Origin of the sequence: Sinorhizobium fredii (assembly GCF_002944405.1) — a bacterium.
GTDB classification, from domain to species: Bacteria; Pseudomonadota; Alphaproteobacteria; order Rhizobiales; family Rhizobiaceae; genus Sinorhizobium; species Sinorhizobium fredii_C.
In genome coordinates this window covers 3316402-3372651 of record NZ_CP024307.1, presented here as the reverse complement: position 1 = coordinate 3372651, position 56250 = coordinate 3316402, and the positions used below count along the sequence as shown (strand labels likewise).

Sequence of the window (56250 nt, the reverse complement as noted above, 5' to 3'; positions counted from 1 at the left end):
TGCGAGCGGCTGTCGCCCGCATCCCGCCTCTCGCATCATTCGTCCACAGGTGCGGCGGGTTTCGTCCACAGGCATGGCGGCAATTGTGGCCGATGTGCCGCTTTCTCGCCGCAAAGTGCTGGTCTAGCAGGCGCCCGACGCAGATTCTCGATTTGTTAACCATAACTGTTGAAAAGCAATTAACCGCTTCCGGTTACAGTCTGGCAACCGTGAATTCAGACACTTCTCAAGGAGACCCGGCCCATGAGCCGAATTGACAGCCCGGCAGCAAGCCGCATGCAGACCCTCGCCCGCAATCCCGTCATGCTCGCTCTCGTGATGACACTTGCCGTCGCCGGCTGCGCTTCCAAGAAGAACATGCCGAACGATGCCGCCGGCCTCGGCCTTGGCGCAGGCGCTGCGACGCCGGGCTCGCAGCAGGACTTCACCGTCAATGTCGGCGACCGCATCTTCTTCGATACCGATTCTAGCTCGATCCGTGCCGACGCCCAAGCAACGCTCGACCGCCAGGCGCAGTGGCTGGCGAAGTACCCGAACTATGCCATCACCGTCGAGGGCCATGCCGACGAGCGCGGCACCCGCGAATACAACCTGGCGCTCGGCGCCCGCCGCGCCGCTGCGACGCGCGAGTACCTCATCGGCCGCGGCGTTCCCGCGAACCGCATGCGGACGATCTCCTACGGCAAGGAAAAGCCGGTCGCCGTCTGCGACGACATTTCCTGCTGGTCGCAGAACCGCCGCGCCGTCACCGTTCTCGGCGGTGCGGGAAGCTGATAGCCGGCGATTTGAATGGTTTTTTGAAGGGGCGGCCGCGGGCCGCCTTTTCTTTTTTACCACACTTTGGCCGAACTCCGTTGCTTTTTCACGGCAATTGGAAAACTGTGCGGCACTCGCCCTATGGAATCGTCGTATGTACTGCGGAGCGTGGTCCGGGTGAGAACAATCTATCGAACAGGACAAATGAGATGAAGAAATTTGTCGTGGCAGGGCTGGTTGGTCTTGCGGCCCTTGCGGGTCTCGGCCAAACGGCAAATGCCATGCCGCTCTCGGGGCTCTTGCCCCGCGCGACCCATGCCGCTGCCGCCAGCAAGGGCGACCTGCCGGTGGTGAAGGTGCAATCGACCGACGTCGGCCGGATCGGCCAACTCGAGGAACAGATCCGCTCGCTCAACGGGCGTATCGAGGAAATGAGCTTCCAGCTTCTGCAGATGCAGGAGCAGATCCGGAAGTTCCAGGAGGATAACGAGTTCCGCTTCCAGGATCTGGAAGGCGGCAAGTCCTCTTCAAAGAAAAGCGGCGCACTTGAAACGCCGAAGTCCAGCGATCAGGCGTCCGTCACCCCCGAGGTGACGGATAGCCCGGCGACGACTGCCCCCGCGGACGGCACCGGCATCGCAAGCGCCGATCCGAATGCCGCAGGCGCGGCACCGCCGCCAAGCACGCTCGGCACGATCATCTTCGATGAAAACGGCAATCCGGTCTCGACGACGACGGGTACTGAGCCCGGCGCCAACGCCACGCTTCCGGGCGTGGATAGCGGGATTGCCACTCAAGACGATGGCGGCCTCAACGCCAATCCCGGAAACGAGCAGCAGACCGCTGCCCTCGGCAATCCGGGCGATCTTTATCAATCGGCCTACGGCCATGTCCTCTCCGGCGATTATGGCATGGCGGAGCAGGAGTTCCGCGACTACCTCGCGGCTTTCCCGGAGGGCGACAAGGCGGCCGACGCAAGCTTCTGGATGGGCGAAGCTCAATATTCCCAGGGCAAGTACAACGAGTCCGCGAAGACCTTCCTGAATGCCCATCAGACTTACGGCAAGTCGCCGAAGGCGCCCGAAATGCTGCTCAAGCTCGGCATGTCGCTCGGGGCGCTCGACAACAAGGAAACCGCCTGCGCCACCTTGCGCGAGGTGAACAAGCGTTATCCCAAGGCATCGGCTGCGGTTAAGGCGAAGGTGACGAGCGAACAGAGCCGCTTCGGCTGCTGAGGCCATCCCTATGCCAGAGGCCGTCATCGCTGCGGCAAGACGTTTTCTCAAATCCTTTATCAAGCCAGGGCGGATTCTCGTCGCCATTTCCGGGGGCAGCGATTCCAAGGGGCTGCTCAGTGCGCTTCACGAAGCGCTCGATACTCATGAATTCAACGGGTTCTCACTCGCCGCCTGCACGGTCGATCATGCCTTGAGGCCGGAGTCCGCCGGTGAGGCTGCGGCCGTCGGGGCATTCTGCGCCGGGCTTGGCATTCCCCACCGGATCGGTCATTGGCAGGGCGACAAACCACGCTCGGGCATTCAGGCGGCGGCCCGTCGGAAGCGCTACGACTTGCTGGCCGAAGCGGCAGCCGCTTTCGCTGCCGACTGTATCGTCACCGGCCACACGCGCGATGATCAGAACGAGACGATTGCCATGCGCGCTGCGCGCGACGAGGGTCGGGGCCCCGGCAGCGCCGGAATGGCGGCGGCCATGCTCTTCGGGCGCCGCATTTGGGTGCTGCGACCATTCATTCGGGTGCGCCGTGCCGATATCCGCACCTTCCTGGAGGCGCGCGGCATTGGCTGGCTCGACGATCCGAGCAATGAAAATCCCTTGTTCGAGCGCGCCCGGGTGCGTGCCCGCCTCGCGGTTGCGGAGCATGCGCCGGGCTCTCAGCGGGACGGCCTGCTGCGTGCCGCCTCCTCGGCAAGAGCGGCTGCCTTGCTACTGGAGCATCTGCGCGTTCACGAGGGACTCGTCGCCGAGGTCGCGGCGGCGCAGGCCGGACGGATGGACGATGCCGACTGGCGCCGCGCCTTGATGACCGTCGCAGCGGTGATCGGCGGCCGCGAACATCCGCCGGGGCGGGCAACGGTCGAGCGGCTGTCAGGCTTTCTGCGATCGGGCGAGGTGGGACGGATGACCGCGGGCCGCGTCGTTTTCGACCGGCGCCGAGACGGCCTTTATCTTTATCGCGAGGAGCGCGATCTGCCGCTCCTGAGGTTGGGCGCAGGGGAGAGCGGTTCCTGGGACGGCCGGTTCACCATAGCGAGCCTCGGCCCGGCCCTGACGATCAGCGCGGAGGGCGAGGGCGGCATGTGGCGGCAGAGGCTTATTGCCGCAGGACTGCCGGAGGGGATTGCCAAGAGGGCGTCGCTGGTGGCACCTCGCGCCGAGCCAGCGGACAGCGCCGGCTCCGGCGCCGAGACCGCAGCGGCGAGGCTCGAATGCCGGATCGGCCCCTACGACACCTTTTTGCCGGGTTTCGACAGGAGCATGGCAGATACGATCGCGCTGTTGTTCGGGCGCGACAGATATGCCCCGCCGCCGGTTGAAGACGTTTTGACAGAAATGGAAGGGTGACCGGCGGTTTTCCTTGGCAAGGCGATGCCGGAACCCTATGTTAAGGGCATACAGCAGCCCGGCGAAAGCGCGGGCTGTCACAGGTTCCGGGGAGTTCGATGAACCCTAATTTTCGAAATTTTGCCCTCTGGGCAATCATAGCGCTTCTCCTGATCGCGCTGTTCAGCATGTTCCAGCAGCCGACAGAGCGCACGGGCTCGCGTGAAATTCCCTTCTCGCAATTCCTGAAGGACGTCGACGCCAGCCGCGTCAAGGAAGTTGTGATCACCGGCTCCAAGGTGATCGGCAGCTACACCGAAAGCGGTGCGACGTTCCAGACCTATGCCCCCGCCGTCGACACCGCCTTGACCGAGCGGCTCGAGGCGAAGGATGTAACGGTGACGGTGCGTCCGGAAACCGACGGTTCTTCCGGCTTCCTGAGCTATATCGGCACCCTGTTGCCGATGCTTCTGATCCTCGGCGTCTGGCTGTTTTTCATGCGCCAGATGCAAGGCGGCTCGCGCGGCGCTATGGGCTTCGGCAAGTCCAAGGCCAAGCTGCTGACGGAGGCGCATGGCCGCGTGACCTTTGACGACGTCGCCGGCGTCGACGAGGCCAAGCAGGACCTCGAGGAAATCGTCGAATTCCTGCGTGATCCGCAGAAGTTCCAGCGGCTCGGCGGCCGCATCCCGCGCGGCGTGCTGCTGGTCGGCCCGCCCGGTACCGGCAAGACGCTGCTTGCCCGCTCGGTTGCGGGTGAGGCGAACGTGCCCTTCTTCACCATCTCCGGGTCCGACTTCGTCGAAATGTTCGTCGGTGTCGGTGCCTCGCGCGTCCGCGACATGTTCGAGCAGGCGAAGAAGAACGCGCCCTGCATCATCTTCATCGACGAAATCGACGCGGTCGGCCGTCATCGTGGCGCCGGCCTCGGCGGCGGCAATGACGAGCGTGAGCAGACGCTGAACCAGTTGCTCGTCGAGATGGACGGCTTCGAGGCCAATGAAGGCATCATCCTGATCGCCGCGACGAACCGCCCCGACGTGCTGGATCCGGCGCTGTTGCGTCCCGGCCGCTTCGACCGCCAGGTCGTCGTGCCGAACCCGGACATCAACGGCCGCGAGCGAATCCTCAAGGTACATGTCCGCAATGTGCCTCTGGCGCCGAATGTCGACCTCAAGGTTCTGGCGCGCGGTACGCCCGGCTTCTCCGGCGCCGACCTGATGAACCTCGTCAACGAGGCGGCGCTGATGGCGGCGCGGCGCAACAAGCGCCTCGTCACCATGCAGGAGTTCGAGGACGCCAAGGACAAGATCATGATGGGTGCGGAGCGTCGCTCCTCCGCCATGACCGAAGCCGAGAAGAAACTCACCGCCTATCACGAGGCCGGTCACGCGATCGTCGCCCTCAACGTTCCTTCGGCCGATCCGCTGCACAAGGCGACGATCATCCCCCGCGGCCGCGCGCTCGGCATGGTGATGCAACTACCCGAAGGCGACCGCTATTCGATGAGCTACAAGTGGATGATCTCACGCCTTGCCATCATGATGGGCGGGCGCGTCGCCGAGGAACTGACCTTCGGCAAGGAGAACATCACCTCCGGCGCATCGTCCGATATCGAGCAGGCGACGAAGCTTGCGCGGGCAATGGTCACGCAATGGGGCTTCTCCGACCAACTCGGCCAGGTTGCCTATGGCGAAAACCAGCAGGAGGTCTTCCTCGGCCACTCCGTGGCGCAGCAGAAGAACGTCTCCGAAGCGACCGCCCAGAAGATCGACAACGAGATCCGCCGCCTGATCGACGACGCCTATGAAGCGGCGCGCAGCATCCTGACCGAAAAGCACCATGAGTTCGTGGCGCTCGCGGAGGGACTCTTGGAGTACGAGACGCTGACCGGCGACGAGATCAAGGCGCTGATCCGCGGCGAGAAGCCGGCACGCGATCTTGGCGACGACACACCGCCGCATCGTGGGTCGGCGGTGCCGTCGGCCGGCACGAAGAAGGAAGTCGGCAACAAGGGCGAGGAACCCGAAGGCGGCTTCGAGCCGCAGCCGCAGTAATTGAGCCGGCGTCCACGGCCATGCCAATCAAAACCGCCGCTTCCGAAGGGAGCGGCGGTTTTTTGCGGCCTCATGCATGTCGCCCAAAAGTGTGCAGCAGTTTTGGGATAACGACTGTACAAGACAAAGACCTACAGCGCGCCGCGTGAATACGTTTGAAACGCGACGCGTTTAGAGTCATCGCCAAGCACGGCGCGCTTGATAACGCCCTGTAATGATTTCTGATGGTAGTGTTGCTGCCGTTTGTTGTGCATTTGTGTCAAAGATGGCGCAAAGCCGCCCCATTTACCGTTTCGACGGGAAGGGGCTTACTATAGTTGAAGCGAGGGGAGGAAGCGCGGCCGCGTTTCCAGTCCCTCTTCGAAAGGCCCGCAGGCGAGGTCCGGGGACATGAAGACTAGTCGCGGAACACGCAACCAGACGCGCCCGGCAAAAGAGATCCTGCCGAAGCAGGACGATGGAGTTCTTATGAAGCGCAAGTATTTCGGCACCGATGGTATTCGCGGCCAATCCAATATATTCCCGATGACCGCCGATCTCGCCATGCGCGTCGGCGTTGCGGTCGGAACCATTTTCCGCAACGGCGCGCATCGTCACCGCGTGGTGATCGGCAAGGACACGCGACTTTCGGGCTATATGCTGGAAAACGCCATGGTGGCGGGCTTCACCGCCGCCGGTCTCGACGTCTTCCTGCTCGGGCCGATCCCGACGCCTGGCGTTGCGATGCTGACGCGGTCGCTCCGCGCCGATATCGGGGTGATGATCTCGGCCTCGCACAACCCGTTCCGCGACAACGGCATCAAGCTGTTCGGGCCGGACGGCTACAAGCTCTCCGACGACATCGAGGAAAAGATCGAGGAGCTCATCGACCAGGACATGTCGGGGCAGCTTGCCAAGCCCGAGGACATCGGCCGGGCCAAGCGCGTCGACGGTGACATCTACCGCTATATCGAGCAGGCGAAGCGCACGCTGCCGCGCGACGTCACCCTGAAGGGACTGAGGATCGCCATCGATTGCGCGAACGGCGCCGCCTACAAGGTCGCTCCCCTGGCGCTTTGGGAACTCGGTGCCGAGGTGGTATCGATCGGCACCGAGCCGAACGGCGTCAACATCAATCTCGAATGCGGCTCGACGCATCCGGAGGCCCTGCAGAAGAAGGTTCACGAGGTGCGGGCCGACATCGGCATTGCACTCGACGGCGACGCCGACCGGGTGCTGATCGTCGACGAGAAGGGCACGGTGATCGATGGAGACCAGCTGATGGCGGTGATTGCCGACAGCTGGGCGGCCGACGGCATGCTGCAGGGCGGCGGCATCGCGGCCACCGTCATGTCGAATCTCGGTCTCGAGCGCTATCTCCAGACGCGACGGCTGAAGCTCCACCGCACCAAGGTCGGCGACCGCTATGTCGTCGAACAGATGCGGCAGGACGGGCTGAACGTCGGCGGCGAGCAGTCCGGCCACATCGTCCTTTCCGATTTCGGCACGACGGGGGATGGCCTCGTCGCGGCGCTGCAGATCCTCGCCGTCGTCAAGCGGCAGGGCAAGGCCGTGAGCGAGGTTTGCCGACGCTTCGAGCCGGTGCCGCAAGTCTTGAAGAATGTCCGCGTTTCCACGGGCAAGCCGCTGGAACATGAGTCGGTACGCCAGGCGATCGCCGACGCCGAAGCGGAGCTCGCCAAGGGCGGCCGGCTTCTGATCCGCCCTTCCGGCACCGAGCCCCTGATCCGCGTGATGGCGGAAGGCGACGACCGCGGCAAGGTCGAGCGCATCGTCGACGAACTGGTCAACGTGATCGGCAGCGTGCGCAACGCCGCCTGACCGAAGCCGCCCGTTCCGGATCGACGAAGGCGCGGCCTTCGCTGGCCGCGTCTTCACTGATGCATGCCGCCCAAAACTGTGCCGCGGTTTTGGGATGACGACATGCACAAAACAAAGACCTAAAGCGCTCCGCGTGACTACGCTTGAACGCGACGCGCTCTAGTCTCATGTCCAGGTCGCACGTACGTCCTGCACGCGGGCATTGTCACCGATTCATGCCTGAGTGCCGCGAATACTTCAAATCGTTAATATTCACGGTAAATTTTTGTAGTTAATCGAGGCTTAACCTTTCCCGGGCACTATCCTGCCGAGCATCTCGTCTGATTGTATCTATTCGGATCGGCGAGCGAGGGTATTCCAGCGTATTGGGGTGGGCATGAAGAGGATTTTTGGTGGCGTTGCTGCTGCTTTGCTCAGTGGCACGTCGGTTTTCGCCGCAGACGTCTATCAGCCGCCAGCAGAGCCGCCTTATGTCGAGCAACCGGTTGAAGTCGTCGAGACGAGTGGCTGGTATTTGCGAGGCGATGTCGGCTACGCTTGGAACGATCTGCGCGGCGCGCATTTCTTCCAGGGCTCCAACGCAAGTCTGGTCGACTTCGACAGGGCCGATCTCGATGACTCCTACGTCCTCGGCGGCGGTGTCGGCTATCAGATCAACAACTATCTGCGCGCAGACGTGACGCTTGATTACCTCGGCGAGGCGGATTTCACGGGCTCGACCAGCGGCAGCTGCGGTGTCGCTGCCAACTGCGTGTCGACCGATATCGCTTCGATGTCGGCATGGAGCCTGTTGGCCAATGCCTATGTGGACCTTGGAACCTACGGCTCCTTCACACCCTATGTCGGCGCCGGTATCGGCGGCACGCGCGTGAAATGGGGAACGTTGCGCAACACGAGCTGCGACGCCACCGATCCGACGAACTGCGATCCGACCGTCGAGCATGACGGCCGGGCCAAGTGGCGCTTTACCTATGCGTTGATGGCCGGCACGGCGGTGGACCTCACCTGCAATCTCAAGGCAGACGTCGGATACCGTTTTCGCCATATCGACGGCGGCGACATGTTCGGTTTCAATCTCGGCAGCGGTCCCGGTTTCGACAAGGACATCTATGTCCACGAGGCGCGGGCCGGTCTTCGCTACACGTTCGGTAGCCCATGCGAAGCCGCCTACGTGCCGCCGGCCGAACCCATCGTGTATAAGTAGGAGCCACAACCGGCGGTTAAGGGGCTCCGGCCGGAGCCCCTTATCAGCATTGATAAGTTGAAGCTTTGTCTTCGCCACGCGCGCCCATGCTGCCCCGCCAGCTGCTGTGTAGTACCTGGAATTGCTGCATGCCGTGCGACGAGAGGCATTCGTTAAAAGTTTCCCAATCAACATGCTTAACCGCTGGTTAACTTGTCCCTGCCAATAGTTAACGAGGCACTTACGGGTGGCGTTGACGACTGGCGAGGGCATGCGACATGGACTGGCGGAACGGAATTCTCGGTATCGCTCTGAGCGCTGGCCTGCTCTTGGCCGACGCAGCCGCGGCGAACGACGAAGATCTGCTCGACGCGCCGGAGATCACGATCTCCACCGAAAAGGAAGCGGGCAGCCGCCTCTATCTGCGCGGCGACATCGGCTATGCGGGCTGGACAGGCGAGGGCGATCCCTTCTATCGCAATTTCAATAGCGGCACCGGCAGCTACAGCAATGTTCCATTCGACGACGCCCGTTTCGATGAGCCGGTCTCCGGCACGATCGGCGTGGGCTATCGGATCACCGACGTCTTCCGCGCCGATCTGACAGCCGAATATTTCGAAGGCCGTTTCAACGGCTCGTCGCTTACCGCAGGCCCTTGTGCGGGCGAGGGGGCCGGAACGTCCTGCGCGCTTTCCCAAAGCGGCAATTTCTCCGCTCTCGGGCTAATGGCGAACGGCTATGTCGATCTGGCGACGCTCGCCGGTTTCACGCCCTATGTCGGCGCCGGCATCGGCGCGACGCATATCGACTGGAAAACGGTTCGCGAAAGCTCGACCTGTATCGCCGGCGGCGGTGCCTGTTCCGGGGCGGCGGCGGGAGGTTCCTATGAGGGTCGCGACAGTTGGCGGTTCACCTATGCGGTGATGGCGGGTCTCTCCTACGACGTTACCGACCGGCTAAAGTTCGACATCGGCTATCGCTATTCCCGCATCGCTGAGGGCGACATGTTTGGCTTCGGCGCCGAGGCGCTTGCCGGTGCAAGCGGCAGCAAGGGCCATGATGACGGCCTTTCCCGCCACGAAATCCGCGCAGGCTTGCGGTTCGCACTCTGGTAGGGCTCCGTCTGCAACACAGCACGATGTGCTCGAAGCGCCAAAAATCGTGTCATACGCGACACAAGCCGCTTGACATCCTCTCTGCGCCACAATATTTCGGACGGCGGGACACCCCTCCCCAACGAGGGGCTTCTATCTGAGAGGATAGCATATGACGAAACCTGCCAAGCCGGACGTGCGCCCGGCAAATACCCATTTTTCTTCTGGTCCTTGCGCCAAGCGTCCCGGATGGACGCTCGAAGCTCTCTCCGATGCGCCGCTCGGTCGTTCGCACCGCGCCAAGATCGGCAAGACGAAGCTCAAGCAAGCCATCGATCTTACCCGTGAAATTCTCGAGGTGCCCGGCGACTACCGCATCGGTATCGTGCCCGCTTCTGACACCGGCGCCGTCGAGATGGCGCTGTGGTCGCTGCTTGGCGCGCGAGGCGTCGACATGCTCGCCTGGGAAAGTTTCGGCGCCGGCTGGGTCACCGACGTGATCAAGCAGCTGAAGCTTCCCGACGTCCGCCGCTTCGAGGCCGACTACGGCGAACTGCCGGATCTCTCAAAGGTCGATTTCGACCGCGACGTCGTCTTCACCTGGAACGGAACGACTTCGGGCGTCCGCGTCCCGAATGCCGATTTCATTCCCGCCGACCGCAAGGGCCTGACGATCTGCGACGCGACCTCGGCCGCATTCGCGCAGGAACTCGACTTCGCCAAGCTCGACGTCGTCACCTTCTCCTGGCAGAAGGTTCTGGGCGGCGAGGGCGGCCATGGCGTGCTGATCCTCAGCCCGCGCGCGGTCGAACGGCTGGAAAGCCATGTACCGGCCTGGCCGCTGCCGAAGATCTTCCGCATGACCAAGGGCGGAAAGCTGATTGAGGGCATCTTTACCGGCGAGACGATCAACACGCCGTCGATGCTCTGCGTCGAGGACTATATCGACGCGCTTCTCTGGGCGAAGTCGGTCGGCGGCCTCAAGGGGCTGATCGCGCGGGCCGATGCCAATGCCGACCTGATCCACCGTTTCGTCGCCGCCAATGACTGGATCGCCAACCTGGCCGTCAAGCCGGAGACCCGCTCCAACACCTCTGTTTGCCTGAAGATCGTCGACCGCGACGTGACGGCCCTCGATGCCGATGCGCAGGCCGCCTTCGCCAAGGGCCTCGTCGCGCTTCTCGACAAGGAGGGCGTCGCCTTCGATATCGGGCACTATCGGGATGCTCCCTCCGGCCTCCGCATCTGGTCCGGCGCGACGATCGAGGCGGCCGATATGGAAGCGCTGATGCCGTGGCTCACCTGGGCATTCGAGACCCAGAAAGCGACGCTCTCGCAGGCCGCCGCCTGATCCGACGCGACCGTTTCGCTCTTCTTAAGGGCGAAGCCACTCCAATTCCGTTCAGACACTGTTCCAAGGAGGCCTTTCATGGCACCTCGCGTTCTCGTATCCGATGAACTTTCGGAAACCGCCGTTCAGATCTTCCGCGATCGCGGCGTCGAAGTGGATTTCCAGCCGAAGCTCGGCAAAGACAAGGAGAAGCTTGCCGAGATCATCGGCAATTACGACGGTCTCGCCATCCGCTCCGCCACCAAGGTGACGGAAAAGCTGATCGCCGCGGCGGCCAATCTCAAGGTCGTCGGCCGCGCCGGCATCGGCGTCGACAATGTCGACATTCCGGCCGCCTCGCGCCGCGGCATCATCGTCATGAACACGCCCTTCGGCAACTCGATCACCACGGCCGAGCACGCGGTCGCGCTGATGTTCGCGGTCGCCCGTCAGCTTCCCGCCGCCGACAATTCCACCCAGGCCGGCAAGTGGGAAAAGTCGAAGTTCATGGGCGTCGAGATTACCGGCAAGGTGCTCGGCGTGATCGGTGCCGGCAATATCGGCTCGATCGTCTGTGCCCGTGCAATCGGTCTCAAGATGCACGTGCTCGCCTATGATCCGTTCCTGTCGAAGGAGCGGGCGGAGGAAATGGGCGTCGTCAAGGTCGAGCTGGACGAACTTCTCGCGCAGGCCGACTTCATCACCCTGCACGTGCCGCTGACCGACAAGACGCGCAACATCCTCAGCGCCGAGGCGATTGCCAAGACCAAGCCGGGTGTGCGCATCATCAACTGTGCCCGCGGCGGCCTCGTCGACGAGAAGGCGCTCGCCGATGCGCTGAAGTCCGGCCATGTCGCCGGCGCGGGCTTCGACGTCTTTGAGGTGGAGCCCGCCACCGAAAGCCCGCTCTTTGGCCTGCCGAACGTCGTCTGCACGCCGCATCTCGGGGCCTCGACCACCGAGGCGCAGGAGAACGTGGCGCTGCAGGTGGCCGAGCAGATGGCGGACTATCTCGTCAAGGGCGCCGTCACCAACGCCATCAACATGCCGTCGATCACCGCCGAGGAAGCGCCGATCCTGAAACCCTTCATCCGCCTCGCCGACGTGCTTGGCGCCTTTGTCGGGCAGGCGACGGAAAGCGCCATCAAGGAAATCGAAATCCTCTATGACGGGTCGACCGCAACAATGAACACCAAGGCGCTGACCAGCGCCGTTCTCGCCGGCCTGATCCGTCCTCAGGTGGCTGACGTCAACATGGTCTCCGCACCGATCATGATCAAGGAAAAGGGCATCATCCTTTCTGAGGTCAAGCGCGACAAGACGGGCGTCTTCGACGGCTATATCAAGCTGACGGTGAAGACGGCGAACCAGACCCGATCGGTCGCCGGCACGGTCTTCTCCGACGGCAAGCCGCGCTTCATCCAGATCAAGGGCATCAACCTCGATGCCGACGTCGGCAACCACATGGTCTATATCACCAACACCGACGTTCCCGGCATGATCGGCTTCATCGGCACGACCCTCGGCGATGCCGGCGTCAACATCGCCAACTTCCAGCTCGGTCGCGAAAAGCAGGGCGGTGACGCGATCGCGCTGCTTTACGTCGATGGTCCGGTTTCCGAGACGGTGCTCGACAAGCTGCGCGCCAACGCGGCGATCCGCCAGGCGAAGCCGCTGGTGTTCAACGTCGATTGAGCAGCCACGCTGTTCCAGCTTGGATATGAAATGCAAACGTGCCGGCCCCATCCGGCGCGTTTCTCTTTTGAGCGCTCACCATGGGCCGCGATAAAGCGTGCCGTCACTTCGGCGGCCTCGGCCGGCCGTGTTCGGCGATCGCGATGCCGCCGAGGACGAGCAGCAATGCCACCAGATGATAGGCGTGAAACGTCTCGCCGACGAGCAGAACGGAAAGCAGCGTTCCATAGACCGGGATGGCGTTGATGAACAGGCCGGCGCGGTTGGCGCCGATCATTTCGACGCCGCGGACATAGAGAACCTGTGACATCAGCGACGGAAATATCGCGGCATAGAGCACGATCGCCCAACCGGTCGCGTCCGGCACGATGGCGCTGCCGCTTTGAGCTTCCCAGACGAGCAGCGGGATGGAACTGATGAGCGCGCCGAAGGCGGGTGCCGCGATGAAGCTCTGCCAGTGCATCGCCGGTTTCCAGCGAAGAGTGACCGTATAGACGGCGTAGACGATGCAGGCGAGGATCATCAGCCCGTCGCCGAAATTGAACTTGAGCCGCATCAGGCTCGTGAAGTCGCCATGGGCGGCTGTCGTGAGCACGCCGATCAGCGTCACGGTGAAGCCGACGACCTGCGCGATCGAAACCTTCGTCCGGAAGAACACGAAATTGAACAGGAAGATCAGCATCGGAATGCCGGCCTGAAGGATCACGGCGTTGATCGCACTGGTATATTTCACCGCCGAATAGAGGAAGGCGTTGAACATCGTGAAACCAACCGCGCCATAGGCGAGCAGCTGCAGCCAGTGGCGGCGAATCTTGTCCCAGTCACGGCGGATCTGCGGCGTCATCAGCGCAAGAATGACGCTGAGCGCGACGAGCCAGCGCAGCGTCGTCAGCATCATCGGGCTGACGTGCCCGACGGCCATCTTGCCGGCAACCGAATTCCCGCCCCAGAAAAGCGCGGTGATGGCGAGATAGAAATAGGCTTTGGAATTCACGGCGCTGCGATCCGCATGGAGGTGAAATGGATTGCCGAACCGGCGGGAGAGTTCGCAGATATAGGCGCTAACGCCATATCTTGTCATGCAAAAAGGGCCGGGCCCCGGGCATAACGGGGTCGCTTTCCGAAAGACAACACAGTATAGATGCGCGGGTTTGAGAACAGCGCAACGTCCTCGTGCGCGCGTGAACAGGAAGAGAAATATGACGAACGTCGTGGTGGTCGGATCCCAATGGGGTGACGAAGGCAAAGGCAAGATCGTGGATTGGCTCTCGGAGCGCGCCGACATCGTAGTGCGCTTCCAGGGCGGCCACAATGCCGGCCATACCCTGGTGATCGACGGCGTCAGCTACAAGCTGTCGCTGCTTCCCTCCGGCGTCGTCCGGCCCGGCAAGCTAGCCGTCATCGGCAATGGCGTCGTCATCGATCCGCATGCGCTGATCGCGGAGATCGACAAGCTCGGCAACCAGGGCGTCAAGATCACACCGGACAACCTGCGCATCGCCGACAATGCCACGCTCATCCTGTCGCTGCATCGCGAACTCGACGGCTTCCGCGAGGACGCTGCCTCGAACAGCGGCACCAAGATCGGCACGACCCGCCGCGGCATCGGCCCGGCCTATGAGGACAAGGTCGGCCGCCGGGCCATCCGCGTCATGGATCTCGCGGACCTCGACACCCTGCCGGCCAAGGTCGACCGGCTGCTGACGCACCACAACGCGCTGCGCCGCGGGCTCGGCGAAGCGGAAATCAGCCACCAGGCGATCATGGACGAACTCTCCTCCGTCGCCGCGCGCGTGCTGCCGTTCATGGACACGGTCTGGCTGTTGCTCGACAGGCAGCGCCGCAAGGGCGCGCGCATCCTGTTCGAGGGCGCGCAGGGGACGCTGCTCGACATCGACCACGGCACGTATCCCTTCGTCACCTCCTCGAACACGGTCGCCGGTCAGGCGGCCGCCGGTTCCGGCATGGGACCGGGCGCGCTCGGCTATATTCTCGGGATCACCAAGGCCTATACGACGCGCGTCGGCGAAGGACCGTTTCCGACCGAACTCAACGACGAAATCGGCCAGTTCCTCGGCGAGCGCGGCCACGAATTCGGAACCGTCACCGGCCGCAAGCGCCGTTGCGGCTGGTTCGATGCCGCCCTGGTGCGCCAGTCGGTCGCCGCCAACGGCATCACCGGCATCGCGCTCACCAAGCTCGACGTGCTCGATGGCCTCGACGAGCTCAAGATCTGCGTCGGCTATACTCTGGACGGACAAGAGATCGATCATCTTCCCGCAAGTCAGGCGCAGCAAGCTTCGGTAAAGCCAGTCTATATTACGCTCGAAGGCTGGAAGGAATCGACGGTCGGCGCCCGCAGCTGGGCCGATCTTCCGGCACAGGCGATCAAATATGTTCGCCAGGTCGAGGAACTGATCGGCGCGCCCGTCGCACTGCTTTCGACGAGCCCGGAGCGCGACGACACAATACTTGTGACCGACCCGTTTGAGGACTAGTGTCGGCGCAAGGAAGCGGCGCCGCATTGCGGCTGCATGACTAGGATTTGAGAAAGCATCTGATGGCGGATTTTGTTGCAGTTATTCGCAGGACCGTTGACGGCCTGTCGGAAAACACACCCGAAATGCGGGGCAGGGTCTACGAGAAGGCGCGCAGTGCCGTGCGCCGCCAGCTCGAGAACATGTCCCCGCGGCCATCGGACGACATGATCAATCGCCAGTTGAACAAGCTGGAACTGGCGATTTCCGAGGTCGAAAACGAACACGCCGAGGCCCTGCCGGCAATCGAAGAAGCCGAAGCACCCGAACAGCCCGAAGTGCTCGAGCCGGATGCAGCCGAAGCGTCCGCCGAACAGGAGGCTGCCGCTCCGGTCTCGCCGGAGCCGGCGCCGGTTCCGGCCGAGGCTGCCGAAGTTGAGCAGGCCGTCGCCGAGGAATCCGCAGAAGAGGCGGCGCCGGAGGCTCCGCAAGCCTTCGAAGAACCGGTCCCGGCCGATGAGGTCGTTCCCGCCGCTGCGCGAGAGGTGCCGGAGCACCGGGAAGCCGAGCCCACCCTGGCCGCCGCGGGCGAGCACGAACAGGAACCGCCTGCCACAAGCGAGGAACCGGAAGCCGTCTCGGCCGAGCCGCAGTGGGGCGCAACGGTAGAGGAATACGTCCCGGCGGAGGAACTCTCTCCGGCCGAGGAAGCCCCGCCGGTGGCGGAAGTCGATAGCTGGCAGCAAGCGCCCGCCGAGGAGGCAACCGCCTCCGAGCCGCAGACGGAGGAATTCGACCGCGACGAGCCGCCGGTCGAGCCCGAGCCCGTGGCAATTGTTGGAGGCCCTGAGGAAGAGAGGGTTCCGGAAGAGCCGGTCGGCGAAGAGGCTCCACCGGCTGAGGCGGCACCGGCGAAACAGGAACCTTCGGAATGGGCGCTGCCGGAGTGGGAGGACGTCCCGCCCGCCGCAAGCGCCGGTGAAGAGCCTCCGGCATCCGAGGCGCCGCGCCAGGAGGCGGCCGGCCCCGAGCGGCTCGGCATGCATCCGGTGGAGCCCGAGACAAGCGCCCCGGCTCCGCGGCCGGCTGAGGCGGAGACGGCGCAGGCCTGGTCCTTCGACGACAGCGATCCCTTCGCTGCGCCCGCCGACACCAGAAAGGACAAGCCGGCTGAGCCGGAGGTCTCTGAATGGGCCTGGCCCGTGGAGAAAGCGCCGACCGCTTCGAACGAAGAGGAGCGCGCCGGCACCGCATGGGATCACATCGATGATCTGCTCGGCCTCGATGAGGCCGGCCGGAGGGCGAACGACTCGGACGCTGCCGCCAAGGAAGACGACCAGGTCGGCGACGTGGCGCCGGCGGCCGTATCGCCGCGGCCTGCCTCCTACCGCGTTGCTCCCAAGCCATCCCGCTTCAACGTGAAAAGCCTGGCAATCGCTGCGGTGATCCTGCTTCTCCTTGGCGGTGGCGGCTTTGCCTATTGGGTGAACAGGGAAGCGGGCAATGCCTGGCTTTCCGCAATGCTCGCGAAAATCATCCCCGCCGGTCCGGAGACGCAAACGCCGCCCGGCCGCGAGGGCGAGCCTGCCGTGCAGCCGGGCGAACAGTCCGGCGCCCAGGAAGGTACGGCATTGCCGGACGACAAATCGAGCAAGTTTACCCAGCGTTTGCTTGCCGATGGCTCCGAGCGCGACGGAGGGCTCGCCGGCGCGAACGGCAGCGAAATAGCGCAGGAGGGCAAGTCCGTCGCCCCGCAGACGGAGGCCGGCCGGCCACAGGGCGCCGCGGCGGGGCCTGAGCAGGCCGCCGCCCAGCCCCAACAGCCCGCCACCAACCAGGACAGCGGAGCGCCGCAGACCGAAGTTTCCATCGCCGACGGCGAGAAAATGTTCCTCTATGAGGAGCGGCTTGGCCAATCTTCGCCCACGGCGGTTCCGGGCGCTGTCGCCTGGTCCATCAAGGAGGAGTCTCCAGGCGGCGACGCCAAGCCCGAGCCGGCGATCCAGGCCCAGATCACCGTTCCGGACCGGGGCATGACGGCGCTGATGACGATCAAGCGCAATGTCGATCCGTCGCTGCCGGCAAGCCACGTGATCGAATTCGTCTTTTCGCTGCCCGAGAACTTCGAGGGCGGTGCTATCGAGGGCGTGCAGCGCGTATCGATGAAGCGCACAGAGCAGGATCGCGGTGACCCGCTCATTGCCGTCCCGGCGAAGATCACCGACGACTTCCACATGATCGCGCTCAACGATTTCGCGGAAGCCGTCGGCAGCAACACCGAACTCTTGCGCAGCCGCAGCTGGATCGACATCCCGATCACCTACCGCAACGGCCGCCGCGCCCTCTTGACCCTTGAGAAAGGCGCCAGCGGCACGGAGGCCTTCAGTAAGGCCATGCAGGCCTGGAGTTCGCTCGGCAGCGCGGCCGCGGCGAGCGGCCAGTAAGAAGACCGAGACAAACACAAAGGCCCGGCTGGATGGCGTCCAGCCGGGCCTTTGTTTGTTCTGAAGGCGTGAGGTCGATCAGGCGCCCTCGACGACCCGGAGCGAATTGGCGCGCTCGAGTGCCGCCTTGCGGACTGCTTCCTGGACCTTCTCGAAGGCGCGGACCTCGATCTGGCGGACGCGCTCACGGCTGATGTCGAATTCGGTCGAAAGATCTTCCAGTGTCACCGGATCTTCGGTCAAGCGACGCGCCTCGAAGATGCGGCGCTCGCGGTCGTTCAGGACCTTCATCGCGTTGGCGAGCAGGGCGCGGCGACTTTCGAGCTCGTCCTGCTCGATCAGGATTTCCTCCTGGTTGTCGTGCTCGTCGACCAGCCAGTCCTGCCACTGTCCGGAGTCGCCTTCGCTGGCCTTGATCGGCGCGTTGAGAGACGCGTCGCCGGAGAGGCGCCGGTTCATCGAAACGACCTCGTCCTCGCTGACCTTCAGGGTCGTCGCGATTTCCTTCACCTGCTCCGGCTTGAGATCGCCTTCGTCGAGAGCCTGAATACGGCCCTTCAGCCGCCGCAGATTGAAGAACAGGCGCTTCTGGTTGGCGGTCGTGCCCATTTTCACCAGCGACCAGGAACGCAGGATATATTCCTGAATGGCCGCCTTGATCCACCACATGGCATAGGTCGCCAGGCGGAAGCCGCGATCGGGCTCGAACTTCTTGACGGCCTGCATCAGGCCGACATTGCCTTCCGAAACGACTTCGCCGATCGGCAGGCCGTAGCCGCGGTAACCCATTGCGATCTTGGCGACGAGGCGCAAATGGCTCGTCACCAGCTTGTGGGCGGCGCTGCGGTCGTCATGCTCCTGATACCGCTTGGCGAGCATGTACTCTTCCTGCGGTTCGAGCATCGGAAATTTGCGGATTTCGTCGAGGTAGCGGTTGAGGCCGCCCTCTCCAGCGGCAATGGTCGGCAGCGTGTTGCGGGCCATGAAGCACCCCCTTTGTGCATCTCCGGCCTCCGGGACGGCAGGCCGGGCGTGGGTCTTCGTCCAGACCCCACGAGGCTAGAAGATAAGTACGGCGAAAGCATGATTCAAGGAGTCCGGTTTCACGCTATCGTGAGACCGGAGGAAGGAAGATTTCCTATTGAAGCGTCCCTAAAATCGGGATTCTTCGCAGCGATTTCAAGAGGCTGCGCGAAGGGCGGCGACCAGTTCCTGCATGTCCGCCGGCATCGGTGCTTCGAAATGCATCGTGTCGCCGCTGGCAGGGTGCTCGAACTGCAGCATGAAGGCATGCAGCGCCTGCCGGGAGAAGCGGTTGACCACGCCCTTGGCGGCTTCGGGCAACAGGTTAGCCTTCGTCCGGAAGGCGGCGCCATAGTCGGGATCGCCGATCAGCGGATGACCGATATGGGCCATGTGGACGCGGATCTGGTGCGTCCGGCCGGTTTCCAGATGGCATTCGACGATTGAAGCGAGACAGGTGCCGTCCGGCTTCTCGTGATAGCGCTCGACCACTTCGTAGTGGGTGATCGCTTCGCGCGCATCATCGCTCTCCTCGCGCTTGACGGCGCGTTTCGTGCGGTCGCCGGCCCGGCCGAGGGCGGCATTGATCGTGCCCTTCAATTGGCGGGGGCGGCCCCAGACGACCGCCTGATAGGCGCGCTCCAGCGGCCCGGTGCGGCCGTGGTCGGCAAACTGGTCGGAGAGATGCCGGTGGGCGGTGTCGTTCTTGGCGACGACCATGACGCCGCTCGTTTCCTTGTCCAGCCGGTGAACGATGCCCGGCCGTCTGACGCCGCCGATGCCGGAAAGGCTGTCGCCGCAATGGTGAATGAGGGCGTTGACGAGCGTTCCCGTCCAGTTCCCAGCACCCGGATGGACGACGAGACCGGCCGGCTTCACCAGCACGATCAGATCATCGTCCTCGAATAGAACCTCGAGCGGAATGTCCTCGCCCTTGGGTTCCGGATCCTCGGGCGCGGGCAGGGCGATCTCGAAGCTGTCGCCCGGGTGCACCTTGCGCTTGGGTTCGAGCACCGTGATGCCGTTGATCGAAACGGCACCCTGTTCGATCAGGGCCTTGATGCGGTTGCGGGAGAATTCGCCCGAAAGCGCCTCCGTCAGAAACGCATCCAACCGCCCGGCGGCATTCTCGTCGGCGCTCAGGACTTTCCTATTGCCGGTCGCTTGTTTAAAGGGATCGTTCATTCCGTTTCAATTCCGACAGAAAGCCAGCCATGACCGCGATCGAGCCCGACGAACAGGAAGACAAGCCGCTTGACCCGGCGATGGAGAATGTCCGCCGCAAGATGGTGCGCCTGCAGCTCGTTTCGGCCGGCGTGATGTTGATCATGCTTATGGCCGTCCTCGGAACGATTGTCTACAAGCTGACGCGGAGCGACGGCGCTGCGGAGGCGACGCCGCCGGCGGTCAGCGTGCCGGGCGATGCGCCGCTGACCGCGATTGCGGCGCTGCCGGCCGGCTTTTCGGTGACCAACGTGGCGCTGTCCGGTTCGCAGGTGCTGTTCTATGGCAGCCTGCCGGGCGCAGAACCCCGTGCGATCGTTTTCGACATAAAGGCGGGACGCATCGTCGCCGACGTCACCGTCAGGACGCAGTGACGAGATGGTCGCGGCACCGCCTCCGATCCGCATCGAGGATCCGTCGGACCCGCGCATCGCCGCTTTCCTGTCGATCAAGGAACGGGATCTCACTGGCCGGCAGGGCCGCTTCATTGCCGAAGGCACGGTCGTCCTGCGGATGCTGGCGGCCGCGCACCGCTCCGGGCGCGGCATCATCGCCGAGGCAATCCTGCTGCTCGAAAACCGGTTTGACGGCGTCGCAGAGCTGCTTGCACAATTCCCCGCCGATGTGCCGGTCTACGTGGCCGATGCCCGGGTCTTCGACGCGATCGCCGGCTTCAACATGCATCGCGGTGTTCTGGCGCTCGGCCGATCCGATGCGATGCCCGGCCGTGACGCCCTCATCGCCGCCCTTCCTACCGCAAGCCTCGTGCTTGCCGCCTGCGGCATATCGAACCATGACAATATGGGATCGCTGTTCCGCAATGCCGCCGCCTTCGGCGTCGACGCAGTGCTGATGGATGCATCGAGCTGCGATCCGCTGTACCGCAAGTCGATTCGGGTGTCCGTCGGATCGGCGCTGACGCTCCCCTTCGCGCGCGAGGGGACGGCCGCGGACCTGATCGAAAGGCTTCAGGCCGCCGGGTTCGCGATATGGGGCCTTTCGCCGCGCGGCGAGACGGACGTCACAAAAATTCCGCCGTCGCCGCGCACGGCATTGCTGGTCGGGACGGAAGGCGAGGGGCTGCCGGCGGTGATCCTTTCCGCGCTCCGCACCGCGCGTATCCGCCAGCGTCCGGGCCTCGACAGCCTGAACGTCGCCATGGCCGCGGGCATCGCGCTGCATCAGGTCGCCAGCGCCAACGGTCGAATCTGAGGGGAAGCCCGAGCCGCCTTCATTCAGGCGGCAGCATTTCCTTGGCCCGCGTCGCCAGGCTCTTGCCGGCTCCCGGCTGCCCCGCCTCCTCTCGGCCGAGAAGGCCGTGGATCGGCGAGGACGAGCCTTCCCGCGCAGCCGTGAGCGCCACCATGCCGGCGGCGATCTGCGCCATCTCCTCGCGCAGCGCCTCGTCATGGGTCGCAGACTTCGAATTGGCGAGGCGTTCCGATAGCGCCGTCGCGCGGTTGCGCAGGTCGTCGGAGAGGACGGTGGGATCCACATTATGCTGCGCGTCATGCGCCCCCTCGATCGGTACCCCTTGCGCGGCAGGGTGCTGTTCCACGCGCTTCGGCGGCTTGGCGCCGGCCAGGCGCAGCGCTTTCGTCGCATCGCGGATTTCCTGGTTTGCCGCCTTCACCCGCGTTTTCAGCCGCTCGACTTCTTCCGCTCGCCGCTCGAGCGCGCTTTCGCGGTCGGCATTGGCGGCCGCTTCTCGGGCGAGCTTGGTTTCGAGCTGGCGTACGCGGTTTTCTTCACGGCCGAGGCGCAGCTCCATTTCGCGAGCCCGGGCGTTTTCGCCCTTGAGACTGGCGCGCAAGGCTTCGCGCTCGTCGCTCAGACTGGCGGCCCGGCTCCTCAGATGCTCGATCTGCGTTTCGCGCGCCGCGAGGTCGATGCGCAGGTTGTCGAGTTCGGTCGCCTGCCTGTCGAGCTGGCCGTTCAAGGCGCGGATTGTCTCGTTCTTGGCGCCGGTGTCGCGCTGCAGGTTGTCGAATGTCGCCCGCATGTCGGCGATCCGCAGCTCGAGCTGGCGGATGGTCGACCGCATGTCGGCGGCCTCGACGTTCATGTCGGCAAGTTGCGTGTGGAGGTCGGTATTTTCGCCAGCCAATCGCTGTGCCTCGGTGAGCGCCCTTTCCTTCTCCAGCATCAAGGCCACGCCCTTGTCGCGCTCGCGGCGGAGCGTCTGCGACATCTTCGCGTTCTCGACGGCGAAGGTGGCGCGCGCGGCGTCCCTCTGGGCGCGAACTTCCTGTGGGCTGAGCGGCATCGTCGCTTTCAAACGGTCCTCGGCGAAGCGGACGATGCGCTTTTGGATGGCCGGCGCGACCAGCAGGCCGGTAATGGCCGCCGTCAGGAAGCCCAGGGCAAAGAGGAGCGCATATTCAATCACGTGCTGGCCGTTTCAAGTCTGGACCGATGCATCCATGGCGGTTGGGCAGTTTCCTTCCGTCTTCCGCAGTAAACACGACGGCCCGAAAGCTGCAACAATTACTGCAGGATTGCACGCCCGCTACGCGCTCCAGAGAACTTACATGCGGCCTTTTGGTATCAGAACGGGTTCCAGGTCGGCTGCTGTGTCAGCTTCAGATAGCCGACATTGAGGCCGAGCCTTGCGCCGATTCCGGTGCGGATCGGCACGACGACGACGTGTTCGTCGGTCAGCACCGTCATGCCGACGCCGGCGACGACGTAGGCCGAGCCGGAAACGCCGCCGAAGCGCTTGTAGAGCGCCGGGACGCTCGACAGGTTGTAGACGAGCATCATCGCCCGGCTGCCCTGCCCGCCCCAGTCGAGCCCGAGGGAGGGGCCCTGCCAAAACACACTATGCTGGCCGACATTCTTGGTGTGGAGCTCGCCCTCGCCATAGGTGAGGCCGGCGATGAAGGCGCCGGACCCTTCCTGGCCGAGGATATAGCCGTTCGGCAGGCCGTAGCGCTCGAAGGCGCGCTCGACGACCTTGGCAAGCCCGCCGGAGGTCTCGCCGAAGAAGCCGTGGCCAGCGTCGACGATCTCCTGCATCGTGTACTGGCTGCTATTTGGAGATTGGGCGAGCGCGGCGGACATCAGGGCGCTGCTGAACAGCAGGATTGTCGTCAGAATGGCGCGGACGGCCATTGCGGTTGCCTTCATGATCGGCTGCATCGTTTCCTCCGTCAGGCGCGAATGCGGCTCGCGGGCCGGCCGTCATGACCAGCTCATGCATCGGTTGCGCGGGCCAGCGCGGGTCTCGAACGCGTGCACCTGATCCGCTTTCCGTAGTTCCACTCGGAATCCGGGGGTGCCCTGACAATTTGAACCGATCCTCTTAATAATCGGTTTACCAAATGTGATGTCATTATGGCCTATTGATCGGCGCGGGCCGCGTGGGCTATGCCGGGCCCGGGCGAAGACCTCGCCGGGCGTGGCGGGGAACGCAAGGCGTCGATATGCTGATGGAACCGAACGGGAAGAATGATGGCAAAGAATCCGAACCTGACGTTGACGGGACCCGATCTGGCGGCGCTGCTCTGCAGCCGGGTGTGTCACGACATCATCTCGCCGGTCGGCGCCATCAATAATGGTCTCGAACTCCTGGACGAGGGCGGCGCCGACGCCGATGCGATGGACCTGATCCGTACCAGCGCGCTCAATGCCTCGGTGCGGCTGAAGTTCGCGCGGCTTGCCTTCGGCGCCTCCGGCTCGGTCGGAGCCTCGATCGACACCGGCGAAGCGGAAAAGGCCGCCAAGGACTTCGCCGCTGCGGAAAAGAAGACCGAGGTGACTTGGAACGGCCCGCGGGCGATCATCGCCAAGAACCGCGTCAAGCTGCTGCTGAACCTCTTCCTGATTGCCTATGGTGCAATCCCGCGCGGCGGCTCGATCGACATCACCCTGGAAAACCCGGAGTTCGATGCGGTATTTACCCTTGTCGCAAAGGGGCGAATGATGCGCGTTCCGCCGCGGCTGACCGAACTCCTTTCCGGCACCCCCGAGGAAGCCGTGGACGCCCACTCGATCCAGCCCTATTATACGGTCCTGCTCGCCGAGGAAGCCGGCATGCTGATCGATGTCACGTCGACCGGCGAGGAGATCGTCTTCACCGCTCGCACCGAGGCCTGATCCACTACGCCCGCCGATCACGCCCGTGACATGAAAAGAGGTCTCCATCGTCCGCGACGGAGGCCTTTCTCTTTTCTCGGGTGCCGAAGTCCCGCTGCTCTCAACTCCGGCGAGGGTTTCACAGGTCTCGGCGGATTATTGCTTTGCGAGAAATGAAAATCGGCCGTCAACCGTGGCGGTAACGGTTTCTTTGCCAAATCTCTCTAGTTTTGCTTCATGGACGCCTTTTGGCGTCCGATGAGGCCTGAAGGAGTTGGACATGCGGCGCTTGATGATTGCCGATGGCTCGGATGTGGTGAGAAAGGTCGGGAAGCGCATACTGTCGGGCATGGGTTTCCTGGTGTCCGAAGCGCCGAGCAGCCTCGAGGCGCTCGTCCGCTGCGAGGCCGAACTGCCGAACATCCTGATCGTCGACTCCGGGCTCGAGGGCGCCCTCGACCTCATCGCCAATATCCGCCGGCTGCCCGAGGGCGCGTCGGTGCGCATCTATTATTGCGTCGTCGAAGCGGATCTCAGGAAGATGATGGCCGGCAAGCGGGCCGGGGCGGACGATTTCCTGCTGAAGCCCTTCGACCGGAAGATTCTGACGAGCGTCTTTGCCAGTCAATCCATGGCCGCCTGACGCATTCGCATAGCGCAGATCCGAGCGTCGCAGCCGCGGTATGTACCGCGGCTTTTTGCATTCGCGGAAAATGAAATGGGCGAGGGCGGTTTTTCGAACAGGACCAAATCCTGTCTCACAACGCAAAAACCCGCCGTGCGGCGGGTTTGCGGGGGAATAGGTCTGTGTTCGGCGGTGACGCCCGCCCGGAAATCAGGCGGTTTCCAGGTAATCGTTGCCGTCGGGCTCGCGCAGCACATAGCCGCGGCCCCAGACCGTCTCGATATAATTGGCGCCGCCAGCGGCATTGGCGAGCTTCTTGCGCAGCTTGCAGATGAAGACGTCGATGATCTTCAGTTCCGGCTCGTCCATGCCGCCATAGAGGTGGTTCAGGAACATTTCCTTGGTGAGCGTCGTGCCCTTGCGCAGCGACAGGAGCTCGAGCATCTGGTATTCCTTGCCGGTCAGATGCACGCGCTGGCCGCCGACTTCCACCGTCTTGGCGTCGAGGTTGACGATCAGCTCGCCGGTGGCGATGATCGACTGGGCGTGGCCCTTGGAGCGGCGAACGATCGCATGGATGCGGGCGACCAGCTCGTCCTTGTGGAAGGGCTTGGTCATGTAGTCGTCGGCGCCGAAGCCGAGGCCCCGGACCTTATCCTCGATGCCGGCCATGCCGGAGAGAATGAGGATCGGGGTTTTGACCTTCGACAGGCGCAGCGTTCTCAACACCTCGTAGCCCGACATGTCCGGCAGGTTGAGGTCGAGGAGAATGATGTCGTAGTCGTAAAGCTTGCCGAGATCGACGCCCTCTTCCCCGAGATCGGTGGTGTAGACGTTGAAACTCTCGGACTTGAGCATGAGCTCAATGCTTTGCGCCGTCGCGCTGTCGTCTTCTATCAGTAGAACCCGCATAGTCTTCCCCTTTTCCGCCGCCCAAGGTCGTCGTGGCCCCCTTACGCGATACGGATCCAGTCGTTGCCTGATTTGGAGGCTGCCACCAAATGGTTAACAAATTCTGATTCACTCTGGCAAGGTGTATCGAAAATGTTAAATATTTTTAGCAGTCTCCTGATTTTAAAGGTGAATCTGAAACGGCACTCTTCATCCGAAAGATGAGGAAATGCCGCTATCTGACTCTTTCGACTCGTAAATGCCGCAGGCGCCACATTTCGTACCTCAGCATTTACGGAGCCTTAAATCATCGTACCTATGATTAATGATGCCCGTAAACGAAAGGTTACCAGCGGTAGGTATTTGTTAAGACCGCAGTCGTTTTTTGTTTCCGGCCCGCGCGGGCCGGTATTCGGGCGCAGGAATCGGTAACCGGGGTCTCGCTATCCACGGGAGTATTGCGTATGAAAGCACGTGAGAGCCTTACCCGCCTGAAGGAATTTCAGGTGCGGGAGAAGCAGCGTCAGTTGACCCAGCTTCAGATGATGATGTCCGAGTTCGAGCGGATGACCAAGGAACTCGAAAGCCAGATCGTCTTCGAGGAAAAGAAGTCGGGAATCTCCGATCCGTCGCATTTTGCCTATCCGACCTTCGCCAAGGCGGCGCGCCAGCGTGCCGACAATCTCCAGGTGTCGATCCGTGAGCTGAAGGTGCAGCAGGACGCGGCCGAACTGGCGCTTGCCGAGGTTCAGGCCGAGTATGCCAAGGCCGCAGCCCTTGAGGAGCGGGATTCGTCGGCCCGGCTTCGCGCCTGAGAAGAGGCGGCCGCTCGGCGTGAGCCTCGACCGCACCGACGGAGGGCCTGCTTTGGGAAACACAAAGGCCCGCTTCCCTTTCGGGAGGCGGGCAATCGTCTTACCAAAGATGCCGGCGGCTATGCCTGGACGGCGTCCTGCCAATCCGGATGACGCATGACCTGTGCGCGCATGAACGGGCAGAGCGGAATGATCTTCCAGCCGCCCCGGCGCGCTTCCTCGACCGCGTGTCTTGCAAGCGCCTGTCCCACGCCCTTGCCGCGCAATTCGTCCGGCACGAAGGTGTGATCGATGATCACGAGCTGCGGCGACGATCTGGAATAGGTCATTTCGCCGGTGTGTCCTTCGACCGTCGCCGCATAGCGGCCCTTGGTATCCGTCTTCTCCTCAGTGATCTCCATATAGGGCTTCCTTTGCCTTGGCCGCTCTTCGAGCCGATGCTAAGCGATAATCCCGCAAGATACAGCTGACTTTCGACTGCGGCGCATCTTAGAAACGGAACCGGCGGCTGCGGGAGGTCCCGAGCCGCCGGTTCGATGTATGGCCCTGTCGCGGATGGATCAGTGGCGATATTGCTGGATGCGGGTGGTGCGCAGGCCGGCGAGACCGTGGTCGTTGATGGAGGACTGCCAGGAGAGGAATTCCTCGACGGTGAGGGTGTAACGCTCGCAGGCCTCTTCGAGGCTCAAAAGGCCGCCACGCACGGCAGCGACGACCTCGGCCTTCCGGCGGATTACCCAGCGCCGGGTGTTGGCCGGCGGCAGATCCGCAATCGTTAGAGGACTGCCATCGGGGCCGATGACATATTTCACGCGTGGTCGCATCATTTCGGTCATGGGACTCTCTACACAAACTCAAGACCATATGGAGGCGACCTTAGCTTGCCACATTTAACATTTGCCTAAGTGGCCGGTAACAATTTGCTCATAATTTGAGACACCTCGGAGCCACTGAGAGCCGCGGAGAACGTCAGGCAGGCGTGCGGCCTCGGTCGGCAGCCTCCACGGTTCGCACGCCTGCGCTCTTGCCCCGCGAAGCACAAGTTTCTATATGTCGCGGCACAGAAAGCCGAAGCAAGGCCGCCGGCACAATCGTGATCAGCGCGCCGCCTCTAGGTGCGGCGCGTCATTGGACGCGCAAAGGCCGCTTTAGCACTTTGAATTGCTGCATGTTTATCCTTAAGCCGACTATGATTTAAGGAAGCATGCGATAGGTAAAACAGGACGTCTGCAGGAACAGGCGGCGTCCGGATGCCGGATTGGATCCCGTGAACAGTCTCGATTTTGACCGCAAGCCCGAAGATACGCGCGTCGTCGTCGCCATGTCCGGCGGCGTCGATTCTTCCGTCGTGGCCGGGCTGCTCAAACGCGAGGGCTACGACGTTCTCGGCATCACGCTGCAGCTCTACGACCACGGTGCGGCGTTGCATCGGGCCGGCTCCTGCTGCGCCGGCCAGGACATCGACGATGCGCGACGCGTCTGCGAGACGCTCGGCATCCCGCATTACGTCCTCGATTACGAGGCCCGTTTCCGCGAGACGGTGATCAATCCCTTCGCCGAAAGCTACATTGCCGGCGAAACGCCGATCCCCTGCGTTGCCTGCAACCAGACCGTCAAATTCGCCGATCTCCTGACGACCGCCAAGGAGCTCGGCGCCGACGCGCTTGCGACCGGCCATTACATCCGTTCGCGGCCGAGCCCGAAGCCGCGCTATGCCGGGCAGCGCGCCCTTTATCGGCCGACCGACGCGGAGCGCGACCAGAGCTATTTCCTCTTCGCGACGACCCAGGAGCAGATCGACTATCTGCGCTTTCCGCTCGGCAGCCTCTCCAAGCCCGAGACGCGCGCGCTCGCCGAGGAGATGGGCCTCGTCGTTGCCAAGAAGGCGGACAGCCAGGACATCTGTTTCGTGCCGCAGGGCAAGTACAGCGACATCGTCTCTAAGCTGAAGCCGAATGCGGCGCTCGCCGGCGAGATCGTCCATCTCGACGGGCGCGTGCTCGGCACGCATGAAGGCATCCTGCACTACACGATCGGCCAGCGGCGCGGCATCGGGGTGGCGACCGGCGAGCCGCTCTATGTCGTCTATCTCGACGCCCGCTCGCGCCGCGTCATCGTCGGCCCGAAGGAGGCGCTCGAGACGCGCCGCATTTATCTGCGCGACGTCAACTGGCTCGGCGACGAGGAAATCGACGAGGCGGCAGTCCGCGGATTCGCATGCTTCGCCAAGGTCCGCTCTACCCGCCAGCCAGCGCCGGCCGTCTTGAGGCGCAATGCCGACGGCATCTATGTCGAGCTTGTCGACGGCGAGGCGGGCGTGGCGCCCGGCCAGGCCTGCGCGCTCTATTCCGGGACCGGCGAGAACGCCCGCGTCTATGGCGGCGGATTCATCCGCAAGTCCGAACGCGAGCCGACTGCCGAGGCGGCCCTCCAGGCGCTCCTGCGTGAGCCTGCGGCGGCCTGAACGGCCCCGGTCCGGCGCATCGGCAAAAGTTCACACTTTACCGAAGACATTGCTTGACACTAGCCGGAACAGCACCTTATAAGCCGCCCGTCCAGCCGAGACGGGCTTCTCCAAGAAGCTTCCACGGCACCGGCGGCGGAGTAGCTCAGTAGGTTAGAGCAGAGGAATCATAATCCTTGTGTCGGGGGTTCGAATCCCTCCTCCGCTACCATTCAGTTCCTTGTACGACCCGGAGACATAGGTAGCAGAACGTACCTAAGACATGGGTGACAATCTCGTTGTAGCTCGCGGCGAATTTCCGGAGTTTTGACGCCGGAGCCGGAGAATGGAAATTCCGCTTTCGTGACAAAAATGGTCTAGGCGGCTATCGCGGCTGCCCGCCTGACTTCTACGTCGATCTCTGCAGCGCGATCACCCGCGAACTCGGCGTCAAGGCCGAGATTAACCCTCTCGGACGGTGCGCGCGTTTACAAGGTGAAGCTCGGCATGTCGATATCGAAGTGGCCAATCTAGCCCATGCGCTCAGCCGTGCCGAACAGATCCAGTTCAGCCATCCCACTATCTCGCCAAGGAAATGCTGATCATGAAGGCCGATGACCAGGGTCAGAAGAAGGCCGAGCGATGGGTCAGGCATCGGGTTCGTGGCAAACTGCTTCGATGTTGTGCCCGTCCGGACCGATGACGAAAGCTGCATAGTAGTTCGCGTGGTAGTGCGGCCGCAGGCCGGGCGCACCATTGTCTTTGCCGCCCGCAGCCAGAGCCGCGCGATAGAAGGCTTCGACTTGCTGGCGATTCTCGGCGGTGAACGCCAAGTGAAGGTGCGCCGGCTTTTCCTTGGTTTGGTACAGGCACAATGAAGCCTTACCCTTTGGGCTAAGCTCGACACCGTAGGTCGGCGGCCCCTCCGAGACAACAGCTACGCCGAGCGGTTCGAGTGCCTTGAGGAAGAACGCCTTGCTCGCTGCATAGTCGCTGACTCCGAACTTGACATGGTCAAACATGAGTTCTCCTGAAGTGCCCGTGCCTGTCTCACCGATACGTCGCGCGTCATATCAGACGCGCAAAGGTCGCTGTGGCGCTTTTGAATTGCTGCATGTCTTTGTCCTTAAATCGAGGTCGATTTAAGGACAGGCAGTAGTCCTTGCCAAAGCGACTGGCGCCCTATTGGTTACCGATTGGCGTCGAGAGTAAACGTACCTGACCTGGATCGGGCGGCCCTTTTACCGAGTGCCGTTGATTTCCAGATAGAGTTCTTCATAGAAGCGAACAGCTCAGAGCTCGAGGAGGCGCCCCCCGTGCCGCATACTCCCTGCCTTCAGCCCAGACGCGCTGATCGCACGCCAATGCCAGTTGAGTCGGAGGCTTCACGGGATCGAGATTGAGGCGATCCAATGCAAGCGCACGTCTCAAGAGTTCCCTTGATCCGTCCTATACGAGAAAGTCAGCCAAACACGAACAGATGGCGAGAGCCTCTCTTAAATCCCTGACCCGTCGAGTTCTTTGTCGTCGTCGCCTTCCCAGGGTGAGGGCATCGAGGTGCGATTGAGATTGGCCGAGGGCATCGGCATCCAGCACTTCAATTCCGGCTCGGAATATTCGACGATGCGGCCGGGCGAGGAATCAGAGGCGCGCCAGCCTTCTGCACCGAACTGATCGCCCTTCGACCAATACACGAGGTCAACTTCTGCCGCCCCCTGTTCGGACGGGCGAATCGTCACAAGGATCCGAGTGCCGTTTTTTGGCGCGCTTGCCATTTGACGCCAGCCGTCTGGCTCGGCCATCGTTTTTCCTCCCGCCTTGCTGCAGGTTGCAAGTGTCGCCTCGTCATCCAAAACGGTCAACTCAAACGTTGCGCATCCCATCGCCTATCGAGCGACTGTCCCATCGCTCCTCGGGCGGCATTTCGTAGTGCTCCGCCGTGCTCGCCACATCAATTGCCACAGCAGCAATCCGGTCGATGTGCGCGTGCGAATGGGGGGCGGCGTTAGGAGGACGATCTCTGCCGACATTCTAGCTGCGTACCAATGATGTGCTGCGTACGCAGCCGTGGTGTGTTCATGATCTGTGCTTCGAAGATCGGCCATAGATTCGCGTCTTTCGAGATTGGCCATCCGGTTCCAGGGACGGTGGCAAGGTCGATGCTGTCTGAATTCAAGATGACCTCGGCAGGTGGTTGACCTTCGCCGCCAAAATGAAATCGTTCTCGTGCAGTCCCTTGATCTTGTGGGTTTGCAGCGATACCTCCGCATAGCCCCAGCCGAAACAGAGGTCGGGGTGATGCCCCTCCTCTTCGGCCAGCCGCCCAACTTCATCGACGAAGGTCAGCGCCTGTTTGAAATCGGCGAACTTGAAGCTGCGGCGGATCAGATGCCCGTCGTCCAGCAACTCCCAGCCTGGGATCTGGGAAAGATACCCGGCGGCTTCGTCCCTCGTCAGCGGCGGTATGCCGCCGCGGCAGGGGGTGCAGGACTTTTCAGCGATATTTTCGGTCATGAGTTCCTCCCTTCTGAAGCCGGCTGCCGTCATCGCCCGGTGCAGCGTGATCGCACAAGATCGTTGCGAAGTGAGCCGTCAAGCCTTCCGCAGTGTACCTGAAATTCACAGGGCCGACTTTCACTCCCCCACTCGCCATGAACGTGCCGCTTATAGCTGGACGATACCGTTTTTCTCGCCGTCCCAATATTGAATTCGGTCGGCATGCACCTTGATGAGCACGAGACCGGGTGTGTCGACACCCTGGGCAAACCAGCGCTCCAATCCCTCCACCCAATGCTTTTGAAACTGCGTTCTATCGCGGATGACCGTCGCACGGCCCTCGATGGAAACGAAGATGCCGGGCTTTCCGAGAAGGCCTGGTGGTTCGGTAAACGATAGTGTCACCCGCGGATCGCGACGGACGTCGGCTACCTTGTTGGTATCGTCATGGGAAAAGAACCACGAGTCGCCATCATATTCGACATCGCCATTGTTGCTCATCGGGCGATGGGAAATCGCACCCGTCTCTGCCTTCGTCGCCAACATGCAGAAATCGATATTCCCGATCTTCTTGGCGATATCGGAAAGCGTCATTGTGGTCATGGCGGAGCTCGTCCGAACAAAGGGAGAAATCTAGGGTGAGGCGTCCGGTTGCCACGACCCACCCTCGGGTGGAAATGTGCCCCGGACGGAAAGGTTCCGCTGGGTAAGCAAGCTCGGCGACCTATGTTGCAGTCTTCTGCTTCAACGACGCGATAAACGCGTGAAGTCCAGCCCGCAGCGGATTGAACAAGGGGTTCTTCTTGTCCGTTATCATGACTTCGCCGCCTGAAGCGCATTTGCTTCGGATTTGATACATCGCATTCGCGATCCGAATAGGAGTGATCGCAACGCCCTCGCCTCGCCAAATTTCCGCAAGTCAATCGCGGCCTACATTTTTTGCTGCCGGACCACCCACAGGGTGGCTCGGCCCGAAACGGTCGTTGCTGCCATGGCCTGATTGAGGCAGGATGCCGCCGTTGAACAGGCAGCGCGACTGAAGGGCGGGCTCATGCTGATCGGCTCATGTCATTGCGGTAAAGCGAGCTGGACCCTGGAGGGTGATCCCCGCTCGATCACAGCGTGTAACTGCACGCTCTGCCGGCGCTATGGGGCGCTGTGGGCCTATGGCTACGAAGGAGAGCGTATCGCCGTCACGGGGGAGACGGCCTCCTACACGCGCGCCGGCCGCGACAGATCATCGCTTGAGATATTGTTCTGCCCCTCCTGCGCCTGTGTCCTGAGTTGGCGCGGCCTGCGGCTTGACGGGGATGGCCGGCGGCGCATGGCCGTGAACCTGCGGCTTGCGCCGCCGGATGCCGTTTTTGACCTGCCGATTGATCATTTCGACGGCCTCGACGCGTTTGAGGACCTGCCGTCCAAGGGGCGATGCGTGGGCGATCTCTGGTTCTGACGAGAATGACGCGTGCCGGCCCGGGCCAAAACCGTCACGACCTCAAAAGCCTCCTTGCCGGAGCCTTCGATTGATATTCGAAAGATTTTCCGACTGAGATGTGAGAAAATCGCGGCGACCTATATAGGGAGCCGCGGCGACATGTCGTTTTCTCAATCGAGAATCTGCAAGGGCTGCTGGGAGCAGATGCGTCTGCCCGTGCCTCTGCGAGGACCGGCGTCCATACCCTTCCGCGCCTTCGGTATCCGCCCGAGCCGGATGAATCCGAACACCTGCACCATTTGCGAACTCATGTTCACACGCGTGATGAAGGCCCGCAAGATCACCGTTGACGTGACCGTGCTTTTTGCAGACTTGAGGGGCTATACCACGCTGTCGCAGTCGCTTTCGGCAGATGCGGTCTCGTCCCTGCTGGATGATTTTTACGATGAATGTGCCGAGGCCATCTGGGAATTCGACGGTCTTCTCAACAAGACGGTCGGAGACGCGGTCATGGCAATTTTCAACTTTCCGATCCCCCGCCAGGACCATGCGGAATGTGCCGTTCTGGCTGCACGGGAGATCCAGCGCCGCTGCCAACTGCGTCGCGAACTGCACGCGGGCGAAGGCCTGGATGGAAGCGAATTCGGCGTCGGGATCGGCATCGACTCGGGCGAGGCCAGCTTTGGAGAGTTCGGTCGGTCGCATCGTGACCTGACGGCGATTGGAACGGTTGTGAATACTGCCGCTCGCGCCCAGGCAGCCGCCGAAGCGGGCGGGATTCTCGTAACCCGGGCCGTTCTCGAACGGGCGCAGAGTCAGACGGCCGACAGCATAGGTCGGGAATATCATCTCAAGGGCTTTGAGAAGCCGGTCGAGCTTTACGCCGTCTGAGGATCGATCGGTCGGGGCGGATGCTGCGAAGGTGCGCAGCGACCGGCGGAGGCGAAGAGCATCTTTTGCGCGATTCGACTTCGAAGTTCGCGGCTACCGCATGTTTCCATGACTCGCAGCCGAGTTTAGAGCAGGCAGCGAGCAAAGTGCTGCAGCAATATTTGCGCGACTGACGCTGTAGATCGCTCGCGAAAACTTCGCGACTCGAGCAGCGCACAAGCAGCCACATTTCTCTCGCCGCAACAGCCGCTTCCCTGCGCGCCGCAGCGATCGTGCGGCTCCCTTAACCCATTGTCACCAGACGCTTTCGGTTCCTGTGACATGGAAGCCCGAAGACTGTCCCCTCATGAAAATGTATTCCTTGCGAATAACAAGTGTATACGCATATAATACATTTTTCTTGACTCGGTGCGCCTCGAATGCGACGGTGCGCCTACCAGCCAACTTCCCGACGTCGGAGGAGGTCCCTGTGAAGAGCGGCAAGAACGGTCTCTACGAAGATCTGAAACGGCAAATACTGACGATGGACCTGGATCCGGACGAGGACCTGGACGAGGTGGTCCTCAGCGAGCGCTACGGCGTGTCCCGGACCCCAGTGCGAGAAGTCATCCGCCGCCTCGAGGGGGAGGGATATGTCGAAATCCGGGAGAACCGCGGGGCGCGGGTAGCGCCCATGAATCATTCGACGCTCAGGAATTTCTTTCTGGTCGCGCCCATGGTCTATGCAGCGATCGGCCGGCTGGCCGTCCAGAACTTCAAGCCCAGACAGATGACGCAACTGAAGGACACGCAGGAGCGGTTTCGCACTGCTGCAGGGTCCAAGGACGCCCCTGCGATGGTGCTGGAGAACAACCGCTTCCACGAGATCATGGGCGAGATGTCGGGTAACGTCTACCTGCAGCCGAGCCTCGGCCGCCTGCTGATCGATCACGCCCGCATCGGCCACACCTTCTTCCGCCCGCGCAACGAGGACATGGAAAAGCGGCTTCGCGTCGCCGTCGAGCACCATGACGCGTTCATCGCGGCGATCGCCGCGCATGACGAGGAGGCGGTCGTCGATCTCGTCTTCGAGCATTGGGAACTCTCGCGAGAGAACATGGAGATGTTCATCGCGCCGCAGGGCATGAAGGCCGACGCCCTGGTCGATGGCCCGGCCAAACCGCAGATGGAGAAACTGTCTTGAAGTTCGAAGGTATCTATACGCCTGCGGTGACGCCTTACACCAATGGCACGATCAACATGAAGGCGTTCGCGGAGGTTCTTGAATCTCTGATCGAGGCCAAGGTCCACGGCATCATTGTTGGCGGATCCACCGGCGAATACTACGCGCAGTCGGCGCAGGAACGCGTCGACCTTGCGGCCCATGCCAAGGACGTCATCGGCACGCGGCTGCCGCTGATCGTCGGCACCGGTGCGACGCGGACGGAGGATTCGGTCGAATATGCGAAGGCCGCCAAAGACATCGGGGCCGACGCGATCCTCGTCTCGTCGCCGCCCTATGCCCTGCCGACGGAGCGCGAGAACGCGGTGCATGCGCTGACCGTCGACCGCGCCGCCAACCTGCCGATCATGCTCTACAACTATCCGGCCCGCATGGGCGTGATGATGGGAGACGAATACTTCTCCCGCGTCGGCAAGTCCAAGAACGTCGTGGCGATCAAGGAGAGCTCCGGCGACATGGGCAATCTGCACCTGCTCGCCCGGAAGTTTCCGCACATCTCGCTCTCCTGCGGCTGGGACGACCAGGCGCTCGAATTCTTCGCCTGGGGCGCGAAAAGCTGGGTCTGTGCCGGCTCCAACTTCCTGCCGCGCGAACATGTCGCCCTCTACGAAGCCTGTGTGCTCGAAAAGAACTTCGACAAGGGCCGCGCAATCATGACGGCGATGCTGCCGCTGATGGACTTTCTCGAATGCGGCAAGTTCGTCCAGTCGATCAAGCACGGCTGCGAGCTGAACGGCCTGAACGTCGGCGAGGTGCGCGCACCGCTGCGCCCCTTGAATTCGGAAGAGAAGCGAAGCCTTCAGACAGTCATCAGCAACCTGAAGCGAAGCGTCGCCCACATCACATCGGGAGCCAATTATGCATGATCTTCTGACCGCAGCGGAATATGCGGCGATAGCCAAGTCGATGTCCTATCCGTCGAACGCCTTTGTCGACGGCGCCTTTCGTCCCGCTCAATCCGGAAAGACCTTCAAGACGACCAATCCGGCGACCGGCGAAGTCCTGACGGAAATCGCCGCCTGCGATTCTTCCGACGTCGACTATGCCGTGGCCAAGGCCAAGCAAGCCTTCGAAGACGGCCGCTGGCATCTTCGCTCTCCCGGCGAGAGGAAGGACGTCCTGCTGAAGTTCGCGAGGCTGCTCGAGCGCAACCGCCATGAACTCGCGGTGCTAGAAAGCCTCGACAGCGGCAAGCCGATCCGCGAGGTCCAGACGATTGATGTGCCGGATACGATCCATACCATCCGCTGGCATGCCGAGCTGATCGACAAGATCTACGACAACACCGCACCGGTCGGCTCGAACGCCCTGACGCTGGTGGTGCGCGAACCGATCGGCGTCGTCGGCCTGGTGCTGCCATGGAACTTTCCGCTGCTGATGCTCGCCTGGAAGATCGGCCCGGCGCTCGCAGCCGGCTGCTCCATTGTCGTCAAACCGGCGCAGGAAACGACGCTGACGGCACTGCGGGTGGCTGAACTTGCGCATGAAGCCGGCATTCCCGCCGGCGTCTTCAACGTCGTCACCGGCAGCGGCAAGGATGTCGGCGAGCCGCTCGGCATGCACATGGATGTCTCCATGGTCAGCTTCACCGGCTCGACCGCGACCGGCCGGCGCTTCCTGCGTTATGCGGCGGACTCGAACCTGAAGCGGGTCGTACTCGAATGCGGCGGCAAGAACCCTGCCGTTGTGATGAACGACGTCGAGGATCTCGACCTCGTCGCCGAGCAGGTCGTCAATGGCGCCTTCTGGAACATGGGCGAGAACTGCTCCGCGACCTCGCGCCTGATCGTTCACGCCGACGTCAAGGACGAGCTCTTGAAACGGATCGGCGCCTATATGCGGGAATGGCGGATGGGCAACCCGCTCAACCCGGAAAACCGCATCGGATCGCTGGTGAGCAAAGCGCACTTCGAGAAGGTGAAGTCCTTCCTGGACGATATCCAGACCGAGAAGCTTTCGCTGCTCTTTGGCGGAGATACCCGTGAAGGCGGCAACTTTGTCGAGCCGACCGTCGTCGACGGCGTCGGCCGCCACAGCCGCCTCTTCCAGGAGGAAATCTTTGGTCCGGTGCTTTCCGTCACCACCTTCACGAGCCTGGCGGAGGCGATCACCCTTGCCAATGACACGGTCTATGGCCTCACGGGTTCGGTCTACACCGGCAGTCTCCGGAACGCGATCAAGCTATCGCGCGAGATCCGCGCCGGCGTCGTTACCGTCAACTGCTTCGGCGAAGGCGACGCGACGACACCGTTCGGCGGCTACAAGGAATCCGGTTTCGGCGGCCGCGACAAGTCCATCTGGGCGCACGACCAGTATACCGAGCTGAAGACAATCTGGATCGATGTCTCGGATCGCTCGGTGGACGAGACGGTTCGATGAACCATCACGCCATCAAGCGACTGCCCGTCGATACGGGTAGGTCCGGCTGGGAGGCCATCAGCACCCGCCGGTTCCAGATGCAGACGCTTGAGAGCGATGTTCGCGCCGATTGGCTTATCATCGGCGCGGGCTTCGCGGGTCTCTCGGCCGCGCGAAGGTTGTCGCAGCTGAGACCCGGGGAAAAGATCGTCGTGCTCGATGCGACGGAGGTTGCCAAGAGCACGGCCGGCCGCAACTCCGGCTATATGATCGATGTGCCGCATAACCTTGCGTCCGGCGAGTATTCGGTCGCCGACGAGAAGGCGACTGCGCTGGAAATGGAGCAGAACCGTCTCGCCATCTCATTCGCCGCGGAGGCTGCCGCCGAGTACGGAATGGGGAAGGAGACGTTCGACCCATCCGGAAAGATCAACGCTGCGGCCAGCGAGCGGGGCCTGAAATTCAACAGGAATTATGCCGCTTCGCTTCAGCGGATCGGCGAGAAGCACGAGCTGATTGACCTCCAGCAGATGCGCGAGATCACCGGCTCCGATTATTATCGCGGCGGCCTCTACACGCCGGGCGCCGTGTTGATCCAACCGGCAGACTATATCAGAGGTCTGGCGCACGGCCTGGGTTCCAAAGTCGATCTCTATGAACATTCGCCGGTCCTCGAACTGACCCGGCAGGGGAAGGATTGGAAGGCGAAATCCAACCGCGCCACCGTGACGGCGCCCCGGGTGATCCTGGCCGTGAATGGCCACGTCGAGAGCTTCGGGTATTTCCGTCGTCGGCTGATGCACATCTTCACCTACGCCTCCATGACGGCTGCCTTCTCGCCGAAGGAGTTCGGCAGCCGGGCGAGCGGAGCCGACCGTTGGGCGTTGTTGCCGGCGGATCCCATGGGGGCGACGGTCAGGAAGATCAGCAGTGGCGGTCAATCGCGCATCGTGATCAGGACGCGCTTCACCTACGACCCGAGCCTGCAAGTCTCCACGAAGCGCATCGCCGGTATCGCCGCCAAGCAGAGACGATCGTTCGATGCGCGGTTCCCCGGACTTCAGCGTGTGCCCTTCGAGTTCAGCTGGGCCGGGGCGCTTTGCCTCAGCCGGAATCACGTGCCGGCCTTCGGCGAGGTGGAGGAGGGGCTCTATTCCGCCTGCTGCGAAAACGGTCTCGGAACCGTCAAGAGCACGCTGGCGGGCATGATGGCCGCGGAACTCGCCACGAACACCGGGAGCCGGAATCTCAAGACATACAAGGATCAGCCGATCCCGGCGAAGTTGCCGCCGGAGCCCTTTGCCTGGCTCGGCATCAACTCGGTGATCCGCTGGCAGGAATTGCGAGCTGGTCGGGAGGGCTAAGCCGGCGACCACGCAATGACGAAGACTGAATGAGCAGTCTTTGAAAAACAACGGGAACCAAGAACAGGAGTGAACCGTGAAGACACTTTGGAAAGCATTCTGCGCCGCTGCGATGGTCGGCCTGACCATGATGCCGGCTCGCGCCGAGGAGAAGACCATCGAGATGGGAACCCTCTCGTGGGAGGACCTGACCCCCATCACAGGGATCACGAAGAAGGTTCTGGAAGACGCCGGCTACACGGTCAAGGTGACCGAGTTTTCGGAGTGGGGCATCGCCTATGCGGCGCTGAGCAAGGGCGATATCCAGATCCTGGCTTCCCAGACCGACTATGTCGCCCAGGACTACTGGGACAAGAACAAGAACCGTCTGGAGAAGATCTCGCCGGTATCCCACGGCCTCTACCAATCGATTGCGGTGCCGAGTTACGTGACGATCGACTCCATCGACCAGCTCAACGATATCGCGGACAAGTTCGACGGCAAGATCATCGGGATCGAGCCGGGCTCGGGCCTGATGCGCGACACCGCGGACGCGGTCAAGGAATACGGCCTCAAGCTCGAGCTCGTGGAAGGCAGCACCGCCGCCATGACGGCGGCGCTGAAATCGGCGATCGACAGGCAGGAGTGGATCGCGGTGACGATCTGGGAGCCGTCCTGGATGATGCAGAAATACGATGTGAAGTTCCTGAAGGACCCGAAGGGCGTCTTCCCGCCGCCGCAGAGCTACTACTGGATCGGCCATAAGGGCTTCTCGGAAGAAAACCCGCAGGCCCGCGAGATCCTGGCGAGCGTCTACGTGCCGCTGGCCGACATCACCGCGATCAATGGCGCCGTCAGCGACGGCAAGAAGATGGAAGAGGCCGTGAAGGATTGGACGGATAGCCATGCCGACCTCCTGAAGCGGTGGGGAAACATCAAGAACTACTGAGGTGCAAAACCGCAATTGGCCGCCTGGAGACCTGTCCGGGCGACCGCTGCCAAACCTTGTGCGGCACTGCCGGCGCAAGTTTGGCTCCAAGGGAGTGAGGAAATGGCAAGCATCGAAGCGAACGAAGTGCTGATCGACTGCCAATCGGTCTGGAAGATTTTCGGCGACAAGGCACACGCCGCGATAGAAGCCGTTGCGAAGCGCGGCTTGTCGAAAAAACAGATCCTGCAGGAGTACAACTGCGTCGTCGGCGTTTCGGACGCCAGCCTTCAGATTCGCCGCGGCGAAATCTTCTGCATCATGGGATTGTCGGGCAGCGGCAAGTCCACCTTGATTCGGCTTCTGAACAGGCTGATTGCGCCGAGCCTCGGCAAGGTACTCGTGAAGGGCAAGGATCTCTCCATGCTCGATGCGGCTCAACTCCGGCAGATGCGGGCCCAGAACATCGGCATGGTGTTCCAGAGCGTGGCGCTGCTTCCGCATCGAACGGTGCTCGAGAATGCTGCCTTCGGTCTCGAAGTGCAGGGCGTCCCGAAAGCCGAGCGCAACCGGACTGCCAAGGCCGCGCTGGAGAAAGTCGGCCTTGGCGATTGGCTCAATCGTTTTCCGGCAGAGCTGTCGGGCGGCATGCAGCAGCGCGTCGGGCTGGCGCGCGCCATCGCCTCGGATCCGGAAATCATTCTCATGGACGAGCCGTTCAGCGCCCTTGATCCGCTCATCCGCCGGCAGCTGCAGGACGAATTCCGGCAGCTCACCAAGGAGCTCGGAAAATCGGCGGTGTTCATTACCCATGACCTCGACGAGGCGATCCGCATCGGCGACCGGATCGCGATCATGAAGGACGGCGTCATCATCCAGGTGGGTACGGCAGAGGACATCGTTCTCAACCCCGCCGATCAATATGTCGCCGACTTCGTGGCCGGAATTTCACGTCTCCACCTGATCAAGGCGCATTCGGTGATGGTCCCCGTGGCCGAATACCAGAAGCGGCATCCACTGAACGACGTCGGTGCGCTCGTCAAAACGAGGCCCGAGGCAGACATCGACGAGCTCATCGAGCTGACGATGCAGTCCGACCGGGATGCGATCGCGGTCATCGACAAAGGCAGCGTCGTCGGTGTGGTGACAGCCCGGAGCCTGCTGGCCGGCGTCAAGGGCACGCCCGCGGGCGAGCACGCGGCAGCTGCTTAGAGGAGCGGTTGGAAATGGACAGTTCAGGTTTCGCGGACACGTTCGATACGTGGACGGACTCGGCGCTCGAGTGGCTGAGCGACAATGGCGAGTTCCTCTTCGATTTCGTGCGGTCGCTGCTCGAAGGCTTCTATGACGGCATCCTCTGGGTGCTCGAACTGCCGCCATTCTACATTATCGTCATCATTCTCGGCGCTCTTGGCTGGCGGCTGGTGAACGCCTGGTTCGGCGTCCTGGCGGGGGTCGCACTGGCGTTCTGCTCGTTCATGGGCTTGTGGCCGGAAACGATGAGCACCTTGGCTCTGGTGATTACCGCGACCTCCCTCGCGCTTCTCGTCGGGCTGCCGCTGGGCGTGGTCGCCGGCTTTCTGCCGGCGCTCGATCGTTTGCTGGAACCGGCCCTGGATCTCATCCAGACCCTGCCGCCTTACATCTATCTCCTGCCTGCGATCGCGCTTTTGGGCTACGGACCGGCGACCGCGCTCATCGCAACCTTCGTTGTCGCCATGCCTCCGGCCGTCCGATTGACATCGCTCGGCATCCGCATGACGCCGCACGAGTTCATCGAGCTGGGTCAGGCCGTCGGAATCACCAGATGGCAGATGTTCTTCAAGATCCGTCTGCCCTTTGCGCTGCCGAGTATCATGGCGGGCATCAACCAAAGCCTGATGATGGCCTTCGGCATGGTCGTGATCGCCGGCATCGTCGGTTCGGGCGGTCTTGGCGAAACGATCTATGGGGCGATCCGGACACTCGACATCGCCAAGTCGATCGATGCCGCCATCGCCATCGTCGTGCTGACCATGGTGCTCGACCGGATCACGCAGAGCGCGGCCCGCATCGGCAAGGGAGCAAAATCATGAACCCTTTCGCGTTTCAATTTTCGCCGGGAGTATATCTCGCCCCGGCGGTCGACTGGCTCAACGCAAATTTCCATCCCTTGTTCGCCTTGATCAGCGCTGTCGTCGAGGCCGTGCTTTCGGGGATCGAGGCGGCGCTCCTTGCGCTGCCATCCTATATGCTGATCGCGATCGTGGTGCTTCTCGCCTTCGTCCTCGTCAATATACGGGCGGCGATTCTCGCCGGAGCGGCACTCGGCTTCTGTCTCATCATGGGTCTCTGGGCCGCTTCGATGCAGACGATTGCCCTCGTCACCATGGCCGTGGCGATTTCCGTCCTGATCGCCTTTCCGCTCGGGATCCTCGCTTCGCGTGTGAAGGCTTTCGAGGCGGCGATCCGTCCCGTCCTCGACATCATGCAGACGGTCCCGCCTTGGGTCTATCTCATTCCGGCGGTGATGATCTTCAGCCTCGGGCGGGTACCGGCAATCATCGCGACGATCGTCTATGGCATACCGCCGATGCTGCGGCTGACGACGCTGGCGTTCAACCAGGTGCCGAAGGACCTGCTTGAACTTGGCCAGGCGATCGGGGCCTCGCCGCGCTCGATCCTCTTCAAGATCGAAATACCCGCTGCAAAGCCGACGCTGCTCGTCGGCCTCAACCAATGCATCCTCCTGTCGCTCGCCATGGTCGTGCTTGCCGGACTTGTCGGTGCAGGCGGGCTCGGTGCTGAGGTCACGCGCGGACTGACGCGAATGGAAATGGGCCTCGGCCTGCGCGCCGGCCTCGCGATCGTCGCGGTCGCGCTCCTTCTCGACAGGCTCTCTCGCGGCGCGCTTCAGCGAGGTGGCATGTCGCCAGCGGACCGATAGAACTTATCATGCGGCACAGTTTCTTCTGCATCGATTCACACACTTGCGGCAATCCGGTCCGCGTGGTCGCCGGCGGCGGGCCTCTGCTGCCGCATCTGCCGATAGCCGAGCGGCGCGAGATCTTCGTTCGCGACCATGACTGGATACGCCAGGCGCTGATGTTCGAACCGCGCGGCCACGATGTGATGTCCGGAGCCATCATTTATCCGGCCTTCAGGGACGACTGCGATTTCGCGGCGCTGTTCATCGAAGTCAGCGGTTGCCTTCCGATGTGCGGCGCCGGCACTATCGGCCTTTCGACCGTCGTGATCGAGGAAGGCCTTGTCAGGCCAAAGACTCCCGGCACCTTGTCTATCGAGACGCCGGCAGGAAGGGTGGACGTCAGGTACGAGATGGACGGCGATTTCGTCAGAAACGTGCGGCTGTTCAACGTCGCGAGCTACCTCGACAGCGCCGATGTCGAAGTCGACGTGCCGGGTGTCGGACGGCTGGTCGTGGACATTGCCTATGGCGGCAATTTCTATGCGGTCGTCGAGCCGCAGGGGAACTGGCCAGGTCTCGACGGCATGACCGCGTCCGAGATCGTCGGCGTCAGCCAGAAACTCCGCACGGCGCTTGCAGTCGTTTGCGATCCGGTGCACCCGGAGGATGACAGGATTCGCGGCGTCCACCACGCGATCTGGTGCGATCGGCCGACCAACGAAAATGCCGACGGCCGGGGTGCGGTCTTCTATGGGGATAAGGCGATCGACCGCTCGCCCGGCGGAACAGGGACCTCCGCCCGCATGGCGCAGTTGTACGGAAAAGGACGACTGAAGGTCGGTGACACCTATCGGAATGAAAGCCTGATCGGCACGGTGTTCGACGGCCAGATCGAGGCGGCAGCCAGGGTCGGGGCCTGCGAGGGCATCATGCCGAGTATCGGAGCATGGGCGCGGATCACCGGCCACAATACGATTTTCGTCGACGACCGCGATCCCTTGGCCCACGGATTTCAGATCAGGTGAACCGCAGTGCCGGGTGAGCGCCTGCAGAGGAGCCAGAGTAAAATGGGACACTCCGTGCACTCATCGGCGCCGGCGGCCGCTCCGCAGGCGCAGCGGCTGAAAATCGGATTCATCCTCTCGCGATGGTTCACGCTGTCCGCCTTTGCGCTATTCGTTGACACGCTGCGGCTTGCGAGCGATCAGCTCGACCGATCGGGCCGCGTGCTTGCGGATTGGCAGGTCCTCGGCAGCACCAGGCACCTGATCACCTCGAGCTGCGGCGTCCAGGTCGCTCCTACATCGGACTTCGTCGATCCTGGCGAGTTCGACTACATTGCCGTCGTTGGCGGCCTTCTCAGTGTCGAGCAGCCGGTCGACCATGAAACGATCCGGTTTCTGAAGCGGGCCGCTTCGAAAAGCGTTCGGTTGATAGGCCTGTGCACCGGCTCCTTCATTCTGGCAGAGGCAGGCCTGATGAAGGAACACCAGACCTGCGTGAGCTGGCTTCACTACCACGAGTTTCGCGAACGATTTCCCGATCATGACGTCCGACCGGATCGGCTGTTCAATCTCGACCGCAAGCGCGGCTCCTGTGCGGGGGGAAGCAGTGCCGCCGATCTTGCCGCCGCCCTGGTCAGGCGCCACATCAGCCGGGACGCCGAGCGCAACGCGCTCGAAGTCCTGCAGATCGAAAAGGCCCGGTCGCAGTTCGATATCCAGACGCGGCAGCCGCTGCACGACTACGTCAACGACAACCGCGTCATGGCCACGCTGATCAATATGGAACAGCATCTCGAAGGTGGCATCACTATCGAGCAGCTTGCGGCCTCGGTCGGCCTGTCGCGTCGCCAGCTCGAACGGTTGTTCTCCGAGAAGGCGGGGATGTCTCCCGCGCTTGCATTCCGACGCCTGCGACTGGACCGGGCGAGGCAGATCCTGCTGACGAGCAAGAAACCGATAATCGAGGTCGCGCTTGACGTCGGTTTCGTGAACACCTCGCATTTTACCAAGGAGTTTCGGCGGACCTACGGACGAACGCCCGCGGAGATCAGGGATTCCGCAGCACGCGATCGGCAAGGGGTTGGCGAAAGTAGCCCGCCGAGGTGAGCTCTTTGGGCTGTGTATCACGTCTTCCCTTGCGCCGGATGCCCAGACGCTAGCGTCAGGCGGCCTCGAGCCGACTGAACCGAACCGGAATCAGTTTCCGCGCCTTGAGTTGTCCCGTCGCATTCTTGTCGATGACTGTCAGCACCTGTTCTTCGGATCCGAGAGGAAGAACCATACGGCCCATCGGCTTGAGCTGCTCGAGCAAGGCGGGCGGCGCCTCCTCGGCCGCCGCCGTGACCAGGATCTTGTCGAATGGGGAGTGCTCGGGCCAGCCGCGAGAGCCGTCGCCGACCCGAATGCCGATGTTCGACAAGCCGAAGCCCTCAAGGAGAGCCTCGGCATGGTTTGCGAATTCCTCGATGATCTCGACGCTCCAAACTTGCCCGGCGAGTTCGGCGAGGATTGCGGTTTGGTAGCCCAGGCCGGTGCCGATCTCGAGCACCGCCTCATGCGGTTGGGGATCGAGAAGATCGGTCATAAGGGCGACCATGAAGGGCTGCGAGACGGTCTTGTCGAAGCCGATCGGCAAGGGCGTGTCCTGATAGGCAAGAGGCGCCACCGGGGCAGGCACGAAGAGATGCCGGGGCACCCGCAGCATCGCCGCCATCACCCGTTCATCGAGCACCGACTTGCCGAGTTCCTCGCATGCAAGATCGACATAGATTGCAATCACCTCCACCATGTGCCTGCGCAGAACGGCTAGGTGCTCTTCGTTCATCGGCTTCATGAGGACGGCCTTTCCTCAGCTCGTGGGCACTCGGGTAAGCATCTTAGCATCAAGGGGCACGGAAACACCCGTTGCCGCACTGGTCGCATTTGGCCATCGCTATATCCTCCTGCTCAGTCCGACCAACCTCGCGAGCCGCGATAGGTTCCGTCCTCGTTCCGGGTGAAGGCTCGTGTCCGGTCGTTTGGCAAGCGATCCGCAAACCACCGCCGGTTGACGGACGGCGGCGCTGTGGTCGCAAGACGCCCCGCGAGGGAACGCGTGCGCACACGGAGTTTTGAGTGGACGGGCAAGGACGGTGCCATATAGATGCGTCTGACGAGGCTCGTGATGGAACGCAAACTAGCAGCAATCATTGCAGGCGACATCGTAGGCTACAGCCGGCTGATGTCCGAGGACGAGTCCTCGACCTACGCGGCCCTGCGCGCCACCTTCAGCGAACTGATCATACCAACCGTCGAGAAACATGGCGGTCGCACCTTCAAGACCACCGGTGACGGCTTTCTGGCGACCTTCCCAAGCGTCAACGAGGCGCTCGATGCGGCGATCGAGATCCAAAACGGCTTTGCCGAGCGGCCGTTCCAAATGCGGCTCGGCATCAACCTCGGTGACGTCATAGAAGACAATGGCGACATGTTCGGCGATGGCGTCAACGTCGCTTCCCGACTGGAGGCCATGGCAGCGCCGGCGAGCATATTCGTCAGCGAGGCCGTGGTCCGCAGCGCCGACCGGAGGCGCAGCAAGCTTTTCTACAGTGTCGGGCGAAGGCAGGCCAAGAACATCGCCGAGCCGCTCGCCGTCTACGCCGTTCGGCTCGAGCCGGAAGAGGCGAGCGGCCGGGGCTGGACACGGAGGTTTACGCTCCGCCGGCGTGCCGCTTTGCCTTTTGCGGTGGGGGCTGCGGCGCTCGTCGCCGTCGCCGCTTTCACTCAGGTGCCCGCATTGCGGGCGATCGGTGCGGATGTGACCGGCAGAATTGTGCGTCTGACAGGCGCCGAGCCCGCAGATGCGCGGCCGACCGTTGCGGTGCTGCCTTTCGACAACATGAGTGGCGATACCGACCAGGCCTATTTCGCCGACGGGCTGACCGAGGACATCATCGCCAACCTAGCGCGAAATCCCGACCTTCAGGTCATCGCACGCAACTCGACCTTTGCGCTGCGCGGTCAGGCGGAGGACATCCGCAGGATCGGAGAAAGGCTCGGGGCCGGCTATGTGGTGGAAGGCAGCGCCAGGCGCGCCGGCGACCAGCTTCGCGTGGTGGCACAGTTGATCGACGCGCGCAGCGGCGCCCATCTCTGGTCGCGCACCTACGACCGCCGCGTCGAGGACGTCTTTGCGCTGCAGACCGATCTGACGGCCGAGATCGTCTCGCATCTCGTGTCCTATGTGCGCGCGTCGGAAGTATCGAACGCGGCTGAACGGCCGACCGAAAATCTTCAGGCCTACGATCTCGTGCTGCAGGCGCGGGACCGCTATAAACACGGATCGAGGGATGCCGAGGCGCTGCTTGCGGCGCGTGCGCTGCTTCATCGTGCCCTCGAACTCGATCCCCGCTATGCCACAGCGCGCGCCAATCTCGGCATGACCTATATCGTCGACTTCGCACAGAACCTCAGCGGCAGGGCGACTCGGATCGACGTGGAAACGGGGCTCAGCGAGGCGCGCCAAGCCGTTCGCCTCGACCCCAATCTCGCCGTAGGCTATCAGGCTCTGAGCTTCGGCCTTTCGGTCGCCGGCGACTACGCCAGCGCCATTCAGGCCGCGGAGCGTGCGGTCGAACTCAACCCGAACGACCCGGACAGCCTGATGGCGCTGGCCAAGGCGCAGGTCCGCTTCGGGAGCTATGAGGAGGCGGTCAGCAACGCCGAGCGCGCCCGGCGGCTGCATCCGATGGCGCCCGAGTATTACACCTATGTCTACGGCCAGGCTCTCTATGCTGCCGGCCGCATCGACGAGGCCGACCAGGTCTTGCGGGAATGCCTAATCCGCGCGCCGCGCGAGGCGGATTGCCTCCTGATACATACGGCAGTCCTGACCCAGCGGGGAGACGCGCCAGGCGCGCAGCGGGCGATGGCGCAGCTGACGAACGTCAATCCTCAGTTTTCACTCGCCGAAGAGCGCGTCTATCGTCGCTTCGGCGCTTCCCCGCTCATGGATCGTTTCCTGTCGCAGCTTGCGGAAGCCAAAGCGCCAGACGCGACAAGCGGCTTGCCACAGCCTCGCTCCGGACCATTGCTGTAGGCAATCAGCCTGCGCGCCCGCGCTCGGATGCGGCGGCGGGAGCTACACGGCCGCCTATTCGGCCGCCGAGCGACGGGGCAAGACCCAGTCGGAGCGCGGGAAGTGGCAGGTGTAGCCGTTTGGGTAGCGCTCCAGATAGTCCTGGTGCTCCGGCTCCGCCTCCCAGAAATCCCCCGCCGGTTCGACTTCGGTCACCACCTTTCCCGGCCATCGGCCGGAAGCGTCGACGTCTGCGATGGTGTCCTCGGCAATGCGCTTCTGCTCGTCGTCGGCATAGTAGATCGCCGAGCGGTAGGACATGCCGATGTCGTTGCCCTGCCGGTTTTTCGTGGTCGGATCGTGGATCTGGAAGAAAAACTCCAGAATCCGCCGGTAGCTGATCTTACCCGGATCGAAGATGATCTCGATGCCCTCGGCGTGGGTGCCGTGGTTGCGGTAGGTCGCATTCGGCACATCGCCGCCGGTATAGCCCACGCGGGTCTCGACGACGCCGGGGAGCTTGCGGATGAGGTCCTGCATTCCCCAGAAGCAGCCACCAGCCAATACAGCTTTCTCGGTCATTCAGATGTCCTCCACCTGGTTGAGATAGGCGCCGTAACCCGCGGCCTCCATCTCCTCGCGCGGAATGAAGCGCAGCGCGGCGGAATTGATGCAATAACGTAAGCCGCCGCGATCCTTCGGGCCGTCGGGAAAGACATGGCCGAGGTGACTGTCCCCATGCTTCGAGCGCACCTCGGTGCGGACCATGCCGTAGGAATCATCCCTCAGTTCCTCGACATTCTCCTCCACGATCGGCTTGGTGAAGCTCGGCCAGCCGCAGCCGGAATCGAATTTGTCGGACGAGGCGAACAGCGGTTCGCCGGAAACGATGTCGACATAGATCCCCGGCCTTTTGTTGTCATTGTACTCCCCCGTGAAGGGCCTCTCGGTGCCGTTCTGCTGGGTCACACGATACTGCTCGGGTGTGAGATTCCTGACCGCCTCGGCAGTCTTAGCGTAGGTCATTGCCCTGTCTCCGTCATGGATCTGCTGCCTGAATATGGCGTTGGGCCGTGCAATTTCCCAGTAAGGGCATGCAGAGATTCGATAGCCACGCGAGGTCGGCTTTCCGAGCATCGAGGTTCCAACATCATAAGAACCCAGGCGGGGGCGCAGAATGGTCGGCCTGCCAGGGAAAGGTTGCCCGCTCAGCCGCGAAGGGCGGAGGCCGGAGACTGGCGGTAGGCAAGGATGGCGGGCACGGATGCGATCAGTGCCGAGAAGCCGAGCAACGTCACTGCGAAGGCGATGTCTTCGCGAGCGAATCCGACCGGCATGGCAATGCCGCTACCATCGACCACCGCCTGGGAAATGACCATTGCCGCGGCGTAACCGATGCGAATCCGGCGAGGATGCCGATGGACACCAGCACGAAGAGTTCCGGTCAGACGACCGCACGCAAGGTGCCGCGCGGCGCGCCGAAAGGCCCTTCGCACGTCGGCGTCCCAGATTTCACTGATCGCGGCGTCCGGGTCGGCATGAGGCTGGAGTTAGCCGAACTGCTGACGCCTCGCCGTGGCGGACTGTGGCCATCCTGGCAATGGATTGAACATCGGGGTTCCACACCCTAGCTACGCAGGGCCGGGCCAACAGGGAGAGGCCGATGCGTCCGTTTTACCATCTTCTCGGCAACAACCTGATCGCCAACATCACCAACTTCACGGTCTGGTTCGCGCTGACCTTCTGGGTCTATATCGAAACGCAATCCGTGTTTGCGACCGGCATGATCGCCGGTGTCTACCTCGTGTTCACATCCGGCTTCGGCTTCTGGCTCTGCAGCATAGTCGACCACAATCCCAAGAAGCTGGCCATGCTCGGCTCGAGCGTGGTGTCGGCGGGCTTCTATGTACTGTCCCTGGCGCTGCTCTTGATGTCGCCGCAGGCGGCCTTCGCCAATCCCTATGGCGTTCACCTTTGGGTTTTCGTGCTTTTGGTGATGCTCGGCGTCATTGCCGGCAATATTCGCTCCATCGCCCTGCCGACACTGGTCACCGTGCTCATTCCCGAGGATAGGAGGGACAAGGCCAATGGTCTCGTCGGCATGGTGACCGGTATCGGCTTTCTCACCACCTCGGTGATCAGCGGCTTTCTGGTCGCTTGGGGCGGAATGGTGGCGTCGCTGGCTTTCGCCCTCGTTTTCACCTTCCTGGCCTTTGCGCACCTTGCCTTCATTCATGTCGATGAGCGGCGTTTGGGAGCCGCGCCCGGTCACCCCGCCGAACCCAAGCGCGTCGACATCGAGGAACGATTGCGGTGATTGCCGCCGTGCCGGGGCTATTCGCGCTGATCTTCTTTGCCACGTTCAACAATTTCCTGGGTGGCATTTTCATGGCGCTGCTGGATGCCTATGGCCTCTCGCTCGTATCGGTGCAGATGTGGGACTGCTGTTCGGCGTGCTCTCGACCGCTTTCATCATCAGCGGCATCGTCATATCGAAGAGCGGTTTGGGCAAGAATCCGCTGCGCACATTGCTGCTGGTCAATCTCATCACCTGGTCGGTGTGCTGCGTCTTCACGATCCAGTCCTCGGTCTGGCTGCTGGCGGGCGGTTGCTTCACCTGGATGCTGTTGGCGCCCTATGCCGAAGCGGCCGAGCAACCGTCCTGCAGAAAGTGGTGCCCCTGGAACGCCAGGGACGCGTCTTCGGCTTTGCCCAGTCGGTCGAAGAGGCCGCTTCGCCGCTGACCGCCTTCCTGATCGGTCCGCTGACCCAGTTCGTGGTCATTCCGTTCATGACCGACGGGGCAGGGGCCGATACCATAGGCGGATGGTTCGGGATGGGTCCGGCGCGAGGCATCGCGTTTGGTCTTTACACTTGCGGGTGCGATCGGCGTGGTGGTGACGATTCTTGCGCTGAGATTCCCATATTACCGACGGCTATCGACAGCCTATGCGGCCGGTACGGCCGACGAGGCCGGGAATGCCGCGACAATTCATCCTTGACCAGCATCGAGAGCTGTCGACGTGCCCCTTGTCTTATCTGCCAGACGAATACCCGGATGGCCTCGCCGTTTTCGGGTGTCGAAGCGGAGCAGCATCGCGGCGAGTGGTGCCCGCGCCAGAGCTGGCACGGGCCGGAAGGATTGTTTGTGACAGCTTTTTAACGGACTATCCAATGCTTGCCAGCTTTGCAGAGGGAAGCCGCACCGAGGGGGACTATGCAGGAAACGGAACTCAAGCTTGAGCTGGCCCAAGGGGGGGCATCGTTGCTTCTGAAGGAGAATCCCTTCGCCTGCACCCCCACCATTCGTCGGCAGAGGTCCGTTTATTATGATACCGACGAATGGGACCTGTCTCAGCGCGGGTTGTCGCTATGCATCCGGCAATGCGGGAATGAACGGACCCAGATCGTCAAATCCGGCGACGGCTCGGCGGCCGAAGCTCTCACGCGTGAAGAATGGTCACGGCCAATTGCCGACGACACGCCTGTTCTCGACGATCCGCAGATACAGGCCCAGCTTGCCGGGGTGGCCGAAAGGCTCGCGCCGCTGTTCGAGGTTCACGTCAAGCGGCATCGTTGGAGCATCACGGAAGGCGACGCGACGATCGACGTCGCCATGGACGTCGGAAAAGTCCTTGCAGCGGATCGCGAGGCACCGCTCTGCGAAATCGAGTTGGAAAGGAAGGCGGGTTCCCCGACGGCGTTGTTTGCCCTGATCAGAAAACTCAATCTGATCACGCCGGCTTCGATCGGGGTGCTGACCAAAGCGGATCGCGGCTACCGTCTGATTGGTCCTGCGCGTGGTGCCGTCAAGGCGAGTGTTACGCCACTCGCTGCCGATATGAATACTGCGACGGTGTTCGTGCGCATTGCGTCAGCCTGCCTCAAGCAGTTTCGCCTCAATGAAATGGTCCTGTCATGGTCTCGCGATACCGAAGCTTTGCATCAGGCGCGTGTGGCCCTGCGTCGACTGCGCTCGCTTTTCTCCATCTGTAAATCGCTTTTCACGGATAGCAGGTTCGATCATCTGCGCGATGAGCTACGCTGGCTTGCCTCGGAGCTTGGCGATGCGCGCAATATCGACGTCATGATCAAGAACACGACAGGCGAAGAGCTTTTGCGCTGTCTGCAGGAGGCCCGCAGCGACGCCTATGGCGCGGCAGGAGCCGCGCTTTCCTCCGTCCGCGCCCGCGCCCTGATGATCGACCTAGTCGAATGGATTTCGATCAGAGACTGGCGAAGCGACGAGGCCGGCCAGGCCTTGCTCGCCCAGCCGGCGAGGCAATTCGCCTCCAGGATGCTCGACAAGCTTTGGAAGAAGGTGGCGAAAGGCGGCAGCAATCTGATCGATTTGGATGATGAGACCCGCCATGAAGTGCGCATTACGGCAAAGAAACTGCGCTATGCGGCGGAGTTTTTTGGCCCCCTTTATGAAAGCAAGCAGGAAACCAAGCGCCACAAGAGGTTCATCGTCGCGATGGGGGGACTTCAGGATCACCTCGGCAGTCTGAACGATCTCGCCACCGCTCCCGACATGCTGTTGAAGCTGCAGCTTTCAGAGGTCGCGGATACAGAACCGTTCAGTGCGGACGACAAGGAAAAGCTCCTGCATGCTGCCGGTGAAGCCCACGATATATTTGTCGACACGAGGCGTTTCTGGCGCTGAGGCATAGCGTTCCGAGCGACGCGAATTTCCTTATCCGGGCCTGCGGCTGGAACCCCGATCGTCTCTCTTCGTTTGTGAGAGCAAGGAGGCGACGATGGGCAAGAAGAAGCGGCTTCCCAAAGAGATCGCGGGTGTGAAGATCCCCAAGGCTTGGCGCAAATCAAAGATGCTCCGCAGCTTGATGAAGACCAGCCCCGGGCGTGACCTGCTCGCCCACTCGTTGACTGCCGGCGCGGGTGCGGCGGCGGCAGTGCTGATCGGAAAGCAGCAGAAGGTGACCGCGGTCGCCAAAACCGTGACCCGAAAGGGTGCCCGATCCGCCGGGCTTTGGGCGAATGCTTTGGAGACCGCGTTTTCGGCTGCAAGGGAAGTGATCCGAGACGCCGATCCGCCGAAACGGCGCTACAAACCGGCGCCCTTGCCAGCGGACGGCGCCGATCAGGATGAGGCGTGGCGCGATGACGAAGAAAAAGGGGGCGGGCTTAAGTCCATCGAAGGGTTCCTGGTACGCCAGTACGGCGACAAGTTCACCTCGCGCGTCATCGTCGCGGCGAGCGTGCGAGCAATTTCCGTGCTGATCCGCGAACACCCGCTGATCGCGGCGCGGCTGTTGGGCGTCGGCCTGGCGCGGGCGGCACAAGTGGGTGCAGCCGACGTATATGACTATGTGAGCGGCGGCGAGCGGCAAGATGACCCCGAGCTCCCCTCGGGACTGATCGTGCCCCGACAGTCCCTGGTGCCGGAAGTCAACAGCAAGGGTAACCGGACAAGCGATGACGACTGAGCAAAACTTTGCTCGTCGACGCCGGTCTAATGGACAACTGCCCGCCTTTGGGTTTTGCTCTTGGCTTTCTTCGGCTTGTGAGTCTCGGGAAATACGGAATCCTTCATCGCGTCCATCGCTGCCGAAAAGCCGCTTTGCATTGCCCGGCGCGCCAACCCGACTGCCTTCCTACCCTTCTTCGCGGTTCTGGCGTCGAAAACGTCGTCACGGTGGTCGACCAGTACCGCTGCGGCGGCTCCGGCCCCGGCGGTGATGGCCTTGGCCAGTACATCCCTGCCCACGTCGCTGCGTACCATGCTCCTCAATATCTTCGACCGACGAAGCCCCTTCGGAACCTTCACGCCTGCGATCTTCTTGGGAAGCTGCTTCTTCTTGGCCATTGTCGTACTCCTCGATGCCAGTCGGGAAACGTCGGAGGAGAAGTCCTGGTTCCTGCGGGCTTTAGCGAGTTCATGGCGCGGTCAAATCAGTCTCATAAGAAAATGCTATGCTGCCGCACCGGTTGAAGGATGGAGGATAGCATGGGGAAGCTGAACGACGAAACTGAGCGCCTGGATTGGCTCGAAGCGGAGCTCACCGATACGCTCGACGAGGACTATGAGCTGGAACTGTCCGAACCGGCCTTGACGGAGGAGATCCGCAAGATTTATCGCAAGGCGCGTCCCCCGACGATTCCGCGAGCCGATTATTTCCGCGCCCTCCTGTCCCTGCAGGCGGAACTCATCAGGCTCCAGGATTGGGTCGTCTATCACAAAGAGAAGGTCGTGGTGATTTTCGAGGGCCGCGATTCGGCCGGCAAGGGCGGCGCGATCAAGCGCATCACACAGCGGCTGAACCCGCGCGTCGTGCGGGTGGTGGCGCTTCCGGCACCGTCCGACCGCGAAAAGACGCAATGGTACTTCCAGCGATACGTTCCGCATCTGCCGGCCGGCGGCGAGATCGTGCTGTTCGACCGCTCCTGGTACAACCGCTCCGGTGTCGAGCGGGTGATGGGCTTCGCGACGGAAGGCGAGGTGGAGGAATTCTTCCGAGACGTTCCGGAATTCGAGCGAATGCTGGTGCGCTCCGGCATTCGGCTTGTGAAATACTGGTTCTCGATCACCGACGAGGAGCAGCAGTTGCGGTTCCTGATGCGCATTCATGATCCGCTGAAGCAGTGGAAGCTTTCGCCCATGGACCTGCAGTCGCGGGTGCGCTGGGAGGGCTACACCAAGGCCAAGGAAGAGACTTTTGCCCGCACCAACATCCCGGAAGCGCCATGGTACATCGTCGAGGCAAATGACAAGAAGCGGGCGCGTCTGAACTGCATCGACCACCTGCTGACGAAGATCCCGTATGAGGATGTGCCGCATGCGGATATCGCGTTGCCGGAGCGGGTCTTCAATCCCGACTACGAGCGGAAAGTACTGCCACCGGAACTGTATGTGCCGTCGAAATACTGATAGGGCAATCAAGGAAATGCCCGTCGACTTCCCCCGAGAAGCAAATCCGCAGATTGCGATGGGCGCCGCTTGCGACCACGTTGGAACGCGCGCGACGCTGCGGCCGGAGGGGCCCGGCCGTCGCCGGACAGATTGCCGCATGTCCCGGTTCGACTTTTGGAGTGACATCCGCAACGTCTATATAAGGGGGCGCAGACACGGCTGAACAGGGCGACGGAATGGAATTGCATGGCAAAGCCGCGGATTCAGCGGCCATCCGCGAACGGGCGGAGGCGGAGATGAAGGCGATAGGTATCGATGAGGCGTTCATCGGCACTTTGGTCGACACGTTCTACGCCCGTGTGCTCGCGCATCCGGTGCTTGGGCCCGTCTTCGACGCAAGGCTGTCGGGACGTTGGCCGGAGCACACGGAGAAAATGAAAAGCTTCTGGTCCGCCGTGGCCTTCCGCAATGGCGCCTATGGCGGCAAGCCGGTCCAGGCGCATCTCGGCGTCGCCAACATGTCACCGGAGCTTTTTCCAAAATGGCTGGCGCTCTTTGCTGTCACCCTTGACGACATTGCACCGAACCCGGAGGCGAAGGCCTGGTTCACGAGCACGGCAGAGCGCATCGCGCGCAGCCTGACGCTCTCGCTCTTCTACAATCCGGCGCTCGACGACCCGGCGCTCAAGCGTTCCTGACGTCGGAACCCCGCACCCCCGGCCGCCGCAGCGGTTAGCGCATCAATCGATAGTCCCCAGCCAATACCCGCTGTTGCCTGCTCCGCTTCAGCAGCGGGCAAGTGATGGCGGGAACCTACTCCTGCGCGGTCGGTTAGGTGCGAAGAGGATCGACCATTGGCGAAATTGGGTGTCCTGACATTTCACCGCTGCATCAACTACGGCTCCTTGTGGCAGACGCGATGTCTGGTCGAAGGGTTGCGATCTCGCGGCCACGAGCCGATCGTTCTCGACCACCGTTCCGATCGCGTCAGGCGGGCCGAATGGCGCTGCGCCTTGCAGCCGCTGCTGCCGGTCAGGACCTCGGCTGCCGATGGTCCGCTCTATGCGGCGAAAATCAGAAAGTTCTTGAAGGCCATTGAAGCACTTCCGCTCAGCCGAGCCTTTGCGCTGGATGATCCGGCGGGCAGCGAGAGCTGCGACCTTGTCATCGTCGGCAGCGACGAGGTCTGGAACCTGCGTCACCCCTGGTATGGTGGATGCCGATTGTTCTACGGCGATCAACTCGCCACGCGGCGGCTCGTTTCCTATGCCGCTACATTCGGGAACCATCCGGCTGCAAACGGGCTCGAGAGCTTCTGGGCGGAGGGGCTGCGGAAGTTCGAAAGCATTTCCGTGCGCGATGGGAATTCCAAGACGATCATCGAGAACGCGGTCGGCTGCGAGGCGACGCTCGTCCTCGATCCGTGCCTCCAATTTCCCGAGGCAATTGCTTCCGACGAGGCAGTTTACGGAATGGCAATGCCGCGCCCCTACGCTGCCATTTATGGCCATTCCTTTCCGGACTGGTTCAAGGACCCGGTTCGACGCTGGGCGCGATCACGCGCGATCAAGCTTGTCAGCGTCGGCTATCGCAACGATTGGGCCGATGAACAGTGGATCGACGCCGGGCCACATGATTTCGCCGGCTTCATTGCCGGTGCTGCGGCGGTGGTGACGAATTTCTTTCACGGCTGCGTCTTCTCCCTGATCAATTCCAAGGCTTTTGCCTGCGTGATGTCGGACTACCGCTGGAACAAGATCCACGACCTGACCGCACTCTTGGGCGCAGAACGCCACGTCATTTGGCAAGGAGCGGGCGAGCGGGACTATGGAGCGGCTCTTGACGAAGCACCGGATCCAGCCACCGCAGCCCGGCTCGCCGAGCATCGCCTCCGCTCACAGGCATATCTGGATTATGTCCTCAACTGATCCGCCGAAACTTCCGCCTGACCATCCCAGGCTCACGCCGCGGCGGATCGGAAAGTCTGGCCTGTGCATCGGGTGTGGAGCCTGCGTGGCGCGCTCAAGCGCCAGCGATGTGACCATGCGCCTCGACCGCTATGGCCACTTCAAGCCGAAAATTTCCGGTCTGTCGGCGGATAACAATCCACCAGACTTCGCCGCCCTCTGTCCCTTCTCTCCAGATGCCCGGAACGAGGACGAAATCGCCTGCGAGCGGTTCCCATCGGCCAAACACCGGGATCCGCTGATCGGGCGC

General features: G+C 62.5%; 55 protein-coding genes, 1 tRNA gene and 1 pseudogene (1 of these 57 only partly in view). 40 read left to right on the top strand and 17 right to left on the bottom strand.

Annotated elements, in window-relative coordinates; all coding sequences use genetic code 11:
- The first annotated feature begins 243 nt into the window (after nt 1–243).
- From pal to serA, 9 genes are all read left to right on the top strand, one after another.
- The gene (gene pal, locus NXT3_RS16595; RefSeq protein ID WP_097526642.1) at nt 244–774 is read left to right on the top strand and encodes a peptidoglycan-associated lipoprotein Pal; all 531 of its coding nucleotides are present in this window, start codon (nt 244–246) and stop codon (nt 772–774) included.
- A gap of 191 nt (nt 775–965) precedes the next feature.
- Nucleotides 966–1991 (top strand): tol-pal system protein YbgF, encoded by a 1026-nt coding sequence (ybgF, locus tag NXT3_RS16590; protein WP_104839708.1) that lies wholly within the window; start codon nt 966–968, stop codon nt 1989–1991.
- Nucleotides 1992–2001: 10 nt separating this feature from the next.
- Nucleotides 2002–3339, top strand: a complete 1338-nt coding sequence (gene tilS, locus NXT3_RS16585) for a tRNA lysidine(34) synthetase TilS (RefSeq protein WP_097526640.1) — start codon at nt 2002–2004, stop codon at nt 3337–3339.
- A gap of 98 nt (nt 3340–3437) precedes the next feature.
- Nucleotides 3438–5375: an ATP-dependent zinc metalloprotease FtsH gene (gene ftsH, locus NXT3_RS16580; protein ID WP_012709279.1), complete on the top strand. Its 1938-nt coding sequence runs from the start codon at nt 3438–3440 to the stop codon at nt 5373–5375.
- Between the two features lie 468 nt (nt 5376–5843).
- A complete protein-coding gene (gene glmM, locus NXT3_RS16575; RefSeq protein ID WP_037420011.1) occupies nt 5844–7196 on the top strand; it encodes a phosphoglucosamine mutase in 1353 nt (450 codons plus the stop codon).
- 376 nt (nt 7197–7572) lie between these two features.
- Nucleotides 7573–8400 (top strand): outer membrane protein, encoded by an 828-nt coding sequence (locus tag NXT3_RS16570; RefSeq protein ID WP_037420010.1) that lies wholly within the window; start codon nt 7573–7575, stop codon nt 8398–8400.
- A gap of 257 nt (nt 8401–8657) precedes the next feature.
- Nucleotides 8658–9494 carry an outer membrane protein gene (locus tag NXT3_RS16565; protein WP_097526639.1) on the top strand — a complete coding sequence of 279 codons (837 nt, stop codon included), beginning with the start codon at nt 8658–8660 and terminating at the stop codon, nt 9492–9494.
- A gap of 151 nt (nt 9495–9645) precedes the next feature.
- Nucleotides 9646–10824 (top strand): phosphoserine transaminase, encoded by a 1179-nt coding sequence (locus tag NXT3_RS16560; protein ID WP_097526638.1) that lies wholly within the window; start codon nt 9646–9648, stop codon nt 10822–10824.
- A gap of 78 nt (nt 10825–10902) precedes the next feature.
- Nucleotides 10903–12498 (top strand): phosphoglycerate dehydrogenase, encoded by a 1596-nt coding sequence (gene serA, locus NXT3_RS16555; protein ID WP_037420008.1) that lies wholly within the window; start codon nt 10903–10905, stop codon nt 12496–12498.
- A gap of 103 nt (nt 12499–12601) precedes the next feature.
- Here the strand turns inward: serA and NXT3_RS16550 are convergent, their stop codons facing one another.
- Entirely contained in the window at nt 12602–13492 is an 891-nt protein-coding gene (locus NXT3_RS16550; RefSeq protein WP_037420159.1) for a DMT family transporter, read from the bottom strand.
- Between the two features lie 205 nt (nt 13493–13697).
- Between NXT3_RS16550 and NXT3_RS16545 the strand changes: the two genes are divergently transcribed.
- Both NXT3_RS16545 and NXT3_RS16540 read left to right on the top strand, forming a co-directional pair.
- Nucleotides 13698–14996 carry an adenylosuccinate synthase gene (locus NXT3_RS16545; protein WP_037420007.1) on the top strand — a complete coding sequence of 433 codons (1299 nt, stop codon included), beginning with the start codon at nt 13698–13700 and terminating at the stop codon, nt 14994–14996.
- A 62-nt stretch (nt 14997–15058) separates the two neighbouring features.
- On the top strand, nt 15059–17419 hold the full coding sequence (locus tag NXT3_RS16540; protein ID WP_199773304.1) for a hypothetical protein: 2361 nt from the start codon (nt 15059–15061) through the stop codon (nt 17417–17419).
- 78 nt (nt 17420–17497) lie between these two features.
- On the opposite strand, the gene rpoH is transcribed toward NXT3_RS16540, so the two are convergent.
- Together rpoH and NXT3_RS16530 are read right to left on the bottom strand one after the other, a co-directional pair.
- A complete protein-coding gene (gene rpoH / locus NXT3_RS16535) occupies nt 17498–18403 on the bottom strand; it encodes an RNA polymerase sigma factor RpoH (RefSeq protein WP_037388791.1) in 906 nt (301 codons plus the stop codon).
- Nucleotides 18404–18598: 195 nt separating this feature from the next.
- Nucleotides 18599–19627 carry an RluA family pseudouridine synthase gene (locus NXT3_RS16530; RefSeq protein WP_097526636.1) on the bottom strand — a complete coding sequence of 343 codons (1029 nt, stop codon included), beginning with the start codon at nt 19625–19627 and terminating at the stop codon, nt 18599–18601.
- 29 nt (nt 19628–19656) lie between these two features.
- Between NXT3_RS16530 and NXT3_RS16525 the strand changes: the two genes are divergently transcribed.
- Nucleotides 19657–20040, top strand: a complete 384-nt coding sequence (locus NXT3_RS16525) for a hypothetical protein (RefSeq protein ID WP_037420003.1) — start codon at nt 19657–19659, stop codon at nt 20038–20040.
- A gap of 4 nt (nt 20041–20044) precedes the next feature.
- Nucleotides 20045–20878, top strand: a complete 834-nt coding sequence (locus NXT3_RS16520) for a TrmH family RNA methyltransferase (protein ID WP_104839706.1) — start codon at nt 20045–20047, stop codon at nt 20876–20878.
- Nucleotides 20879–20897: 19 nt separating this feature from the next.
- On the opposite strand, the gene NXT3_RS16515 is transcribed toward NXT3_RS16520, so the two are convergent.
- Both NXT3_RS16515 and NXT3_RS16510 read right to left on the bottom strand, forming a co-directional pair.
- The gene (locus NXT3_RS16515; protein WP_104839705.1) at nt 20898–22055 is read right to left on the bottom strand and encodes a coiled-coil domain-containing protein; all 1158 of its coding nucleotides are present in this window, start codon (nt 22053–22055) and stop codon (nt 20898–20900) included.
- Between the two features lie 158 nt (nt 22056–22213).
- Nucleotides 22214–22807 (bottom strand): DUF1134 domain-containing protein, encoded by a 594-nt coding sequence (locus NXT3_RS16510; RefSeq protein ID WP_050988267.1) that lies wholly within the window; start codon nt 22805–22807, stop codon nt 22214–22216.
- Nucleotides 22808–23119: 312 nt separating this feature from the next.
- Here NXT3_RS16510 and chpT point away from each other — a divergent pair, with 312 nt between their 5' ends.
- Complete coding sequence (gene chpT / locus NXT3_RS16505; protein ID WP_176536630.1) at nt 23120–23764, top strand: histidine phosphotransferase ChpT; 645 nt, start codon at nt 23120–23122, stop codon at nt 23762–23764.
- Nucleotides 23765–24023: 259 nt separating this feature from the next.
- Nucleotides 24024–24386, top strand: a complete 363-nt coding sequence (locus NXT3_RS16500) for a response regulator (RefSeq protein ID WP_037388773.1) — start codon at nt 24024–24026, stop codon at nt 24384–24386.
- A 192-nt stretch (nt 24387–24578) separates the two neighbouring features.
- Here NXT3_RS16500 and ctrA read toward each other — a convergent pair whose 3' ends face one another.
- Nucleotides 24579–25280, bottom strand: a complete 702-nt coding sequence (gene ctrA, locus NXT3_RS16495; protein ID WP_012709262.1) for a response regulator transcription factor CtrA — start codon at nt 25278–25280, stop codon at nt 24579–24581.
- A 443-nt stretch (nt 25281–25723) separates the two neighbouring features.
- Here ctrA and NXT3_RS16490 point away from each other — a divergent pair, with 443 nt between their 5' ends.
- Nucleotides 25724–26074 (top strand): hypothetical protein, encoded by a 351-nt coding sequence (locus tag NXT3_RS16490; RefSeq protein WP_037419987.1) that lies wholly within the window; start codon nt 25724–25726, stop codon nt 26072–26074.
- Nucleotides 26075–26193: 119 nt separating this feature from the next.
- Here NXT3_RS16490 and NXT3_RS16485 read toward each other — a convergent pair whose 3' ends face one another.
- Together NXT3_RS16485 and NXT3_RS16480 are read right to left on the bottom strand one after the other, a co-directional pair.
- The gene (locus tag NXT3_RS16485) at nt 26194–26475 is read right to left on the bottom strand and encodes a GNAT family N-acetyltransferase (RefSeq protein WP_037419985.1); all 282 of its coding nucleotides are present in this window, start codon (nt 26473–26475) and stop codon (nt 26194–26196) included.
- A 159-nt stretch (nt 26476–26634) separates the two neighbouring features.
- Nucleotides 26635–26910 carry a CtrA inhibitor SciP gene (locus tag NXT3_RS16480; protein WP_003527546.1) on the bottom strand — a complete coding sequence of 92 codons (276 nt, stop codon included), beginning with the start codon at nt 26908–26910 and terminating at the stop codon, nt 26635–26637.
- A gap of 431 nt (nt 26911–27341) precedes the next feature.
- Between NXT3_RS16480 and mnmA the strand changes: the two genes are divergently transcribed.
- From mnmA to NXT3_RS32420, 3 genes and pseudogenes are all read left to right on the top strand, one after another.
- Nucleotides 27342–28538 (top strand): tRNA 2-thiouridine(34) synthase MnmA, encoded by a 1197-nt coding sequence (gene mnmA / locus NXT3_RS16475; RefSeq protein WP_097526717.1) that lies wholly within the window; start codon nt 27342–27344, stop codon nt 28536–28538.
- A 134-nt stretch (nt 28539–28672) separates the two neighbouring features.
- A tRNA-Met gene (locus NXT3_RS16470) sits at nt 28673–28749 on the top strand.
- A 175-nt stretch (nt 28750–28924) separates the two neighbouring features.
- Nucleotides 28925–29157, top strand: a pseudogene (locus NXT3_RS32420) (transporter substrate-binding domain-containing protein); the annotation flags it as partial.
- Between the two features lie 7 nt (nt 29158–29164).
- On the opposite strand, the gene NXT3_RS16460 reads toward NXT3_RS32420, so the two are convergent.
- From NXT3_RS16460 to NXT3_RS16445, 4 genes are all read right to left on the bottom strand, one after another.
- Complete coding sequence (locus NXT3_RS16460; RefSeq protein ID WP_097526631.1) at nt 29165–29539, bottom strand: VOC family protein; 375 nt, start codon at nt 29537–29539, stop codon at nt 29165–29167.
- 474 nt (nt 29540–30013) lie between these two features.
- Nucleotides 30014–30319: a hypothetical protein gene (locus tag NXT3_RS16455; protein WP_037419976.1), complete on the bottom strand. Its 306-nt coding sequence runs from the start codon at nt 30317–30319 to the stop codon at nt 30014–30016.
- A 370-nt stretch (nt 30320–30689) separates the two neighbouring features.
- The gene (locus NXT3_RS16450; protein ID WP_037419973.1) at nt 30690–31031 is read right to left on the bottom strand and encodes a 4a-hydroxytetrahydrobiopterin dehydratase; all 342 of its coding nucleotides are present in this window, start codon (nt 31029–31031) and stop codon (nt 30690–30692) included.
- A 150-nt stretch (nt 31032–31181) separates the two neighbouring features.
- A complete protein-coding gene (locus NXT3_RS16445) occupies nt 31182–31616 on the bottom strand; it encodes a pyridoxamine 5'-phosphate oxidase family protein (protein ID WP_037419970.1) in 435 nt (144 codons plus the stop codon).
- A 448-nt stretch (nt 31617–32064) separates the two neighbouring features.
- On the opposite strand from NXT3_RS16445, the gene NXT3_RS16435 reads away from it, so the two are divergent.
- The 12 genes from NXT3_RS16435 to NXT3_RS16380 all read left to right on the top strand — a co-directional run bounded on the left by NXT3_RS16435 (nt 32065) and on the right by NXT3_RS16380 (nt 44209).
- Nucleotides 32065–32466 (top strand): GFA family protein, encoded by a 402-nt coding sequence (locus NXT3_RS16435; protein ID WP_104840020.1) that lies wholly within the window; start codon nt 32065–32067, stop codon nt 32464–32466.
- A 141-nt stretch (nt 32467–32607) separates the two neighbouring features.
- The gene (locus tag NXT3_RS16430; protein WP_176536629.1) at nt 32608–33339 is read left to right on the top strand and encodes an adenylate/guanylate cyclase domain-containing protein; all 732 of its coding nucleotides are present in this window, start codon (nt 32608–32610) and stop codon (nt 33337–33339) included.
- A 523-nt stretch (nt 33340–33862) separates the two neighbouring features.
- Complete coding sequence (locus tag NXT3_RS16425) at nt 33863–34522, top strand: GntR family transcriptional regulator (RefSeq protein WP_234828119.1); 660 nt, start codon at nt 33863–33865, stop codon at nt 34520–34522.
- Nucleotides 34519–35427, top strand: a complete 909-nt coding sequence (locus tag NXT3_RS16420; RefSeq protein ID WP_097526628.1) for a dihydrodipicolinate synthase family protein — start codon at nt 34519–34521, stop codon at nt 35425–35427. The genes NXT3_RS16425 and NXT3_RS16420 overlap by 4 nt, the downstream gene beginning before the upstream one ends.
- A complete protein-coding gene (locus NXT3_RS16415) occupies nt 35420–36940 on the top strand; it encodes an aldehyde dehydrogenase (RefSeq protein WP_104839703.1) in 1521 nt (506 codons plus the stop codon). Before NXT3_RS16420 ends, NXT3_RS16415 begins: the two co-directional genes overlap by 8 nt.
- Nucleotides 36937–38283 (top strand): NAD(P)/FAD-dependent oxidoreductase, encoded by a 1347-nt coding sequence (locus NXT3_RS16410; protein WP_097526626.1) that lies wholly within the window; start codon nt 36937–36939, stop codon nt 38281–38283. Before NXT3_RS16415 ends, NXT3_RS16410 begins: the two co-directional genes overlap by 4 nt.
- Nucleotides 38284–38359: 76 nt before the next feature.
- Nucleotides 38360–39211 (top strand): glycine betaine ABC transporter substrate-binding protein, encoded by an 852-nt coding sequence (locus NXT3_RS16405; RefSeq protein WP_097526625.1) that lies wholly within the window; start codon nt 38360–38362, stop codon nt 39209–39211.
- 102 nt (nt 39212–39313) lie between these two features.
- Nucleotides 39314–40402 (top strand): quaternary amine ABC transporter ATP-binding protein, encoded by a 1089-nt coding sequence (locus tag NXT3_RS16400; protein WP_097526624.1) that lies wholly within the window; start codon nt 39314–39316, stop codon nt 40400–40402.
- A 14-nt stretch (nt 40403–40416) separates the two neighbouring features.
- Nucleotides 40417–41265 (top strand): ABC transporter permease, encoded by an 849-nt coding sequence (locus NXT3_RS16395; RefSeq protein WP_097526623.1) that lies wholly within the window; start codon nt 40417–40419, stop codon nt 41263–41265.
- Entirely contained in the window at nt 41262–42116 is an 855-nt protein-coding gene (locus NXT3_RS16390; RefSeq protein WP_097526622.1) for an ABC transporter permease, read from the top strand. The genes NXT3_RS16395 and NXT3_RS16390 overlap by 4 nt, the downstream gene beginning before the upstream one ends.
- 8 nt (nt 42117–42124) lie before the next feature.
- The gene (locus NXT3_RS16385) at nt 42125–43123 is read left to right on the top strand and encodes a 4-hydroxyproline epimerase (protein ID WP_097526621.1); all 999 of its coding nucleotides are present in this window, start codon (nt 42125–42127) and stop codon (nt 43121–43123) included.
- A 42-nt stretch (nt 43124–43165) separates the two neighbouring features.
- A complete protein-coding gene (locus tag NXT3_RS16380; RefSeq protein WP_104839702.1) occupies nt 43166–44209 on the top strand; it encodes a GlxA family transcriptional regulator in 1044 nt (347 codons plus the stop codon).
- A 55-nt stretch (nt 44210–44264) separates the two neighbouring features.
- Here NXT3_RS16380 and NXT3_RS16375 read toward each other — a convergent pair whose 3' ends face one another.
- Entirely contained in the window at nt 44265–44936 is a 672-nt protein-coding gene (locus NXT3_RS16375; protein ID WP_104839701.1) for a protein-L-isoaspartate(D-aspartate) O-methyltransferase, read from the bottom strand.
- A 330-nt stretch (nt 44937–45266) separates the two neighbouring features.
- Between NXT3_RS16375 and NXT3_RS16370 the strand changes: the two genes are divergently transcribed.
- Nucleotides 45267–47180 (top strand): adenylate/guanylate cyclase domain-containing protein, encoded by a 1914-nt coding sequence (locus tag NXT3_RS16370; protein WP_097526715.1) that lies wholly within the window; start codon nt 45267–45269, stop codon nt 47178–47180.
- Nucleotides 47181–47234: 54 nt separating this feature from the next.
- Here the strand turns inward: NXT3_RS16370 and msrA are convergent, their stop codons facing one another.
- The 3 genes from msrA to NXT3_RS32035 all read right to left on the bottom strand — a co-directional run bounded on the left by msrA (nt 47235) and on the right by NXT3_RS32035 (nt 48538).
- Nucleotides 47235–47741 (bottom strand): peptide-methionine (S)-S-oxide reductase MsrA, encoded by a 507-nt coding sequence (gene msrA, locus NXT3_RS16365; protein ID WP_037419963.1) that lies wholly within the window; start codon nt 47739–47741, stop codon nt 47235–47237.
- Nucleotides 47742–48185 carry a peptide-methionine (R)-S-oxide reductase MsrB gene (msrB, locus tag NXT3_RS16360; protein ID WP_037419961.1) on the bottom strand — a complete coding sequence of 148 codons (444 nt, stop codon included), beginning with the start codon at nt 48183–48185 and terminating at the stop codon, nt 47742–47744.
- 182 nt (nt 48186–48367) lie between these two features.
- Nucleotides 48368–48538, bottom strand: coding sequence for a hypothetical protein (locus NXT3_RS32035; protein ID WP_176536628.1), 171 nt, complete (start codon nt 48536–48538; stop codon nt 48368–48370).
- A 284-nt stretch (nt 48539–48822) separates the two neighbouring features.
- Between NXT3_RS32035 and NXT3_RS32030 the strand changes: the two genes are divergently transcribed.
- The 4 genes from NXT3_RS32030 to NXT3_RS32020 all read left to right on the top strand — a co-directional run bounded on the left by NXT3_RS32030 (nt 48823) and on the right by NXT3_RS32020 (nt 52609).
- On the top strand, nt 48823–49476 hold the full coding sequence (locus tag NXT3_RS32030; protein ID WP_199773303.1) for an MFS transporter: 654 nt from the start codon (nt 48823–48825) through the stop codon (nt 49474–49476).
- Nucleotides 49477–49594: 118 nt separating this feature from the next.
- On the top strand, nt 49595–49903 hold the full coding sequence (locus NXT3_RS32025) for a hypothetical protein (protein WP_199773302.1): 309 nt from the start codon (nt 49595–49597) through the stop codon (nt 49901–49903).
- A 473-nt stretch (nt 49904–50376) separates the two neighbouring features.
- Entirely contained in the window at nt 50377–51825 is a 1449-nt protein-coding gene (locus tag NXT3_RS16345) for a CYTH and CHAD domain-containing protein (RefSeq protein WP_104839700.1), read from the top strand.
- A 94-nt stretch (nt 51826–51919) separates the two neighbouring features.
- Nucleotides 51920–52609 carry a hypothetical protein gene (locus NXT3_RS32020; RefSeq protein ID WP_176536627.1) on the top strand — a complete coding sequence of 230 codons (690 nt, stop codon included), beginning with the start codon at nt 51920–51922 and terminating at the stop codon, nt 52607–52609.
- 26 nt (nt 52610–52635) lie between these two features.
- Here the strand turns inward: NXT3_RS32020 and NXT3_RS16335 are convergent, their stop codons facing one another.
- Nucleotides 52636–52989, bottom strand: coding sequence for a hypothetical protein (locus NXT3_RS16335; protein ID WP_037388718.1), 354 nt, complete (start codon nt 52987–52989; stop codon nt 52636–52638).
- Between the two features lie 141 nt (nt 52990–53130).
- On the opposite strand from NXT3_RS16335, the gene ppk2 reads away from it, so the two are divergent.
- From ppk2 to NXT3_RS16315, 4 genes are all read left to right on the top strand, one after another.
- Complete coding sequence (ppk2, locus tag NXT3_RS16330; RefSeq protein ID WP_037419955.1) at nt 53131–54051, top strand: polyphosphate kinase 2; 921 nt, start codon at nt 53131–53133, stop codon at nt 54049–54051.
- 218 nt (nt 54052–54269) lie between these two features.
- Nucleotides 54270–54731 (top strand): group III truncated hemoglobin, encoded by a 462-nt coding sequence (locus tag NXT3_RS16325; protein ID WP_097539718.1) that lies wholly within the window; start codon nt 54270–54272, stop codon nt 54729–54731.
- A gap of 156 nt (nt 54732–54887) precedes the next feature.
- The gene (locus NXT3_RS16320) at nt 54888–55961 is read left to right on the top strand and encodes a polysaccharide pyruvyl transferase family protein (RefSeq protein ID WP_097526615.1); all 1074 of its coding nucleotides are present in this window, start codon (nt 54888–54890) and stop codon (nt 55959–55961) included.
- A protein-coding gene (locus tag NXT3_RS16315; protein ID WP_179864785.1) for a Coenzyme F420 hydrogenase/dehydrogenase, beta subunit C-terminal domain crosses the window boundary here: on the top strand, nt 55948–56250 show its beginning. 1122 nt of this gene lie beyond the right edge of the window; the window shows 303 of its 1425 coding nt (coding positions 1–303); its start codon is at nt 55948–55950; the stop codon falls past the right edge of the window. The genes NXT3_RS16320 and NXT3_RS16315 overlap by 14 nt, the downstream gene beginning before the upstream one ends.

Excerpts from the sequence above, each read along its gene's own strand:
- NXT3_RS16395 (WP_097526623.1), top strand. The coding sequence starts at position 40,417 with ATGGACAGTTCAGGTTTCGCGGACACGTTCGATACGTGGACGGACTCG.
- NXT3_RS16545 (WP_037420007.1), top strand. The coding sequence starts at position 13,698 with ATGACGAACGTCGTGGTGGTCGGATCCCAATGGGGTGACGAAGGCAAA.
- NXT3_RS32035 (WP_176536628.1), bottom strand. The coding sequence starts at position 48,538 with ATGGTCATTTCCCAGGCGGTGGTCGATGGTAGCGGCATTGCCATGCCG.
- NXT3_RS16325 (WP_097539718.1), top strand. The coding sequence starts at position 54,270 with ATGGAATTGCATGGCAAAGCCGCGGATTCAGCGGCCATCCGCGAACGG.
- NXT3_RS16415 (WP_104839703.1), top strand. The coding sequence starts at position 35,420 with ATGCATGATCTTCTGACCGCAGCGGAATATGCGGCGATAGCCAAGTCG.
- ftsH (WP_012709279.1), top strand. The coding sequence starts at position 3,438 with ATGAACCCTAATTTTCGAAATTTTGCCCTCTGGGCAATCATAGCGCTT.
- NXT3_RS16540 (WP_199773304.1), top strand. The coding sequence starts at position 15,059 with ATGGCGGATTTTGTTGCAGTTATTCGCAGGACCGTTGACGGCCTGTCG.
- NXT3_RS16345 (WP_104839700.1), top strand. The coding sequence starts at position 50,377 with ATGCAGGAAACGGAACTCAAGCTTGAGCTGGCCCAAGGGGGGGCATCG.
- glmM (WP_037420011.1), top strand. The coding sequence starts at position 5,844 with ATGAAGCGCAAGTATTTCGGCACCGATGGTATTCGCGGCCAATCCAAT.
- serA (WP_037420008.1), top strand. The coding sequence starts at position 10,903 with ATGGCACCTCGCGTTCTCGTATCCGATGAACTTTCGGAAACCGCCGTT.
- NXT3_RS16390 (WP_097526622.1), top strand. The coding sequence starts at position 41,262 with ATGAACCCTTTCGCGTTTCAATTTTCGCCGGGAGTATATCTCGCCCCG.
- chpT (WP_176536630.1), top strand. The coding sequence starts at position 23,120 with ATGGCAAAGAATCCGAACCTGACGTTGACGGGACCCGATCTGGCGGCG.
- msrB (WP_037419961.1), bottom strand. The coding sequence starts at position 48,185 with ATGACCTACGCTAAGACTGCCGAGGCGGTCAGGAATCTCACACCCGAG.
- NXT3_RS32030 (WP_199773303.1), top strand. The coding sequence starts at position 48,823 with ATGCGTCCGTTTTACCATCTTCTCGGCAACAACCTGATCGCCAACATC.
- ppk2 (WP_037419955.1), top strand. The coding sequence starts at position 53,131 with ATGGGGAAGCTGAACGACGAAACTGAGCGCCTGGATTGGCTCGAAGCG.
- NXT3_RS16375 (WP_104839701.1), bottom strand. The coding sequence starts at position 44,936 with ATGAAGCCGATGAACGAAGAGCACCTAGCCGTTCTGCGCAGGCACATG.
- NXT3_RS16560 (WP_097526638.1), top strand. The coding sequence starts at position 9,646 with ATGACGAAACCTGCCAAGCCGGACGTGCGCCCGGCAAATACCCATTTT.
- NXT3_RS16385 (WP_097526621.1), top strand. The coding sequence starts at position 42,125 with ATGCGGCACAGTTTCTTCTGCATCGATTCACACACTTGCGGCAATCCG.
- NXT3_RS16570 (WP_037420010.1), top strand. The coding sequence starts at position 7,573 with ATGAAGAGGATTTTTGGTGGCGTTGCTGCTGCTTTGCTCAGTGGCACG.
- NXT3_RS16480 (WP_003527546.1), bottom strand. The coding sequence starts at position 26,910 with ATGACCGAAATGATGCGACCACGCGTGAAATATGTCATCGGCCCCGAT.
- NXT3_RS16565 (WP_097526639.1), top strand. The coding sequence starts at position 8,658 with ATGGACTGGCGGAACGGAATTCTCGGTATCGCTCTGAGCGCTGGCCTG.
- NXT3_RS16430 (WP_176536629.1), top strand. The coding sequence starts at position 32,608 with ATGTCGTTTTCTCAATCGAGAATCTGCAAGGGCTGCTGGGAGCAGATG.
- ctrA (WP_012709262.1), bottom strand. The coding sequence starts at position 25,280 with ATGCGGGTTCTACTGATAGAAGACGACAGCGCGACGGCGCAAAGCATT.
- NXT3_RS16435 (WP_104840020.1), top strand. The coding sequence starts at position 32,065 with ATGCTGATCGGCTCATGTCATTGCGGTAAAGCGAGCTGGACCCTGGAG.
- NXT3_RS32020 (WP_176536627.1), top strand. The coding sequence starts at position 51,920 with ATGGGCAAGAAGAAGCGGCTTCCCAAAGAGATCGCGGGTGTGAAGATC.
- tilS (WP_097526640.1), top strand. The coding sequence starts at position 2,002 with ATGCCAGAGGCCGTCATCGCTGCGGCAAGACGTTTTCTCAAATCCTTT.
- NXT3_RS16455 (WP_037419976.1), bottom strand. The coding sequence starts at position 30,319 with ATGGCCGAGCCAGACGGCTGGCGTCAAATGGCAAGCGCGCCAAAAAAC.
- NXT3_RS16380 (WP_104839702.1), top strand. The coding sequence starts at position 43,166 with ATGGGACACTCCGTGCACTCATCGGCGCCGGCGGCCGCTCCGCAGGCG.
- pal (WP_097526642.1), top strand. The coding sequence starts at position 244 with ATGAGCCGAATTGACAGCCCGGCAGCAAGCCGCATGCAGACCCTCGCC.
- NXT3_RS16510 (WP_050988267.1), bottom strand. The coding sequence starts at position 22,807 with ATGCAGCCGATCATGAAGGCAACCGCAATGGCCGTCCGCGCCATTCTG.
- NXT3_RS16525 (WP_037420003.1), top strand. The coding sequence starts at position 19,657 with ATGACCGCGATCGAGCCCGACGAACAGGAAGACAAGCCGCTTGACCCG.
- NXT3_RS16335 (WP_037388718.1), bottom strand. The coding sequence starts at position 52,989 with ATGGCCAAGAAGAAGCAGCTTCCCAAGAAGATCGCAGGCGTGAAGGTT.
- NXT3_RS16485 (WP_037419985.1), bottom strand. The coding sequence starts at position 26,475 with ATGGAGATCACTGAGGAGAAGACGGATACCAAGGGCCGCTATGCGGCG.
- NXT3_RS16400 (WP_097526624.1), top strand. The coding sequence starts at position 39,314 with ATGGCAAGCATCGAAGCGAACGAAGTGCTGATCGACTGCCAATCGGTC.
- NXT3_RS16520 (WP_104839706.1), top strand. The coding sequence starts at position 20,045 with ATGGTCGCGGCACCGCCTCCGATCCGCATCGAGGATCCGTCGGACCCG.
- NXT3_RS16445 (WP_037419970.1), bottom strand. The coding sequence starts at position 31,616 with ATGACCACAATGACGCTTTCCGATATCGCCAAGAAGATCGGGAATATC.
- NXT3_RS16530 (WP_097526636.1), bottom strand. The coding sequence starts at position 19,627 with ATGAACGATCCCTTTAAACAAGCGACCGGCAATAGGAAAGTCCTGAGC.
- NXT3_RS16450 (WP_037419973.1), bottom strand. The coding sequence starts at position 31,031 with ATGACCGAAAATATCGCTGAAAAGTCCTGCACCCCCTGCCGCGGCGGC.
- msrA (WP_037419963.1), bottom strand. The coding sequence starts at position 47,741 with ATGACCGAGAAAGCTGTATTGGCTGGTGGCTGCTTCTGGGGAATGCAG.
- NXT3_RS16425 (WP_234828119.1), top strand. The coding sequence starts at position 33,863 with ATGGACCTGGATCCGGACGAGGACCTGGACGAGGTGGTCCTCAGCGAG.
- NXT3_RS16490 (WP_037419987.1), top strand. The coding sequence starts at position 25,724 with ATGAAAGCACGTGAGAGCCTTACCCGCCTGAAGGAATTTCAGGTGCGG.
- NXT3_RS16370 (WP_097526715.1), top strand. The coding sequence starts at position 45,267 with ATGGAACGCAAACTAGCAGCAATCATTGCAGGCGACATCGTAGGCTAC.
- NXT3_RS16460 (WP_097526631.1), bottom strand. The coding sequence starts at position 29,539 with ATGTTTGACCATGTCAAGTTCGGAGTCAGCGACTATGCAGCGAGCAAG.
- ybgF (WP_104839708.1), top strand. The coding sequence starts at position 966 with ATGAAGAAATTTGTCGTGGCAGGGCTGGTTGGTCTTGCGGCCCTTGCG.
- NXT3_RS16410 (WP_097526626.1), top strand. The coding sequence starts at position 36,937 with ATGAACCATCACGCCATCAAGCGACTGCCCGTCGATACGGGTAGGTCC.
- NXT3_RS16500 (WP_037388773.1), top strand. The coding sequence starts at position 24,024 with ATGCGGCGCTTGATGATTGCCGATGGCTCGGATGTGGTGAGAAAGGTC.
- rpoH (WP_037388791.1), bottom strand. The coding sequence starts at position 18,403 with ATGGCCCGCAACACGCTGCCGACCATTGCCGCTGGAGAGGGCGGCCTC.